Source organism: Variovorax sp. OK212 (assembly GCF_900112425.1).
GTDB lineage: Bacteria > Pseudomonadota > Gammaproteobacteria > Burkholderiales > Burkholderiaceae_C > Variovorax.
Map to the genome: position 1 here is coordinate 55,689 of NZ_FOLP01000008.1, position 55,064 is coordinate 110,752.

Below are 55,064 nucleotides of genomic sequence, written 5' to 3' on the forward strand. Positions count from 1 at the left end.
ATTGCGTGGTACCCCGCATGGAACGACGCGGCAGCGCTGCTGGGCGGCCACCGCATGAGCCGCGCGCTGGCGCAACCCGGCGCGTACCCCAACGCCGCGAAGCGCCTCGTGCTGTACGAGGCCGCCATGGAAACCTGCGACGCGCTCGACGGCGTCGTCGACGGCCTGATCAGCAACCAGACCCTGTGCAACGCGCGCTTCGATCCGTCGACCGCGACCCTGAGGGGCGTGGCGGTTCGCTGCCCTGGCGGTGCCGACACCGGCAACACGTGCCTGTCGGACGCGCAGATCGGCGCGATGAACACCATCAACACGCCGACCAACCTTCGCTTCCCGCTGGCCAGCGGCGAGACGCAGTACCCGGGCTACAACATCTGGGGTGCCGACACCGGCATCAGCAGCTGGACGTCGCCACTGGAGCCGACGGTGACGTTCCTGGCCTTCGGAGCGTCGCAGCCCACGCGGCCCATGCCCGCGAACGCGCCGTATGTCAGCGTGCTCACGGACCAATGGATCAAGTACTTCATCACGCGTGACCCGGCGTACGACTCCCTGTCTCTCGACCCGGAGAACCCGGGAGCGTGGGCCAGTCGCATCAGCGCGCTGAGCACGCAACTCGACACGGGTACCGACATCTCGGCCTTCAAGGCGCGGGGCGGCAAGCTGCTGCTCGCCCATGGCCTGGCCGACGTGTTGGTGAGCACGCGCGCCACCGAGCAGTACTACCTGCGCCTGCAGTCCAGCATGGGGCCGTCGCAGGTCGACTCCTTCGTGCGGTACTACGAGGTCGCCGGCCTGGGCCATGCCGTCAGCAGCGTCTTCAATGCAACCTGGGACTCGCTCACCGCGCTCGACCAGTGGTCGGTGAACGGTTCGGCGCCGGCTGGGCAAGTCACGACCGATACCGCCGGTGTTCCCGGGCGCACACGCCCGCTGTGCGACTACCCGAAGTGGCCGCAGTACAAGGGAACCGGTGACGTCAACGTGGCGAACTCGTTCCAGTGCGTCAACTAGGCGGGCGACGCAGCCAAGGCTCGGGTGGGGAGCTGACCCTCTCCACCCGACGGATCCCGGTCGCGTTTCCATCGATTCCTTGGCGTTCCACCTGGCTGGCGATCGAGGCCACCAAATCGCGCAAACAGCGGCGCAATCTGCGGCAGGTCCACACACGCAGGACCTCTCTCAATCGGATTTTTCTCATCGGACAAGAAAAATTGCCGTGGACCACGTCGTGCGAGTTTTCTTGCGCCAATTTTCTCGAAAGTAGCGTCGTAAGTCATTGATTTCATTGGGTTGGTTGTGCGCGTCCAATTTTTGCCGACACGGGCATTGCGTTGCGGGGCTTGGCGCGCGGCAAACACGGCGCCACAATCCGGGCGCGCAACTTGCATGGCAGGTTGCGCAGAGTAGAAGCGTTCAACCAGGCGGACCGAGTTCGTCGCGGCGGGAAATTGCTCTTTCAGTTCGTCCCCACGCGACCACAGAAGGAGTCCCACGCATGCTCGTCACCCAACAACCCGTCTTCCGCAAGTTCTGGCATGCCGTCATGCCGCTCACCGAACTGGCCAACGGCCCCAAGCCCTTCCGGCTGCTGGGCGAAGACATCGTCCTGTTCATCGACGCCACCGGCCAGCCCGCCGCGCTGCGCGACCGCTGCTGCCACCGCACCGCCAGGCTGTCGAAGGGCTGGTGCGTGGACGGCGAAGGCCAGGCCTGCGGCACCGGCGCCATCCAGTGCGGCTACCACGGCTGGACCTACGACCGCAGCGGCCAGGTGGTGCGCATCCCGCAGTACGAGCCCGATCGCAAGATCTCACCCGAGTACCGCACCACCGCCTACCACTGCACCGCGCGCTACGGCTACGCATGGGTGGCGCTGGAAGACCCGATTGCCGGGATTCCAGCGATTCCCGAGTTCGACGACCCGGGCTACCGCACCATCTTCCAGTTCTACGAAGAGTGGCAGACCAGCCCGATGCGCGCATTGGAAAACTCGTTCGACAACTCGCACTTCAGCTTCGTGCACCGCGCCACCTTCGGCGTGGCCGCGAGCCCGAAGCCGAGCAAGTACGAGCTGGTGCAAAACGAGTCGGGCTTCTACGCCGAGACGGTCATCGAGGCGACGAACCCGGCCAGGTTCCATGCGATCAGCGGCGTGACCGACCCCATCACCACGCGCCACATGCGCAACGCCTACTTCCTGCCGTTCTCGCGCCGGCTCGACATCGAGTACCCGAGCGGCGTGCGCCACATCATCATCAACTGCTTCACGCCCATCGACGACGGGCGCATGCAGCTGTGCCAATGGCTCTTTCGCAACGACACCGAGGCCGACTGCGCCGCGCAGATGCTGATCGACTTCGACGATGCGGTGACGCGCGAGGACAAGGACATCCTCGAGTCGACCGACCCCGACGCGCTGGTCGACACGCGCCGGCGCGGCGTGGAGTACTCGATGGAGTCGGACCGGCCCGGCATGCTCATTCGCAAGCACCTGATGCAGTTGCTGGCCAGGCACGGCGAGGCGGAGGTGTACCGCGGCATGAACGCGGTGATCCCCATTGCAAAGGCCGCCTGAGCGGCGGCCTTTGCGTCTGCTTTTGCTTCAGCCCTCCGACGGGCCAGCCGGTCAGGCCGGCGCGGTCGTGGGGTTCGGGCGCACGCTGCGCGGCGAACCCTTTGCGTAGCGGTCCATCGCCAGGCCGTCGGTGCGGATCTCGGGGCGCTGGCCCATCACCATGTCGGAGATGAGCTTGCCCGAGCCGCAGGCCATGGTCCAGCCCAGCGTGCCGTGGCCGGTGTTGAGGAACAGGTTGGCGTAGCGCGTGCCGCCCACGATGGGCGTGCTGTCGGGCGTCATCGGGCGCAGGCCGGTCCAGAAGGTGGCGCGCGGCACGTCGCCGCCGGGGAACAGGTCGGTCACGACCTTCTCGAGCGTGGCGCGGCGCGCCGGGTTCAGCCGCAGGTCGAAGCCGCCGAGCTCGGCCATGCCGCCCACGCGAATGCGGTTGTCGAAGCGCGTCACGGCCACCTTGTAGGTCTCGTCGAGCACGGTCGATTGCGGCGCGAGCGATTCGTCGAGCAGCGGCACGGTCAGCGAATAGCCCTTGACCGGGTACACCGGAATGTCCAGGCCCAGCGAGGCCACGGCCGCGCGCGAGTAGCTGCCGAAGGCCATCACGTAGCGGTCGGCCGTGAGCACCTTGCCCGTGGTGGTGCGCACACCGGTGATGCGGCTGCCGTCGGTCTCCAGCCCGGCGATGGTCTGGCCGAAGCGGAAGTCCACGCCCATGCCGCGTGCGATCTCGGCAAGGCCGCGCGTGAACAGGTGGCAGTCGCCGGTTTCGTCGTTGGGCAGGCGCAGGCCGCCGGTGAGGCGGTCGCGCGCGCCGGCCAGCGCGGGCTCGACGCTGGCGAGCGCATCGCGGTCGAGCAGTTCATAGGGCACGCCGCATTCCTCGAGCACCGCGATGTCGCGCTGCACCGCGTCGAGCTGGGCCTGCGTGCGGAACAGCTGCAGCGTGCCGCCGGTGCGCTGCTCGTACTGCAGGCCGGTGTCGGCGCGCAGCTGTTGCAGGCAGCCGCGGCTGTATTCGGCCACGCGCATCATGCGTTCCTTGTTCACTGCGTACGCCTCGGGCGAGCAGTTGCGCAGCATGGCGGCCATCCAGCGCAGCTGGAACAGCGTGCCGTCGGGGCGGATCGACAGCGGCGCGTGCTTCTTGAACATCCACTTGATCGCCTTCAGTGGAATGCCCGGCGCGGCCCACGGCGTGGAATAGCCGGGCGACACCTGGCCGGCGTTGCCGAAGCTCGTTTCCTCGGCCGGACCGTCCTGCCGGTCGAGCAGGGTGACCTCGGCACCGGAGCGCGCGAGGTAGTAGGCCGTGGTGGTGCCGATCACGCCGCCGCCGAGAACGATGACTTTCATGGTGTATTCGCAGATTCAGATGGAATACGTTGAATCTAAAGTGCACAATGCCGTGGATTCCATTGTTTTTAAGGGTTTGGCAGCGGAATTCGCTGCCGACAATCGTCCAAAGCCACGCGCGAAGTGAAATGCCTGAACTCGACCGAATCGACCGCAAGATCCTCGACCTGCTGCAGCGCCAGGGCCGCATCTCGATGACCGAACTGGCCGAGCACATCGGCCTGTCCGCGTCGCCTTGCGCCGAGCGCGTGAAGCGCATGGAGCGCGACGGCGTCATCACCGGCTACCACGCGCGCGTGTCGCCCGAGGCGCTGGGCAAGACGCTGCTGGTGTTCGTGGAAATCAAGCTCTCGGCCAAGTCGGGCGACGTGTTCGACAAGGTCAAGCAGGAGCTGCTGCACATGCCCGAAGTGCTCGAGTGCCACCTGGTGTCGGGCAGCTTCGACTACCTGGTGAAGGCGCGCCTGAGCGGCATGAGCGAGTACCGCCACCTGCTGGGCGACATCCTGAAGAAGCTGCCGGTGGCGGCCGAGTCGCACAGCTACGTGGTGATGGAGGAAATCAAGGAAACGCTGACGCTGGCGGTGGACCGATGAGCAGCCACAACGACATTCCCGACCTCGCCATCCGGCCCTGGCGCCTGGACGACTTCGACGCGGTGAAGGCCATCCTCGACGACACCTTCGCGCACACCTGGTTGCCGCAGCTCACGCCGGAAGCCGCCGGCGCCTACCGCGAGAGCGGCGAGCCGGTGGGCTACATCGACGAAATGGGCCCGGCCTTCTTCGTGGCCGAGATCGACGGGGACGTGGTCGCATGGTGCACTGGGCGCACGACTTCGTGCATGCCCTGCACGTGCCCGCGGCGCAGCAGCGCAAGGGCATCGCCCGCGCGCTCATGGCCTTCGCCGAAGACGGCATGCGCGCCGACGGCGTGGCGCTCGCGCGGCTGGAGACCGACACCTTCAACACGCAGAGCCAGGGCTTGTACCTGGCGCTCGGCTACCGCGAGGCCGGCCGCTATCCCGACCTCGAATGGCACAGCGGCTTCACGACCATCCTGTACGTGAAGACGCTGTCACCTTGACCGAACCGCAATTCCTTTCAAAGGCATCCGCATGACTCTCTCGATCCGCCGCGACGGCATCACCGGCACGCGCCACATCCTCAAGATCCGCAACCACGAGATCCCGGTCGACGCCTCGCCCGCCGGTGGCGGCAGCGACGGCGGCCCCGAGCCGCACGACCTGTACGACGCGTCGCTGGCGGCCTGCAAGGCGCTCACCGTGCTGATCTACGCACGCCGCAAGGGCATTCCGGTGGAAGACATCGAGGTGGTGGTCGATCGCGACGACAGCGAGGAACGCAAGGGCGTGTACCGCCTGAAGTCGGGCCTGCGCGTGAGCGGCGACCTGAGCGAGGCGCAGCGCGAAGAGCTGCTGCGCGTGGCGGCCAAGTGCCCGGTGCACAAGCTCATGACCGAGGTGAAGACCGAGATCGAGACCGGCTGGGCGGACTGAACGCCGCGCGCCTGTTGCATTGCTTCTGTTTCAGTTCAGCACGCGGTAGGCACGCACCGCGCGCAGCAGCGCCCACAGGCCCGCCTCCGCGGGCACCTTCTTTTCGTTGAACGACACGGCGATGTACACGTCGTCGGCCGGCACGTAGGCCACGATGCTCGTGAAGCCCTCGATGCCGCCGCTGTGCCCGAGCATCAGCCCCGGGCCGTCGGGCACGTCGTACAGCTGCACGCCCATGCCGTAGAACGAGTTGCTTCCGCTGTAGACGCCGAGCATGGGCGGCATGCCGGTGAACATGCGATGCACCGTGGCCTCGGACAGCACCTGGCCGGCGAGCAGCGCATGCCAGAAGCGCACGAGGTCGCCGGCCGTGGAGGCCAGCGCGCCGGCGGCATAGGGCGTGGCGTACTGGTCAGGCGCTTCGACCGGGCGGCCGGCCTCGTGGCCCGTGGCCACCGGCAGTTCGACGCCGGGCTGGCGCATGACGGAACGGGTCAACGACAGCGGCTCGAGCAGGCGCTTCGAGAGCACGTCGGCCAGCGGCGCACCTTCGATCTTCTCGATGATGACGCCGAGCATCGCGTAGCCCGTGTTGGTGTAGCTCCATTGCGTGCCGGGGCAGAACTGCGGCTTCTGCGCGGTGCCGAGCGCGATGATGTCGGCGGGCGTGCGGTACTTCGTGCCGAACGACGGCAGCGCATTGAAGCTCACCAGGCCGCTGGTGTGGCGCAGCAGCTGTTCGATGGTGATCAGCTTCGCGTTCGGTGCATCGGGGAACCACCGGTCGACGGTGTCTGCGAGGCGAAGCTTCTGCTCTTCGATGAGCTGAAGAACCACACCGGCCGTTAGTGTCTTTGCTGTGCTGGCCACCTGGAACTGCTGGTCGGGCGTCACCGGTTGCGGCGGTTCCTTGCGCGCCAGTCCGCGCGTGGCCGTCCACATGCCCTGGCCGGGAATCGCCACCGCCACGCTGGCGGCCGGCACGTGCGCCAGCATCTTGTCGAGCGCATCGCCGAGCGATGCCTGCAGCGCGGCCGGCAAGGTGCCGTCGATGGAGCGCTTGAAGTCCTTCTGCCACACGGCGCCGGGCGCCGAGCGCACTGCCGGGCCGGCGTAGACAGGCGAGGAAGGGCACATCGATTGCGCCATGGCCTGCGGCATCTGCAAGGTCGCACCCAACGCAACCAGCGTGGCCGACACCAGCGCCGAACGCCTGTTCATTTCGCGGCCTCCGCCTGCTTGCGCGGCGGCACTTCGTGGAACACCTCGCGATGCACGATGCCGTCGGTCTCGGTCTCGGTCTCGGTCTCGGTCTCGGTCTCGGTCTCGGTCTCGGTCTCGAGCTCGCACAACTGCTGGATCAGCATCTTCTCGCTGATCTTCGGCAGCAGCCGCTTCAGCTCGCCGAAGCGGCTCACGCCCATGTCATGAAGCGGATGGCGCGCAGCACCTCGGCTTCGTGCTCGCTGGACCTGACGTTTCCATCGGCACGAGCGTCAGGTGGTCGAAGCAGCGCGCATGGGCGCTGGGGACGCACCATGGCCGTCCCGTTGCTGCGGCACGTGTGGAGAGGTGGGAGAGGGTTTCGGTTCACGCGCGTATCCCGTCAACAGGAGCCAAGAGGTCGCCCCAGTGTCCGGCCCGCAGCTGAAGGCTCCCTGCGGCATTCATGAAGATTTCCTGAAGTCGGCGCGCGGCGCTTGTCAGATACTTCTGCCTCATCCCGGACCCGGGCTGGCTCATTCCCGTGGAGGCCCATGAATCTTTTGCTTGTTGAGGACGATCTTGATCTCGGCAACGGCGTGCGCATTGCGCTGGCCAACCAGGGCATGGACGTGGTGTGGGTCCGCCGGCTCGACGACGCGCTGCGCACGCTCGACGGCGGCGCCTTCGACATGGTGCTGCTCGACCTCGGCCTGCCCGACGGCGACGGGCTCGACCTGCTGTTCCGCCTGCGCCGCGACCGGCAGATCCTGCCGGTGCTGGTGTTGAGCGCACGCGACGCGCTGAACGACCGGCTGCGCAGCCTGGACGACGGCGCCGACGACTACCTCGTCAAGCCCTTCGCGCTGGCCGAACTGCTGTCGCGCGTGCGGGCACTGGCGCGCCGCAGCTACGGCTTCAACGACGAGACCATCCGCATGCGCGGCCTGGCGCTGCACGAGCCCACGCGCGGCGTGATCGTCGACGGCGAGCCGGTGGAGCTCTCGCGCTGCGAGTTCGACCTGCTCGCGCTGCTGCTCAAGCGCACCGGCCGCGTGGTCACGCGCCGCGTGATGGAAGAGCAGGTGCTGCCCGGCGGCCAGGCCAACGGCAGCAATTCGCTCGAGGTGCACATCTCCAACCTGCGCAAGAAGATCGGGCAGGGCTACATCCGCACGGTGCGCGGCATCGGCTATGTGATCGACGTGCAATCGCTCGCGCGGAGCGCAGCGAAATGATGCAGGCGCTGGCGCAGCGCTGGCAGAACTGGAAACAACCTTCCCTGATGCGGCGCCTGCTGATGGCGCAGATGGCGGTGGTGGCGCTGCTGTGGACCATGGTCATCGCGCTGCTGCTGTACGACTCGTACGAAGACCCCGAGCTGCTGAAGTACGACAAGATCTTCAACACCGTGCTGGCCATCGCGCAGAACACCGCCGACCGGCCCGCGGCGCAGCAGCAGACCCTGGCCGCCTTCGACGCCGCGCTGCTGGAGACGGTGGGCGACGGCGACGCCGCCTCCGACAGCGCACCCGTCATGCAGGTGTGGCAGGGCGACCGGCTCATCTACCGCTCGACGGCGGCGGTGCCCGTGATCCTCAACACCACGCTCGACCGCATCGAGACCGTGAAGGCCGGCAACCGCGAATGGCGCGCGCGCACGCTCGCCTCGGCCACCTCCGACACGCGCGTGATGCTGGCCGAGCCCAGCGTCTGGCGGCTCACGGTCACGGTGATGTACCGCGGCTTCTACCTGCTGCCGCTGGTCATCAGCCTCCCTTTCCTGGTGTTCCCGGCATGGCTGTCGGTGCGGCTGGCGCTGCGGCCGTGGCGCCAGGTGAGCAAGGAAACCGCCGAGCGCGGGCCGGCCGACCTGACGCCGCTGTCGTATTCGCCGCCGCACAAGGAGCTCAAGCCGCTGGTGCAGAGCATCAACAGCCTGCTGCAGCGCGTGCGCGACAGCACCTCGCGCGAGCGCAGCCTGATCGCCGACGCCGCGCACGAGTTGCGCACGCCGCTGGCCGCCATGCGCGTGAACGTGGAGGCGCTGAAGGAGCAGAGCACCGACGAGGGCCAGCGCGAGCTCATGGGCAACCTGCTGCGCAGCAACGACCGCGCGGCGCGGCTGGTGGGGCAACTGCTGCAGCTCATGCGCAGCGACGCCGTCTCGGGCAACAACCTGCCCGTGATGCTGTCGCTCGATGCGCTGGTGCAGGACCGCCTGGCCATGATCGAGGGCCTGGCCAGCGCCCGCAATGTGGAGCTCGAACTGGTCTGCGACGAGCGCGTGCCGGTGCTCGGCGAGCGCGAGAGCCTGGTGTCGATGATCGACAACCTCATCAACAACGCCATCAAGTACAGCCCCGAGGGTGCGACGGTGGTGGTGCACGTGTGGCGCGAAGGCCCGCACGCCGTGCTGACCGTGACCGACCGCGGCCCGGGCATTCCGAGCGCGCTGCGCGAGCGGGTGTTCGACCGTTTCTTTCGCAACCCCGACCAGACCCAGAGCGGCAGCGGGCTGGGGCTGGCCATCGTCAAGTCGGTGGTCGACCGGCATGGGGGCGAGGTCACGCTGGGCCAGGGCGGAGCGGACGACGCCGGCAGTTCGGGTGGCGGCCTGAGGGCCACCGTGCGGCTGCCGCTGGCCGAGGCCGGCACCCCCCAACCCCTGCTCTGCAGCTGAAACCTCACCCCGGCGCACGGCCAAAGGGCGTGGTCAGGTCCATTTTGGGGCAAGGATTTACACTACCCGGTGCCGTTTACAGGACACTTTCAACAATGAAGTGGGTCATTCTTGCCATCTTCGCGCTCAGTGCGCTCTACGTTCATTTCCGCGGCCAGGTGCGGCATCGTTTCTTCAGACAGCTCTCTGATCACTCGACCTTCCTGGCCCCGCTGAACGTCTTCATGTACCTTTTCTCGAAGGTGCCGGGTACGCCGTACCTGTCGCCCGCGCAGTTCCCCGAGATGCGCATCCTCGAGGAGAACTGGGAAGTCATCCGCGAGGAAGCGCTGGCCATGCGCAATGGCGGCAGCATCAAGGCGTCGAGCCAGTTCAACGACGTGGGCTTCAACTCGTTCTTCAAGAGCGGCTGGAAGCGCTTCTACCTGAAGTGGTACGACGAGGCGCATCCCTCGGCCGCCGTGCTGTGCCCGCGCACCACCGAGCTGCTGAAAGGCATCGGCACCATCAAGGCCGCCATGTTCGCCGAGCTGCCCCCGGGCAGCCGCCTGGTGCGCCACCGCGACCCGTTCGCCGGTTCGCTGCGCTACCACCTGGGCCTGTGGACGCCCGGTGTCGAAGGCTGCTACATCGACGTGGACGGCCAGCGCTACCACTGGCGCGACGGCGAGGCCGTGGTGTTCGACGAGACCTTCATCCACTACGCCGAGAACACGACCGACCACGACCGCGTGATTTTGTTCTGCGACATCGAGCGCCCGCTGAAGTACCGCTGGGCCAGCGCCGTGAACCGCTGGTTCGCGAAGAACCTGCTGGCCGCGGCCAGCTCGCCCAACGACGCGGGCGACAAGACCGGCGGCATCAACCGCGCGTTCAAGTACATCTACCAGATCCGCGTGATCGGCAAGCGCCTGAAGGCGTGGGACAAGCGGGCGTACTACCTGGTGAAATGGGCGATCTTCGGCGGCCTCGCGCTCTGGATCTTCTGGTAACAAGCCGATAACAAGGCCATGGCCCGGGCTCGGCATGGGTGCCCGGCGCCTGTCAGGCCGGGGCGCTCTGCGGACCCTCGCGCATCCGCACTTCGAGCAGTTCCAGCAGCGCGCGCAACGCCGCGCTGTTGTGCCGGCGCTGCGTGTAGGCCGCGTAGAGCCACATGTCACGCGGCATGAATTCCTGAAGCACGGGAACCAGGTTGCCGCAATCGGTGTGCGGCTGTGCCATCAACGCAGGCACGCAGACCGCGCCGATGCCTGCGAGCGCGGCGGCGATCAGCGCACCCGCGTCGTTCGCGTCCATGCGCCCCTGAATCGGAAGGTTGTAGGGCTGGCCCTCCACTTCGAACGGAAGGTACGGCGCACCTGAGCCCAGCGAGTAGGTGAGCACGTCGTGATGCCGCATGTCGTCAGGCTGCTTGGGCATGCCGCGCCGGGCCCAGTACCGGGGCGTGGCGCAGAGCGTGAGCGCCACGCGCTGCAAGCGCCGCACAATCAGGTTCTCGTCTCCGATGCGTCCGAACTTCAATGCAACGTCGACGCCTTCCTCGACGAGGTCGACCACGCGATTGCCGAGCTGGAGGTCGATGTGCACATCGGGATACCGCGTGAGGAACTCGCTCAGCAGGCCAGGAAAAGCGGTCTGCACGAGCCCGTGAAGTCCAGCGACGCGCAGGCGCCCGCTGGGCCGTGACCCATGCGCCTGCATTTCGCTCTGCGTCAGCTCGATCATCTCGACCAGGGGCGCGCTGCGCAGCTGGAGCAGCCGCCCCGCATCGGTCAACGTGACCGAGCGTGTCGAGCGGTTGAACAGCCGCACGTTGAAGCGTGATTCGAGCGTGGCGACATGCTTGCTGACGGTGGCTTTCGAAATGCCCAGCTTGCCGGCCGCGCGCGAGAAGCTGCCGCGGGCGGCAATTTCCAGGAATGTCCGGAGGTGGTCGAGCCCGTCCATGGGGTTCTCCTGGTCGGAAAGGCGCTAACGCGCAGCGTTCGCCAGGACCTCTTCGGTTTCCCAGCCCCCGCCCAGCGCCATGAAAACGGCGACCTGTTCGTCGGCCAGCTGGGCCTCCGACGCCGCCAGGGCGGCTTCGCTGGCCGCCAACGTGCGTTGCGCGTCCAGCGCCTCGAGCTGTGCGACCTTGCCGTTGACATAGAGCATGCGGGCCTGGCGGGCCACGGTGGCGCTCTGGTCGCGCGCGGCGGACAACGCGCCATGGCGTTCCAGCTCGCGTGCGTAGAGGTCGAGCGTGGTCTCGACCTCCCGCAGTGCGGTCAGCACGGTGCCGTCGAAGCGCGCGGCAGCCATTCGCGTCGTTGCCTCGGCCTGCGCAATGCGCGCCTGGGCGACGCCGGTGTTCGGCAAGGTCCAGCTGATCAGCGGGCCCATGCTGTAGCTCACCGTTTCACGGTTGCCGAACCTGTCCAGAAAGCCGGCGGAACTGGCCGACACGCCAAGTACCACCTTGGGATACAGCTCGGCGGTTGCGACGCCGATGCGGGCCGTGGCGGCGGCCAGGTTGCGCTCTGCCTGGCGAACGTCGGGCCGGCGACGCAACAAGGCCGCGCCGTCTCCCACCGGCAGCAGTCCCGCCACGCGCGGCGGTTGTTCGCACCGGGCCACTGCCGCGGGGAAATCGCGCGGCGCGGCGCCCGTGAGGGTGGCCAGGCGATACAACGCGCCTTGGCGCAGGGCATGGAGGGGTGGCAGCGCAGCGCGGAGTTGTTCCAGCTGGCCGCGTGCGCGAACGATGTCGATTTCCCCCACCTTGCCTGCGCGCTGCAGCCGCTCGGAGAGCCGGATCGCCTCCTCCTGCAGGCGCACCGACTCCTGCGCGGCGCGCAAGCGCAGGCCGCTCGAACAGACCGTTGCATAGGCTTGCGCCGTGCCGCCGGCCACGCTCACGCGCACGAGGTCCACCGCCGCCTGCGCGGCGCCCGTGCCCGCCTCGGCGGCCTCGATGGCGCGGCGCAGCTGGCCGAACAGGTCCAGCTGGTACGACAAGCTCGCACCCGAGCCGTAGGTGAAGCGGCCGGGCGGCTCGTAGTCCTTCTGCACCAGGGCCAGGCCCGACACGTGTCCGAAACCCGGACCCCCGCTCACGGTGGCCGTCGGCTTCTCGTTGCCGTGGACCTCGGCTTCCAGCGCCTGCTCGCGCGCCAGGTTGGCCACGGCCTGCCGCAGGTCGCTGTTGTGTTCGAACGCTCGGGCCACCAGCGCGTCCAGCTGCGGGTCCTTGTACAGCCGCCACCAGTGCGGCGGCAAGGCCGCATCTGCCGCGACCTCGCCGGCGGATTGAAACGGGCGTGCGGAGGTCGCCTGGTCGGCGGAGAGCGCGGCCGGGGCCACGTAGTCCGGTCCCACCGGCGGGTGGGCACAACCGGCCAGAAGTACGCCTGTGGCTGCAGCGAAGGCCAGCCATCGATACAGCGGGCTCATCCGCGGCGCTCCGACAGGCGCAACTTGGCAGCCGCGGTTGTGGACCCTTCGAGCACCTGCACCGTGACCGTCTGGCCCACCACCAGCCGGGTGCCGGCCGGCAGCGGGTTCAGCTTGATGCGCACCGGCACACGCTGCGCAAGGCGCACCCAGTTGAATGTGGGGTTCACGCTGGGCAGCAGGTTGGCGCTGGTGCTGCGGTCGCGATCGGCAATGCCGGCGGCAATGCTCTCCACCGTGCCCTCGAGCGCTCCGGCGTCCATGAGCGTCACGCGCACGCGGTCCCCGAAGTGGATGCGGGCCAGCTTGTTTTCCTCGAAGTAGCCTTCGACGTAGACCGATTCCGCGTCCACCAGCGCCATCACCGGGTGGCCGGCATTCGCGTAGGCGCCTCGCTGCAGGTCGAGGTTGGTCACCAGCCCCGAGGTGGGTGCGCGCACCTCCGTGCGCCGCAGGTTGAGCCTTGCCGTGTCCAGCACGACCTGCGCCTGGCGCAGCCCCGCTTCGGCCGATTGAAGGGCGCCCTGCGCCTGGTCTGCCCGCAGGCGCGACTGCTCGCGCACTTCCTGCGAGATCAGCTCGCCCAGGCCCGAATTGCGACGGCTTTCGCGCAAAGCCTGCGCCAGCGCGATGCGCTGGTTGCCGATGGCGATGCCCTGCGCGGCAACGGCGGCCTCGGCCTGCTGTTGCGCCAGCTCGAAGCGGGCCTTGTCCACCGAAAACAGCAAGGCCCCGGCGGCGACGGACTGGTTGTCCTGCACGGCCACGTGGGCCACCGCTCCGGACACGTCGGGTGCGACCTGCACGATGTTGGCGCGCACGCGTCCGTTGCGGGTCCAGGGGGCCAGTTCATAGTGGTCCCACAGTTGCCACGCAGCCCAGCACGCGGCCGCCACCGCCAGCACGGTCACGCACAAGCGAGCGAGAGAGTGAGCGAAGGGGTGAGCGAGACGCAAGGCCCCGGCAGGAGAAGAGAGGGCGTCAGGTTTCATGGATAGAACGGAATGCAGGAACAGGAATCAGGCCGGGAAGGCGCCGGTGAGGCGGGTCAGTGCGTACAGCCACAGGACGTACAGCGCCAGGTCGAACAGGGCGGGGTGCCACACCCATCGATAGGCGCCGGCCCATGCCAGCAGGCGCCGCGTGGCCCAGGCGCACGCCAGCGCGCCGCCTGCCAGCAGCAACAGCCACGGCAGGTACACGCCGTACAGATTCGCTTCGATCATGGTTGGAGAGCGGCCGGAGCCGACGGGAAAAGGTTGCGACGAAGACCCACCAGGGCCGCGACGGCAGGCGGCCCGGCGTCGCCGTGCAGCGCGGCAAGCAGCAGCCGGTCGATCTGCGGCATCAGCGACTCAGGGCAGTGCGGCGTGCCTGCCGCCTGGGCCCTGAAGACACGGGCCAGCTCGGCGAAAAGGCGGCGGGTGGGTTCGGCCGGAAGCCGACGGCGCTGCTGCTGCAAAGCCACGATGTCCGCACCCACGCGCAGGTCGCACAGTGCGCGCTGCGCGGCGACCCGAGCCGCCTCGCCGCCGGCGGGCGCCATGCGCGGGGCCAGCAGCGCGGTGCGGTCCAGCATCCGGGCGGCGTAGGCGTCGCGCGCGCCAGCGTCCTGGGAACGGGTGGCCAGCTCGGCCAGATCGCGCCAGGTCGCGCGCCGGATGCGTTGCGCGCTCCAGTCGCGCCCCACGCTGCGCACCAGGGCGGTCACGCGGGCCGCGATCAGCGCACCAGCGAACAAGGCCAGGTTGGAACCGACGAAGCTCAGCAGGTCGGCGTTGGCGGTGTCGTGCAAGGCGAGCGTGCCCGCAACGCCGAAGAACATGCCGAGGGCGGCCAGGGAACTCGCCGGCCGCGCCATGTAGCAGCCCACCACCAGAAACAGGGGCGCGATGCACAGCACCAGCACGGCGAAGTCATTCACCAGCGGGATGACCGCCAGCACGTAGAAGGCGGACACCGGCATCGACCACAGCAATGCTTTGATGAACTGGTGCATGGCTGGCACCGGGTCGTCCATGGTGGCGAAGAAGCAGCAGAAGACAGCCGCGCTCATGGCCATCGCGGACCCCGAAGGCCAGCCCAGGGCAATCCAGAGTGCGCAAGACGCGCAGGTGGCCAGCACGGCGGTCAACGCCGAACGCAGTGCGAGTCCACGGTCCAGATGGAGCACCGTTTGACCGAGTGCCGCAATGCGTCGCAGCGGCACCGCTTTTCCGGCCAGGCCCGCATCGACATCGCCACGCAGCACCGTGCATGCATGCCAGCCGTCGACAAGCTCCGCGAGGCGGACCGCCAGATCGACACGCAGCGCGCGGATCCATGGCGACGCCGCCGGTCCGCCCGCCAGGGCGCCAAAGGCGGCGTGGGCTTCGTCCAGCGCGCTGCGCGGTGCGCACGGCCCCAGCCACTGCGTGTGCCGGGCAAGGGCCGAGGCGATGTCGACCGGCACTTCGCCTGCTGTGGCGCGGAGTGCTTCGAGCCGGTCTTCCACCGCCGACAGCGTGGGCGTCAGCGCGGCAATGCGGTCCTGCAAGGCGCGGATGCTGCCCGCCGCCCAGCGCAGGTTGGTGGTATCGAACGGGACATGCGTGGACAGCAGGCGCAGCTGGGTGATGTCGAGGGCCAGGCGCTGGCGGTCCGCATCGATGCGCTCGCGGCCTGGGTCGCCGAGGTTGTCGTTGGGGTTGTCATCGAGCAGATCGCTCCACCATCGACGCGCATCGCCCAGCGCCCGGTCCATCACCCCGAGCAGGGTCGGCCCCAGCCCCGCCGGCAGCACGATGCTGTGAACCAGGCTGGCGCACAGAATGCCCAGCCCGATCTCTTCTGTGCGCGCCACGGCCGTGTCGAACATCGATGCAGGCGCATCCACCAAGGGAAAGCCGATGATCGCGGCCGAATACCCCGCCAGCAGGAAGACGTACGAGCGCGCGCTGCGGTCCAGCAGCGACAGATAGAGGCACAGGCCCGTCCATGTCGCCAGCGCCAGCGACAGCAGCTCCGGCGAGGCGGACAGCGACGGGATCAGCACCACGGTGGCCGCGCACCCCAGCAAGGTGCCCACGAAACGGTAGAGCGCCTTGGAGCGCACGTTGCCGGCCAGCGGGTGGGCCACGATGTAGGCGGTCATCAGGGCCCAGAACGGCCGTGGCAGGCCGAAGCGGCCGGCCAGGTACAACGCGAGCGTTGCGGCGACAAAGCTCTTGCATGAGAAGAGCAGTTCCTGGCGTGAGAAGCGCGGCAGCGCGACCCTCTTCCATCGCCCCGCGTGGGGCGCGGAAGGCGGCAAAGGCGTGCCCGCTTCCGCTCGTCTTTTGTTGCGAATCACTGTCATGCGTCGATGCTAGGGACGGGCACGAGAGGCAGGAATTGCATTCCTGGCCGAATGATTTCTCTTTTCGGACATCGCCGGTGCCAAGCCTTGTCGGGCGTTCGCCGTCGGAGCCCGGGGGACAATGGCGCGCCTGCACCAACGATCCATTTTTGGAAACCATGCGAAGTCTGGAATTCGGCGAGCAAGATCTTGACTACCAGCCCTCGGTACCGGTCTGTGCCCTTCGCGTCGATGTGGAGGCACGCGAGCGCGAAATCCCGGTCCACGAGCACCGGTCCGGCCAGCTCGTGATCGCCTTGCGCGGCGCGGTCTCGTGCGACGTGCCGGGTGCGCTCTGGATGGTTCCGCCACAGGCGGGCGTGTGGATTCCGGGAGGGATACCGCACAGCAACCACGGCACGGCGAACGCGGTGATCTACTACCTGTTCGTTGCGCCCGGCGCGGCGCCCTTGCCGACGAGATGCTGTACCTTGCGCCTCAGTCCGATGCTGAGCGAAATGATTCAACATCTGGCGGGCCTGCCGCCAAGCTATGCGTCCGGCGATCCGACGGAACGGCTGGCCCGCGTGTTGCTGGACCAGCTCTGCGAGATGCCTGTCGAGGAGCTTTCCCTGCCGATGCCGCAGGATGCACGGCTTCGAAGAATCTCACGGGCCATCACGGCGGAGCCTTCCAACCGCAGAACGCAAAGAGACTGGGCGGCCGAACTCGGCATGAGCGAGCGAACCCTGAATCGGCTGTGCACCGCGCAGACGGGCCTGAGCTTCGGTCGCTGGCGGCGTCAACTGCACATGATCCTGGCGCTTCGCGACCTGTCCGCGGGGGCGACCGTGCAGCAGGTCTCGTACGACCTGGGGTACGAGTCTCCCTCGGCCTTCATCACCATGTTCAAGAAGGCTTTCGGAAAGCCTCCGGCCACCTATATCAGCGACCGATGGAGGGCCGGAGACTGAGCTCGGGTTGCGGTGGCGGCGTTGAGTCAATGCCGCTTGCTTGGTGCATTCACGCATGGACCTGCGCCAATGTCCGTTCCACACTTCGGGGCGGCGGTCTTCCGGCGCTGGTAGAGGACGCTTCGGCACCCGCCCGCTTGGGGCGGTTCCTCGATGCCGGAGACTGTCGTCGCTTGCCTTGCGTGCGCGCATGTGCGCCTGCTCGACAGCGGCCTGCTTGCTGCAGTCGGCCAGGAGCGGCCCTTGCCGCTGGTACCCATCTCTCGATATTCGGAGGAGCCCTGGTGAAAAGCCGCATCATGTACATCGAGGCCAAGTCCGGTGGCCTCACAGGCCCGGCTCGCATCGGTCGCGTCACGTTCTCCAAGTCCGGGGCCACGCTCTATTACGCAGGAAGGGCGTTTCGCAGCCTCAAGGGAAACGGCTTCAAGTCGAACTACTTCGAAGTCGAAACCGGCGACCACTATTGGATTTCAGGGCCGCGCAAGGACGGGAAGGACGCGCTGTACGCAACGCATGTCCGGCCTGCCATCGACGACGATGTTCGAAACGAATACTGGGCGACCCTCAGAGGCGCCAGCTTCGTGCGGGCGCCTGAACGGCAGGCGGCCTGAGCCCGGGCGTGCCGGTCAGGCCCGACGACTGCAACGCCCGGCGTTCATTCAAGCCGACGACCGCGCGCCCCGTTCTCAAGGGCGCTCGATCGGCTCCACACGCATCGATCCGGGCGGCACATTGCCAGCCAACCCGTAGCACGCCAATCCCAACGGCGCCAGCCGGTCAGGGTAGGCCCAGAAGGCGTGGTCCAGTGCATCGAGCTCTTCGCTTTCCGCTTCGGTCAGCAAGCGGTAGATGTCCTGCATGGATTGCATGCGCGGGTCATCTTCCAGCCGCTGCAGGATGTCGCGCTGTCGCTGCACGATGGCGAGCGCCTGGTGCGCGCCGATTTTTCGCAGCGCCTCCAGCGCGATCCGGCAGTTGGCTTCGCCCCAGTTCCCGAAGAACTGCAGGAAGCCGCCGTTGTTCATGTCGGCTTCGAGCCGCCACAGCGCGCACAGGTCCTGCTCGCGCGAAGGCAGGGCCTCCAGTTTCCAGCCGGCTTCCTTGAGCGATGCCATCGCCGCGTCGTACGACGCCTCCCAGGCCAGGTCGCATGTGTTGATCAAGCCGACCTCGTCGGGCTGCGCCAACGCGGGCCATGAGATGCCGCAGCCCCCGTCGACCAGCACCCATTGCGCGCGCTGCGCGGAGGTCGCCTTCTCCAGCACGCTGTGCAGGCGATAGGGCTGGGGGTGTTCACTGCCGTTGGCGAGCGTCAACTGCAGGCTGTCGGTGCCCAGCGTGACGCGTTCGATGCGCAGCGCGGCGGCTATGTCGTTGACCATGATTTCAGAGAGGGCCGGTGTTGTTGTTCCTCGCGCTTTGTACCGTACCCGGGCACTCGGGCACTCGGGTGCTCGGGCACTCGGGCACTCAGGTGCTCAGGTGCTCAGGCCTCGGTCCACACCAGCCAGTCGCGCGTGTTGCCAGCCCAGCTCACCACGCCCGCGAGCAGCGTGCCGCCCAGCACGTCGAGCAGCACGTGCTGGCGCGTTGCCAAGGTCGAGTAGACGATGCCCAGGGCCCACAGCAGGTTCAGCGTGCGCACCCAGGCGGGCGCGCCGACGCTGCGCAGCTGCCGCGCCAGCAGCACCGCGGTGAGCACGGCGAACGCGACGTGCAGCGACGGGAACGCGTTGCCGCCCGCGTCCGCCGTCTTGAGGAACTGCAGCGCCGGGTACTGCGACCAGTCGACCGCGAACGCGGGCACCACCGTCGGGAACAGGCAGAACACCAGCAGGCCGACGGTGGCCATCAGCGCGGCGTCGCACGCGCAGGCCCAGAGCTCGGCCTTGTCCTTCGCGAAGGCCGGCGCGAGCGAAATGTAGAACCACAGCGAGCCGTACAGCAGCATCGCGTCGTCGTTCACGCCCACCCAATGGTCCAGCGGCGTGAGCGGCATCACCGTGGGTTCCCACAGCGGGTTGTGCATCACCCAGAAGTACACGAAGAAGAAGCCCGAGATGCCCAGCGTGGTGCCGAACATCTTGACCACCCAGAGCGTCGCGATGCGCTGGCCCAGCGCCGCGTACCAGGGCACGGGCCGCAAGGGGGAATGGGTCGCCGGACGGGAGGTCACCGATGCTGCTCTCGGAGGAATGGGCGTTCCAGCTTAGAGGCCTGCATTGCGTGAACATTGCGTCTTCCGCAAGGAAGGCCTCTCCTAGAATGACCGGCCCCTGTCGGTCTCCGCCAGTCCCTTCTTGCGCATTCGCGCGCTTCATCACCGCATCGCCACCCCATGAGAATCCTGCTTGTCGAAGACGAAGTCGACCTGGCCCAGGCACTGGCCTCGGCGTTGCGGCAGAACCAGGCGGTGGTCGACGTGGCGGGCTCGCTGCGCGAGGCCGAGGAGGCGGCGCTGTCGGCGCAGCACGACGTGATCGTGCTCGACCGCGGCCTGCCCGACGGCGACGGGCTGTCGCTCGTGGCCTTCCTGCGGCACAACGACATCGCCACCGCGGTGCTGGTGCTCACCGCGATGACCGACGTGGCCGAGCGCGTGCTGAGCCTGGACGGCGGCGCCGACGACTACCTCGCCAAGCCCTTCTCCATGGACGAGCTGATGGCGCGCGTGCGCGCGCTGGCACGGCGTCCCGCGGTGCGCGTCCACCTCGTCATGACGCTCGGCCTGCTGCGCTTCGACCATCAGCTGCGCCAGGCCTACGTGGGCGAAGCGAGCCTCACGCTGCCGCGGCGCGAACTGCTGGTGCTCGAGGCGCTGCTCGAACACCGCGGGCGCACCGTGCTGCGCGAGGCCATGCAGGACCGCGTGTACGGCCACCAGGACGAGATCCAGTCGAACGCGCTCGACACACACGTCTCGCGCCTGCGCTCCAAGCTCGACAAGGCCGGCGCGCAGGTCGAGATCCACGCCATTCGCGGCGTGGGCTATCTCATCTGCGCGGCAACGCAGGCTGCGGCCGCGCAATCGCGATGAGCCTGAGCCTGATCTCGCTGCGCTGGCAGCTCATCTGGAGCCTGATCCTGCTGCAGGTGGTGGTCGGCTCGCTGGTGCTGGGCGGCTTCATCGGCCTGGCCTGGGTGATGGGCCGCGTGGTCGACGAGACGGGGCAGGAAACCGTGGCCGTGATCCGGCGCGCGGTCACGCGCGATGCCGGCGGCAAGCTGCTGCTGGAACCCACCGCCGAGCTGCAACGCGTGCAGGCCGATCCGTCGTTCTGGTTCACCGTGCGCGACACCACGGGCCAGGAGGTGCGCCACGGCGACATGCCCGCGAAGTACGAAGCGCTGATGCACGGGCTCGACGGCCTGGGGCGCCTGTCCATCGAGCCGGCCAACGACAACACGCAGCCCAAGGCGCGCTTCGAGCGCGTGGAAACCGCGGCGGGCCCGGTCAACGTGATGACGCAGACCGGCGCGCCGCTGACGGTGAAGAACACGCTGAAGGGCACCGGCCTGGTGTTCCTGTTCCTGGTGGCGCCGATGGCGCTGGTCACCTGTCTCGGCGTGATCCTGGCCACGCCCTTCGTGGTGAAGCGCGGCCTGAAGGGCGTGGTGGCCACGGCCGAGCATGCGGAGAGCATCGACGTGCACGAGCGCACCACGCGGCTGCCGCTGGCCAACGTGGCCAGCGAGATCCGCCCGCTGGTGAACGCCGTGAACCGCGCGTTCGACCGGCTCAACGAAGGCTACGACCGCCAGGAGCGCTTCCTGGCCGACGCCGCGCACGAGCTGCGCACGCCCATCACCACGCTGCAGATCAACATCGAGGGCCTGCCCGGCGGCGATCCGCTGAAGGTGAAGCTGATGCAGGCCTCGGCGCGGCTGGCCACGCTGGCCGAGCAGCTGCTCGACCTGCAGCGGCTGGACCGCATCGCCTCGCAGGACCGCCAGCAGATCGACCTGAAGGCGCTGTGCGAGCGCATGGCGGGCGACATTGCGCCGCTGGCCATCATGAACCGCTGCACGCTCTCGGTCGACGCGCCGCGGCCGCTGTGGGTGAGCGGCGACGCGCCTTCGCTCGAACGCGCGCTCACCAACCTGATCCAGAACGCCATCGAGCACGGCGGGCCCGGCTGCGACATCCAGGTGCGGCTGTGGGAGCCTTCGGGCTTCGAGGTGCTGGACTCGGGGCCGGGCATTCCGGAGGCCGACCGCGAGCGCGTGGTGGCGCCGTTCCACCGGCTGGTGCCGCGCGGGCGCGGCGCGGGGCTGGGGCTGCACCTGGTGGCCGAGGTGGCGCGGCTGCACGGCGGCCAGCTCACCATCGGGTCGAGCGAATCGGGCGGCGCGAAGATGCGGCTCGAACTGAACCTGGTGGCCTGAGAGCCTTCGTGCCATGAACCCCATCGACCGGCTGCCGGAACCCACCAACCTCGCGGGCGCGCAAGCGCTGATCGCGCGCGTGCAGGCCCTGCTCCACGCGCACGGTGTCGCCCTGCGCGCACCGCCGCCCGAGCCCACCACCTGCTGCGGGCGTGGCTGCAACGGTTGCGTGTGGGAAGGCTGGCTCGCGGCGGTGAATTACTGGCGCGACGAGGCCTCGCTGCTGCTGAGCGACGGCCCCGCCTGAGCGCGCGCAGCGCACGGCCGCGTCATGCGGCTGGTGACGATTCCGTTTCCTGTGCAAACCCGGCGAAGCCGCGCAGCACCCCCTCGCACCGGTCGCACAGCATCTCCGGCCCGGTGTCGGCCGTCACGGTGGCCTCGTGCCGCCAGCACCTGGCGCAGCGCAAGGTCTCGGTTCGCCGCACCTTGATGTCGACCGCGTGGCTCTCCTTCAGCGCCACCTCTGCAACGATGAAGATCGACGGCAGCTCGAAGCGCAGGGGCGCCAGCGCTTCGATGACCTGCGCGGGCGCCTCGATGACGATGCTCGCCTCGCTCGAACGGCCGATGGCGCCGGACGACCGAAGGTCTTCGATCGCCTTCATGACGCCGGGGCGAAGCTGTTTCACCTGCCGCCAGAATTCGCCGGCGTGCGACATGTCGACCAGGGGCGGTGCGGCCTCGTCCCAGGTGTGGAGGAACACGCTGTCGTCGCCGTCGTTGAACAGCACCGCCCACGCTTCCTCCGTCGTGAAGCTGAGAATCGGCGCCGCCAGCAGCAGCAGGTTCTTCAGGATGACGTGCAGCGCCGTCTGCGCGCTGCGCCTGTCATGGCCGTCGCGTTCGCCGGCGTACAGCCGGTCCTTCAGCACGTCGAGATAGAACCCGCCGAGTTCTTCGGCGCAGTAGCCGTGAATCAGCCGCGTCACCGCCACGAAGTCGTAGTCGCGGTAGCCCTGGCGGCACTGCGCGACAAGCTCGCTGCAGCGCGCCATCGCGTACTGGTCGACCGGCGCCAGGCGGCGCGCGGGCACCGCGTGGGCGGCGTCGCCGAAGTCCGACACGTTCAGCAGCAGGAAGCGGACCGTGTTGCGAATGCGCCGGTACATCTCGACCACGCGGTCCAGGATCTCGTTCGACACGGAGATGTCGGTGGCGTAGTCCGTGCTGGCCACCCACAGCCGGACGATGTCCGCGCCCCGCGTGCTCGCCACCTCTTGCGGGCTGACCGTGTTGCCCAGCGATTTGCTCATCTTCTTGCCGTGGGCATCGACGGCGAAGCCGTGGGTCAGCACGGCCTTGAAGGGCGCGCGGCCATCGGCCGCGCAGCCCGTCATGAGCGAGGAGCCGAACCAGCCGCGGTGCTGGTCGGAGCCTTCCAGGTAGAGGTCCGCCTGGCCGATGTCGCTGCTGTTGCTGTTGCCCTGGGCATCCAGGCGCCGAGGGTCCCGGTAGACCGTGGCGTGGATGGAGCCGGAGTCGAACCACACGTCGAGCGTGTCCGCCAGTTTTTCGTACTCGGCTTCGTCGACCCCCAGGTCCGCCGGCCTCAGTCGGGTCCAGGCGGCGATGCCTTCGCGTTCGATGCGCTGCGCCACTTCTTCGACAAGGCGCGCGGTCTCGGGGTGCAGCGACCGGTCGCTGCGCCGCACGAAGAAGGCCAGCGGCACGCCCCACGAGCGCTGGCGCGAAATGCACCAGTCGGGCCGGCCGTCGATCATCGCTTCCATGCGCGAGCGGCCCGACGCGGGGTAGAACGGCACGTCCCTGATGGCCTCGCGCGCGGTTTCCCGCAGCGTGCGTGCGTCGCCGGCGGCCCGGCGGTCCATGCCGATGAACCACTGGGTCGTCGCGCGAAAAAGAATCGGCGTCTTGTGGCGCCAGCAGTGGGGGTACGAGTGTTCGATGGGCGCCTGCCGCAGCAAGGCGCCACTCACCGCCAGCATCTCCAGGATGGCCGTGCTGCCTTCCTGCAGCGCCATGCCGCCGATGGTCGGCAGGCCGGCCGCGAACCGGCCGGCCCCGTCGATCACGTTGTCGCCGGTGATGCCCAGCCCCTGGCACAGCTCGAAGTCTTCCGCGCCGTGCGCCGGCGCCAGGTGAACCAGGCCGGTGCCGGTGTCGAGCGACACAAAGTCTCCTGCCACCACGGGCACCGCGACGGCCAGCAGCGGATGCGCGAGCATGAGACCGACGAGGTCGATGCCCGGCGCGACCGCGCAGAGTTCGTGGTCCGTGCCCAGCGCGTCGAGCAGTGCGCGGCTGCTTTCCACCGCCAGCACCAGCAGCCCGCCGGGCGTGTCGTACAGGCCGTAGCTGGCGGTCGGGTCGAGGGCCACGGCCCGGTTGCCGGGCAGCGTCCATGGCGTGGTGGTCCAGATGACCAGCCGCGCCGGCCTGTCCGGCATGGGCTGGCACTGGAAGCGCGACGCGAAATCGACCGCGTCCAGCACCCGCAGGCCGACATAGGCCGTCACCGATCGCTTGGGCGCGTACTCGAGCTCCGCCTCGGCCAGGGCCGACTGGCAATCGACACACCAGTTCACGGGCTTCTGGCCGCGAAACAGCAGGCCGCGCTGGCGAATGCGGTCGAGAAAGCGGATCTCGTTGGCCTCGGTCTCGAAGTCCATGGTGCGAAAGGCGTGCGCCCAGTCGCCGAGCAGCCCCAGCCGCAGAAAGTCCTTCTTCTGGCTCTGCGTCTGCAGCAGCGCGTAGTCGCGGCACAGCTGCTGCACCTGCTCCGTCGGCAACCCCCTGCCGTGGGTCTGTTCGATGCGGTGCTCGATGGGCATGCCATGGCAGTCCCAGCCGGGAATCCACTGCGCATCGAAGCCGTCGAAGAAGCGGCTCTTGAACACCATGTCCTTGAGCACCTTGTTCACCGCGTGCCCGATGTGGATGTCGCCGTTCGCATACGGCGGCCCGTCGTGCAGCACGAACGGCGGGCGGCCGGCCGCCGCGCTGCGCATCCGGTCGTAGATGCGCTGCGCGGCCCACCGTTCGACCCACTCGGGCTCGCGGCGGGGCAGGTCGCCCTTCATCGGAAACGGTGTCTTCAACAGGTTCAGGGTGTCTTTGAGGTCGGTCATTTCGGGTCAGGTCATGCGGTTGGAACGGGCAAGGGGGCGGCGGCCCAGGCGCCGGCCGACTGCATGAAGCGATCGGCCGCCTGCAGCTGCGTGGCGCAGATCCATTCGTCCGGCTGGTGCGCCTGGGCAATGGAGCCGGGTCCGCACACCACCGTCGGAATGCCGACCTGCTGGAAGAAGCCAGCCTCGGTGCCGAAGGGCAGGTCGGCCTCCGGCCAGAGCGCGCCGAGTTCGCGCGCCACCGAGACCGCCGCGTCGTTGTTGCGCGTGGACAGCGCCGGCACGCCCGCGACCTGCACGGCCTGGACCGTGACGCCGGTGGGCAGGTCCGCCAGGGCCTGCCGCACGGCGTCGTGAACGAGCGCCACCGCCGCGTCGTCCTGCGGGCGGAACTCCCACAGCACCTCGCAGCAGCCCGGCACGATGTTGATGGCGGTGCCGCCGTCGATGCGGCCGATGTTGAGCGTGGCCGCGCTGCCCTGCCTGGCAAAGGCGCGGCGCAGCCCGGCCAGGCAGGTGACCAGGTAGGCGGCGGGTTCGATGGCGCTGGCGCCGAGCGACGGGTCGCTCGAATGCGCGGGCAGTCCGCTGAACAGCGCCCGGTGCCCGAAGAAGCCCCGGTGCCTGACGCCGATGCGCATCTGCGTCGGCTCGCCGATGATGGCCAGCGCAGGTGCCGCCACCTGGGCCTGCAAGCGGCTCACGAGCCGCGGAACGCCCAGGCACCCGATCTCTTCGTCGTAGGAGAAGGCAAGGTGGATCGGACGGCTCAGCGTGCGCCGTTGCCACGACGGAACCGCCGACAGGCAGGCCGCGATGAAGCCCTTCATGTCCGCCGCGCCGCGGCCATGGAAGCGGCCATCGCGCTCGGTCAGCGTGAAGGGGTTGGCGCTCCAGTGCTGATCGGTCACGGGCACCACGTCGCTGTGCCCCGACAGCACCATGCCGCCTGCCGTGTCGGGGCCGATGCTGGCCAGCAGGTTCGCCTTGCGCGCGTCTTCGCTGTGCACGAGGTGCACCCTCGCCCGGTGCGCCGCCAGGTAATCCGCGATCCAGTGGATCAGCTCGAGGTTGGAGCGGTGCGACGTCGTGTCGAACGCCACCAGCGTGCGCAAGATCTCGACGGTGCTCATGCCGGGGGAGACGGTCATCTTGTTCTTCGGATTGCGTTGGAACGGGGATGGAAGCCGCTGAACAGCATCGGGGCCGATGCGTGACTGGCGCAGGCTAGATAGAGCAGCAAGCGGTGCAGGTACAGCAGCAGCGACACGGGCCGCACATTGCCCGCCGCGCGGGCGAGCGCCGCAACGTCCGGGCTGGACAGGCTGGCTAGGCGAAAGATGTGCGTCATGTGATGGCCTCGCTGTGCACTGCAGCATGGCAGGGGCCGACGCCGTGATATTGGCGAAAATTTGCTGCCGCAAAGTCAGGCGGTGGAGGCCGGCAGCGCGGATGCGAACGTGGCCAGGCCCATGGCGTCGAACAGCCTTCGGTATTCGTTCAGCGCGAGGACCCGAAGCGAAATGTCATGGTTGGAGTCCGTCGTTGCTGCTGCATGAGAGAAATCGAATTCCTCCAGGCTCATCCAATCTTCGAGATGAAGTTGGATTGCTGACGCAATTTCACTTGCAATTTCACCGGGGTCGGATGCGTCGACTTCCGAGAGAATTTCCGGTATGCGCGGCTCGCCTTGCGGGATCAAACAGGTCCAGACAAGTCCGTGCCTTTCCACCACCGGAAACATCGCGAGCCTGAAACACGCCGCCGGCTTGAGCGCGAGCTTCTCAGGAACCTTGCGGCACTGCCCATCGGAGCCGAAACGCAGCCCGTGGTAGGCGCACACCAGCTGGTCGCCATCGATGCGCCCCGTGCTCAGGGGCAGTCCGCGGTGCGGGCACATGTCGCGGCCGATGCGAATGCCGTCTGGCATGCGGTAGATGGCCAGGCGCAGGTCCAGCAAGCTCACCGGCCTTGGCTGGGCCGTGACTTCGTCGATGCGGGCAACGGGAAACCACTGCCTGGCCAGAACGGGCCAGTCCTGCGCGGCAAAGCCGCAGTTCGGCGGCAGGAATCCGTCGGGCAACGGGCTGGCACGCGCCGGCTGAATCTGTTCGACGGACATGCACGGCCTACCTGACAAGGCCGATGCGGATCCTTCGGTTGTGCTGGCCCTTGTTCTCGATCTTCAGGATGCGCAGCGGCGCCGATTGCGAGGTGTTCGACAGATGGGTGCCGCCGCAGGCTTGCCGGTCCAGCCCGACGATCTCGATGATGCGCGTGCTGCCGTCGTCCTGGCTCGGCGGCGCAACGGAACGGCTGCGCAGCACGCCGGGCTCACGCGCGAGCGCGCTTGCGTCGAGGTACACCGCGTTCACCTGCAGCCCGTCGCCGATGAGGGTGTTGAGCTCGGGCTCGAGCTTGCGCAGGTCGTTGTTGTCGGCCTCGGGCAGGTCGAAGTCGATGCGGGCCGTGCCGTCGGCGGCCATCTGCACGCCCGTGACCAGCGAGCCCTCGAAGCGCTGATAGACCAGTGCATTGAGGATGTGCAGGCCGGTGTGAAGCTGGCTCATCATGAGCCGGAAGTCCGGGTCCACGTGGGCAACGACTTTTTCGGCAGGCATCGCGGCGCTGTCGGACTCATCGAAGCAATGCCACGCATTGCCGCCCTCCATCTCGATGCGGCCGATCCTGACCTCGCCGCCGTTCCACCGCAGCGTGCCGCGGTCCGCCAGTTGTCCGCCGCCGCCCGGATAGAAGAACGACCGGTCGAGCAGCACGGCATTCGGGCGGCGCGCCACCACGTGGGCTTCGAAGCTGAAGCAATCGGGCTGGGCATGGCAAAGATAAGGTGACATGAATTTCTCGCTGGCGCGGTGTTTATGAAAACCGGCGTGCCGTCACGATGCCGATCAGGATGACGGCGCCGCCCACGAACTCGGTCGCGCTCAGGTATTCGTGAAACAGGCAAGCGCCGAGCACGGTGGCGATGACGGGCTGCACCAGCAGGGTGATCGAAGAAAGCGCCGCGGGGAGCTTGGCCAACGCATAGGCGATGAGGCCCTGGCCGCCGACGTGGGACACGACCGCCAGCGCCAGCAGCATCAGCATGCCGTGCACCGTGTGCGGCACCAGCGATTCGCCGCGCAGCAGCGTGATGGGCAACAGCACGATCAGCGTGCCCACGCTGCTCCAGGCCATGACGGTCATCGTTCGGTAGTTCGACCGCACGAGGCTCACCGCCAGCAGGTACGAGCCGTAGAACACCGCCGTCAGCAGCCCCAGCAGGTTGCCCGTCATGTAGTTGGAGCCGAAGTCGAGCCGATGGCCGATCAGGACGAACGCGCCGGCCAGCGCGAACAACATGCCGAACATGAAGCCGGAATTGAATTTCTTGCCCAGGAACAGGCGCGACCCGAGCACCACGAAGATCGGCGCCAGATTGGCCAGCAGATTCGAATTGGCCAGCGTGGTCAAGGTCATGGACCAGTGGTACAGCGCCAGGTTTCCCGAAAAAATGAACCCGACCAGGATGAGCTTGACCGGAATGGCCGGCACCTTGTCGGTTGCCCGAATGGACGTGCCCACAGGCTCGGCTCTTGCGGCAAGCCTGTCGAGCAAGAAGAAGATGGGAATGGCGAGTGCCACCCGGTAGACCGCGCTGGCCGTCGGAGGCAATTCGCTGTGCCTGAGAAAAACGCCGCCCAGCGCCAATGCGGCCGCGCCGAGCAGCAGCGCGACGAACGATAGGTAATTGCTCTTGGATGCGGCCGGCAGTGCAATGGATGTCGTCATTTTGATTTCGGGCATGCGACCGAGTCTCCATCGGTCGTGCCAGTGGTTTGTTTTTGAACTTCAGTGGATTGGAGTCAATTCGAAGGGCGAATACCTGGTGCTATTCAAATCCCTCGACCACCACGAGCTGCATGTCGACGGCGGCGCCATCCCGCAGCGTGCGTGCGTGGCTGTATTCCGGCGAATCGTAAAAACTTCGGGCTGCATCGGCTGATTTGAATTCCACAAGCACCACGCGGCGATCGTCCAGAACGCCTTCCAGGTGCATGCGTTCGCCTCCGCGTGAAAGAAACCTGCCGCCGAATTTTTCGATGATCCCGGGCGTGAGCTGCTTGTATTCCTGGTATTGATCCGGGTCCACGATGGACATCCGGCCAATCAGATAAGCGACCATGGGGCGACCTTGCTCGGTGCTTCAAATGCTGTTCGGGCGAAAAAGCGGTGCGGCCGGGTGCTAGACGTACGCCAGCTTGCGCTCTTGCGCGACGCCGGATTGCAGCAAGGCCGAATCCAGGACGTCCCAGAGGCCGGTCAGCGAATCGAGGAAATCGTCCGCGCCTTCGATGACCAGATGGGCGTATTCCGTTTTCAGGGCCAGCTCGACCGCGGTGCGGGCGTTTTGCTCGTGATGCTGCTCGGCGCCCACTTCGCCCCAGTGCTCCAGCAGGTAATGCATCTCGGGCACGTCGAGGTTCGCGTGGTAGATGCCGCTGTCGACCAGGCAATACTTTTCGCCCGGAATCAGCTGCTTGTTGGAGATCATTTCCAGCGCCAGCGTGGTGCCGAGGTTGCGGTAGGTGTTCTCGATGTCCGTCAGCTTGCGGTGCTCGAAGACGCCGATGGCTTTTCGAACCTGGGAGGTCATGCCGGTTTCCATGTCGTAGCCGGGCAATGCGCCGAGCAATTGATTGGAAAAGTCCTTGAGCTTCGCCTCGACCTGCTCCTGGTTGTAGAGGTCCGCAAACACGGGCCGTTCGGCCGACTGGTTGACGATGTAGCCCGCCATCGTGGCCAGCTCGGGGCCGTGGCCCGATTCGCTCTCGACGATTTCCTCGAGCAGTTCGCTCTGCCGGTGCAGCCCGTGCGTCTTGAGCGCGGTCGGAAAATTCCATCCCGGCCGGGTCGACGCGCAGAAGCTCTGGATCTGGTGAAAGAGGGCGCCCACCACGGGCGGCTCCGGTTCCATCTTCACCCAATTCCTGAAAATCGGGTGGGAATAGCAGCGGTGATTTTCAACTCTCTCAACCAGATCGGAAATGGTAACGCTCATGACGTACTCCTAATTGCAGTCGGTTAAAGAAATGCCGTGGAAATTCGTTATTTGCTTGCCATCAGCATGCGCCCCCCAGGGTGATCGAGAATTTCTACCCGCACATTGGTGAATCCTGCGCGGAACATTTTTTCGGTCCATTCGTCCTCGCTCAGGAGCTTTCTGGACATGAAATGGTTGTGCAGATGATTGAACGCCGCGGCAAATGGCTTTTCCCAGCTGGACTGCGCCACCGGAATGGCGTCCACGATGATCAGCGTGCCCTTCACGGCATGGGCGCAGCAGGCGCGCAGCAATGCGTCGAGGGTTTCTTCTTCTGCCGGGAGAAGGTCGTGCATGACGAAGCCGGCGTGGATGATGTCGGCGTCCTGGATGAGCGAAGCGTCTTCCACGAGAACCTGGATGGGCGCGGTCACGAATTGCAGCCGGTCGCTCATTCCCGCTTCGCCGGCGGCGCGAACGGCCTGTTCAGTGGCCGATGCGCTCAGGTCGATGCCGATGCCCGTGGCGCCCGGAATCTTTTTGAGCATGCGGATCAGGAATCCGCCTGAACCCGATCCAAGGTCCACGATCTTCTTGGGTGCCATGGCCACGATGGCGTTTTCGGGTTGCGGGTAGAAGGATTTCTCGCCCATCCATTTCGAGGTGCGCGCAACCAGCCCGCCGCTGCGCGGGTATTTCGCCTGCGCTTCCTCGTTGTTTTCCGAAAACTCCTTGGCGTTGTTGATCAGGGGCGCGCATGCGCGCAATGCCCATGAGAGGTAGCCGACCTCGTTGATCAATTCGTCGAAATGGCTGCCGGCCTTGTAGGTGGCCGGTGCCTGCGGATTCAATACCTCGATGATTCCCGCCTTGCTCAGCGAGTCGAGGTAGGCGGAAATGACCGACTCCTTGATGCCGCACGAGCGGGACGCGGTGGCGGCGTCCACCACGGGCGAATTCTGGAGAATTTCGATGATTCCGTATTCCGCGCCTATTTCCAGCAGGATGGCCGAGCCTGCGAGCGAAGAACCGGTAATGCCGCGATCAACATTTTGCATGGGTCACCTGTGAGTTCAATGTCATTGAAAACCAACTGATTACTTTGCGTGGGACTAAGCCATTGAGTTGCACGATAGTCAGCGCGCGGATGTCCGTATTGGCAAAAATTGCGCAGCGCAGCATTGGCGGGAGAAATCGAAAACTCGAATTCGGCGCGGACGTCGTCGCAACGCACAGGCGCACGCACGCAACCTGCCTTGCGGGCAGTGCAGGAGCGAAAGGAAGGGGCCTCGGCGCGTGGCGCCAAGGCCGCGGCAACGGCCTCTCAGCGCGCCCGGGCGCGGACGTACTGCAGAGGCGTCATGCCGAAGGTGCGCTTGAAATGCCGGGTCAGTGCGCTCTGGTCGTAGAAGCCGCTCGCCACGGCGGCCTCGATCAGCGGCAGGCCCGCGGTGAGGTGGGCAATGGCGGCCCGCAGCCGCAGCTGCGTCAGGTAGGTGTGCGGCGTCAGCCCGATGGTGCGGTTGAACGCGCCGATCAGCTGAAACGGCGTGAGCGCGGCGGCCGCCGCCATCCGTTCGAGCGTCAACCGCTCGGAGAAGGCGTCGTGCAGCAGTTCGAGCACGGGTGCCAGCACGCGGGCGTCCGCGGGCACGGGGAGCACGCGCTGGCCCGGCAGCGCGTGGCTCTGGAAGAGCGTGCCGAAGCTGTGGACCAGCATCTCCTGCTGCCGCAGCGGGTCCCACAGGGCGCTGTTTCCGTCGAAGGCGCGATGGAGTTCCAGGAAGCTGCCGATGAGCTCCGGGTCGCAGAAGATGTTCGAGCCGAAGTACCGGGTCTGGTCGATGCCCAGCGTGGCCATCAGGTGCCGGATGCCCGGTTCGGCCAGGTAGAAAGACCGGTACCGCCAGCGCGCGCTGCCGCCCATGCGGCCCGAATGGGGCTCGGCCGGATTGAACACGAGCAGCGCCTGCTGGTGCGCGAGCCCGGTTCGCCCGCGGCTCTTGAATTCGGACCCGCCGACCTCGGTGATCGCGATCACGAAGGAGTGGTGCACATGGGGCGCGTACTCGTGCGTCGTGAAATCCGCATGCAGCATGTCCATGCCCGGCAGGTCCGGCACGTGCCAGTAGCGCGATGTGTTCAGCGGGTCCAGCTTGGCCAAGAAAGCCTCCGTTTGGATCAGCGGTTGCAGCGCCTTGCGCGTCCGGCCGATGGCATGGCACCTGAATGGTGAGCCAAGGGGCCGCGGGCTGGGCGCCGTGTATTCCAAAGACTACATCGCGACAAGGTGGGCCGGTGGCCGCCCGATCGCCATGCCCTGGGCTCGCAAAGGCTGTGCCATTGTGTCGCTTTCACGGAGTGGCGCGGTGCGGTGCGGTGCGGTGTGATGTGCGAGCCGGCAAGGCGCGACTACCAATTCACGAATCGCCAAGAAGGGTTCACCATGGCCGCGGCGCAGCAGCGACGCACGTCGGGCCTGCGGTGCGGCCAACCCCTGGAGAGCTTCATGAACATGCCTCTTGAAAGCACCGCGCCGGCATTGGCGTCGGCGCCAACCTTCCGTTCGCCCGAAGGCGTTGAAACGCACGAGGTGCTGAACCAGGCCCGGCCTTGCGTCGGCCACAACGCGTTCACCGGCGACGTGGCCCTGCGCGACCTCGTGGCGCGCCATGCGGCCTGGAGCATTCCCCATGCGACGCGCGTCGGCGCACTGGCGGGCAACGAAGAGGTGCAGGACCTGGCCCGGCTGGCCAACGAGCACAGCCCCCAGCTGCGCACGCACGACCGTTTCGGCAACCGCCTGGACTGGGTGGAGTTTCATCCCGCCTGGCATCAGTTGATGGCGCTGGGCGTCGGGCATGGGGTGGCCAGCCTGGCCTGGACCACCGCCGAGCCGTCGGGCCACCTGGCGCGCGCGGTGCTGAGCTACCTGTGGAACCAGGTCGAGAACGGCACGGCATGCCCCCTGGGCATGGCCTACGCCGCGAGCGCCGGCTTTGCGCAGCGCCCGGAGTTTGCCGAATGGCGGGAGAAGACGCTCTCCGCGCACTACGACCCCCGGCGCCTGCCGCTCGCGCAGAAAAAGGGGGCTGTCATCGGCTACGCCATGACCGAGAAGCAAGGCGGCTCCGACCTGCGCCAGACGCAGACCACGGCCGTGTTCGCGGGCACGGAGGGCGGCGCGCGGGGCTACCGGGTCACGGGCCACAAGTGGTTCTTCTCGGTTCCCACGTCGGACGGCTTCTACACGCTGGCGCGAACCGCATCGGGCGTGAGCTGCCTTTTCGTTCCACGCTTCCTGCCGGACGGCAGTGCCAACCGCATCGCGGTGCAGCGCCTGAAAGACAAGTGCGGCAACCGCTCCAATGCGTCGAGCGAGGTCGAGTTCAACAGGACCTGGGCCATGCTGGTCGGCGAGGAGGGGCGCGGCATTCGCGAGATTCTTTCGCACGCGCACCTGACCCGCATGGACTTCGCGGTGGGCTCGGCGGGCCTGATGCGCCAGGCACTGACGTTGGCCATTCATCACGCGTCGACACGCGACGGTTTCGGCCGCCGCATGGCCGACCTGCCGATGCAGACGAACGTGCTGGCCGACCTGGCGCTGGAAAGCGAGGCGGCCATGTGGTCGGCGATGCGCGTGGCACGGGCGACCGACAGCATGGCGCTGGACGAGCGGGAGCGGCTGCTGGCGCGGGTGGCCACGCCGGTGGTCAAGTACTGGAACTGCCAGCGCGCGACGTACGTCGTGTACGAGGCGCTGCAGGTTCACGGCGGCAACGGCTTCATCATGGAGAACCCCGTGGCCCGGCTGTACCGCGAGGCGCCGCTCAACTCGATCTGGGAAGGCACGACGAACATGATGTGCATGGACGTGGTGCGCGCGCTGGACCGCGAGAAGGGCGCGCTCGACGTCTTTCTCGACGAAGTTTCACAGCCGGGCGTGGCCAACGCGGCGCATGCGAAATTCATCGCCGCCTTGCGCGACGATCTGTGCGCGGGCCCCGTGGACGAGGGCAATGCCCGTGCCGTGGTGACGCGCATGGCCCTGGCGCTGCAGGCGAGCGAGCTGCTCAGGCACAGCGACGGCGCGGTCGCGGAACGCTTTGCGGCGTCGCGCCTGGGCGGGCAGCACGCGGGTGTCATGGGCACGTTGACCGCCGGGGCGGACCTGCGCGACATCGTTGCGCGCGCCGACGTGAGCGCGGCGGCGCGGGCTTAGCGCTGCTGCCAGAACCCGCGGTGCGTGGCGATCATTTCTTCCGCCACCTCGGGCACCGGCCCGATCACCTCGATCTTCTTCTGCCCGCGCGCGAACACCTCGCGGCACGGCAGGCTCAGCGTCGGGTTCTCGGGGTGGTCGCCCGTGAGCGCGAGCAGCGCCGACTCTTCCGCGCCGTACACGACGCGCCCGATGTGCGCCCAGTAGCTCGTGCCCGCGCACATGGCGCAGGGCTCGAAGGTGGTCACCAGCGTGCACTGCCACAGGTAGTCGGCGGGCCAGTTCAACGCGGCGTGGCGCGCCAGCGTGGCCTCGGCGTGGTGCACCGTGTCGATGTTGCCCTGCTCGGCGAGGACGGTCTCGCCGTCCGGCGCGACGAGCACCGCGCCGAAGGGGTGGCGCCCCATGGCCATGGCGCGCCGGGCCACCTCGTTGGCGCGGCGCAGCGCGCGGATGATCTGTTCGTGGGTCATCCGTGGATCATTGCGCGAATCACTGGTTCTGGGAACCGCGGTGTGCCCAGCCGGTGGTGTGCTTCTCGATCACGCTGAACAGTTCGTACATCAGCATGGCCATCGCGCCCACCACCATCAGGCCCGCGAAGGCCAGGCCCATCTGCATGGCCGAGCCGGCCGAGATCAGCAGGTAGCCGATGCCTTCGTTGGCGGCCGTCATCTCGCTCACCGTGGTGCCGACGAAAGCCAGCGTGATGGCGACCTTCAGCGAGCCGAAGAAGTACGGCATGGAGCGCGGCAGGCCGATCTTCATGAGCACGTCCCAGCGCTTGGCGCCCAGCACGCGCAGCACGTCTTCGAGTTCGGGCTCGAGCGTGGCGAGGCCGGTCGCGATGTTCACCATGATCGGGAAGAAGCTGATCAGGAAGGCCGTGAGAATTGCCGGCCCCGCGCCAATGCCGAACCACACCACCAGGATCGGCACGAAGGCCGCCTTGGGCAATGCGTTGAAGGCCGTCATCAGCGGGTAGATGGCCGCATACGCCAGGCGCGAACTGCCGATCACGAAGCCCAGCAGCACGCCCACCACGATCGCCAGGCCGAAGCCCGCCATCGTGACCCAGAAGGTGCGCCACGCGTGGCCCGCGATGATTTCCTTGTATTCCCAGAACTGGTTCCAGATGCGCCAGGGGCTCGGGAAGATGAAGTCCGAGACCTCGAAGCCCGCGCAGACGATCTGCCACAGCAGCAGCACCGCCACGAGCAGCAGCCATGGCGACCAGCGTTCGATTTGCTTGGTGTTCTTCATGGCGCGCCCTCAGTGAGACACCGCGGCGGCGGTCTGTGCGGCGCTGGCGCCGGTGTTTCGGATGGCCCCGATGTGGCTGCGCAGCTCCAGCACGATGTCGGTGAACTCCTTCGTGTAGGTGAGCTCCAGCTCGCGCGGGCGCGGCAGCTCGATGTCGCGCTTCACCACGAAGCGCCCCGGGCTCTTGCTCATCACGTACACCGTGTCGGCCAGGAACACCGACTCGCGCAGGTCGTGCGTCACCAGGATGACGTTGAACTGCTGCTCGGTCCACAGGTCGCGCAGGATGCACCACAGCTCCTCGCGCGTGAACGCGTCGAGCGCGCCGAAGGGCTCGTCCAGCAGCAGCATCTTGGGCTCGTGGATGAGCGCGCGGCAGATGCTCGCGCGCTGCTGCATGCCGCCCGAGAGCTGCCACGGAAACTTGTCTTCATAGCCCGCGAGGCCCACCTTCTGCAGCAGCTTGCGCGCGCGCTCGACGTACTCCTTGCGCTTGGCCTTGAAGTTGGAGCGGTAGGGCTCCACGATTTCCAGCGGCAGCAGCACGTTGTCGACCGTGGTGCGCCACGGCAGCAGCGAAGGCGCCTGGAAGGCCATGCCCGAGATCTTCAGCGGCCCGGTGACGGGCTGGCCGTCGATGCGGATCTTGCCCATCGACGGCATCTTCAGCCCCGTCGTGAGCTTCATGAAGGTCGACTTGCCGCAGCCCGAAGGGCCGACGATGGCGATGAACTCGCCGCGCTTGACCTTCAGGTCGATGGCCTCGACCGCGAAGTGGTTCTCGCGAAGCAGCTCTTCGTTGTAGGCGAGCCAGACGTCCTGGAAGTCGACGAAGGGAGCGGCCGTGTCGAGTGCGCCGGGCGTGCCGGGTGCACTGGTGGTGGACACCATCACTTCTTCAGGATGTTGAGTTCCGCCGCGGGCGGCAGCATGGCCGAGGTCCACACCGCGTCGGGGCTCACGCGCGTCTTGGTGTTGAACGCGTCGGACACCTGCGAGGCCATCAGCGACATGCGGCCCGCGTTGACCGCGCCGAAGCCTTCGGCGCGCGCGTCGGCGCTGTTGATCACGGTGTCGATGGCCAGCTGCAGGCGGCGCGTTTCGAGCTTGCTGTCGATGATGCCGTCGCGCGCCTTCACCGACTCGATGGCCACGGCCGGATTGGCGATGACTTCCTTCGCGCCCTTGGTGAAGGCCGAGAGGAACTTCTTCACCACCTCGGGGTGCTCCTTGATGAGCTTGGGCGAGGCGATGATCACGTTGCCGTACAGCTTCACGCCGTAGTCGGGGTAGGGCAGGATCACCACGTCGGCCGTCTTGGCGCCGCGCGCTTCCAGGTTGAGCAGCGAGGTGAAGGTGAAGCCGGTGATGGCGTCGATGTCGCCGCGCATCAGCATGGTTTCGCGCAGCGTCGGGTCCATCGCGGTCCAGTTGACGGCGCCCACGTTGTTGGCCTTGGCGAAGATCGGGAACGCGCGGCGGCCCGCGTCGAACACCGGCGCGCCCAGCTTCTTGCCCGCGAGGTCGGCCGGCTTGGTGATGCCGCTCTTCTTCAGCGCCATGACCGAGGCCGGCGTGTTGTTGTAGACCATCATCACCGCGACCGGCTTGTTCGGGCTGTCGGGGTTGTTGGCGTGGAATTCCATGAGTGCCGCGAGGTCGGCAAAGCCCATGTCGTACGCGCCCGAGGCCACGCGCGTCACGGTGCCGCCCGAGCCGTTGCCCGCGTCGATGGTCACGTCCAGGCCGGCGGCCTTGAAGTAGCCCTTGGCGGCCGGGTGCAGGAACAGCGCCGCCGGCCCTTCGAAACGCCAGTCGAGCTGGAACTTGATCGGCGTCGGGGTCTGCGCAAAGGCCGAGGGCAGGCCGAAGCTGAGGGCCGAGGCGGCGAGGAAGGACTGGAGCAGTTGGCGCTTGTTCATTCGGGATGGGTCCGTGAAAGGTGAATGCAAGGTAGTTCTTCGGCATTCAAGCAAAAACGGTGCCCGCACGTGATTGGTGCGAACCCTTCCCGTGATTCAAGCTGGTGCGATATTCGCACCGCACGTGGGAAATCCCTTCGATTTCAGGGGTTGGCTGCACCGAATGCGAGCCAAAACGGGTCGCCCACGCGCTTGCCGACGCTCGCGGCGGCGTCGCGCACGGTGGTGCCGAAGCGCTCGACCAGCGCGTCGGAAAGCATCTCCGCGGGCAGCGCGATGCCGAAGGCGTAGGTCTGGCGCGTGGCCGCATCGAACACCGCCGAGGAGATGCCGGCCACGTTGGTCACGTACTCGCCGCGCGACAGCGCCCAGCCGCGCTCGCGCACGGCGGCCAGGCGCGCCAGCAGGTCCTTGCGCGTCTTCGGTGCGTCGCCGCGGCCCTGGTCGAGGCGGGCGCCGAGCAGCGCCGTGACCTCGTCGTCGCCCAGGCGGGCCAGCAGGGCGCGGCCCATGGCGCTGGAATAGGCCGGCGCGCGGCTGCCCGGCGGGGTGTAGATCTGCAGCGCGCCGGCGCCGGCGCGCATCTGGATCACCAGGGTGTCGGCGCCGTCGAGCACGTTGATGTAGCCCGTGAAGCCGGTGTCGCGCACCAGCGCGTCGAGCGCCTCCTCGACCAGCGAGGCGGCGTTGCGCGAGGCGCGGAAGTGGTACGACGCCTCCATGATCACGCCGCCCGGGCGGTAGGCGCGCGTGGCCGCGTCGCGGTCGAGGAAGCCGTAGCCGGCCATCATGCTGAGCGTGCGCGAGGCCGAGCTCTTGGGCAGGCCCAGCTCGGTCACCACGTCGGTCACGGTGATGTCGCGGCGCAGCCGCGCGATCAGCTTCAGGACGTCCATGGCGTTGGCGAGGGTGCTCATATTCTTGGTGGGTTGGCGGTGGGGATCATAGGGTCGATGCGCCGGTGGCCCGCCCGGAGGCGCAGCGGCCCGCCGCGGCTCCCACATAATCGCCCTGCGCCTTTCCGGCGTGATGTTAACGCTACCATTTTGGAGTGCTTCCTTGACCCAGCAGAACGTTCCCGACCGCAGCGCGCGCCGGGGCAGCGGCGGCATCACGCTGAGCGACGTGGCCAAGCTCGCGGGCGTGTCGCCCATCACCGTGTCGCGCGCACTGAACACCCCCGATCTCGTGTCGCCCGAGACGCGCGAGAAGGTGCGCCACGCCGTGGAGCGCACGGGCTACGTGCCCAACCTGCTGGCCGGCGGGCTGGCCTCGAACCGCAGCCGGCTGGTGGCGGCGGTGGTGCCGACCATCGCGGGACCGGTGTTCCTGGAGACCATCCAGGCCCTGACCGAGGCGTTGGCCGAAAAGGGCTACCAGCTCATGCTGGGCCAGAGCGGCTATGACAACTCGCGCGAGGACGCGCTGATCGACGCCATCGTCGGCCGCCGGCCCGACGGCATCGTGCTCACGGGCATCATGCGCTCGGCCGACGGCCGGCGCCGCTTGCTGGCTTCGGGCATTCCCGTGGTCGAGACCTGGGACCTCACGCCGACCCCGATCGACATGCTGGTCGGCTTTTCCCACGAGAAAGCAGGCGCGGCCACCGCGGAATTCCTGCACCGCAAGGGCTACCGCCGCCCGGCCATCGTGACCGGCGACGACCACCGCGCCAACCTGCGGCGCGCCGGCTTCGAGCAGGCCTGGAAGGCGCTCGGCGGCACCGCGCCGCGGGTGCACCACGTGCCCGCGCCGACCACGCTCGGCAGCGGCCGGGCCGCGCTGCGCGAACTGCTCGCGGGCCCCGCGCCCGTCGACGTGGTGGCCTGCAGTTCGGACGCGCTGGCGCACGGCGTCATCACCGAGGCGCAGGCGCGCGGCCTGCGCGTGCCGCAGGACACCGGCGTCATCGGCTTCGGCGACCTGGCCTTCGCGCGCGACGCGCATCCGTCGATCAGCACCGTGCGCATCGACGGCACGGCCATCGGGCGGCAGGCCGCGCGGTTCATCGTCGAGCGCGCCGAAGGCCGCGCCATCGCCGACAAGGTGCTGGACCTGGGCTTTTCCCTGATCGAGCGCGAAAGCGCCTGAAACCCGGTTGACGACCCCTGGAGGTCGTGCGTAAGATCGAATGACAGCGCTAACATAAAAGCTTTTTCAAGAACGCCTCGCCGCGTTTTGCCCCCGCCATTCGAGACAACGCATGACCTCACGAAAAAAACCCCAAGACCTCCGCTCGCACCGCTGGTACGGCGTCAAGGACCTGCGCAGCTTCGGCCACCGCTCGCGCACCGCGCAGATGGGCTTCAGCCGCGACGACTACCTGGGCAAGCCGGTCATCGCCATCCTCAACACCTGGAGCGACATGAACTCCTGCCACACGCACTTCAAGCAGCGCGTGGAAGAGGTCAAGCGCGGCGTCTGGCAGGCGGGCGGCTTTCCGGTGGAGATCCCGGCCATGAGCCTGGGCGAGGCCTTCCAGAAGCCGACCACCATGCTCTACCGCAACCTGCTGGCCATGGAGGCCGAGGAGCTCATCCGCTCCTACCCGGCGGACGGCGTGGTGCTGATGGGCGGCTGCGACAAGACCACGCCGGGCCTGGTGATGGGCGCGCTGGCCATGAACCTGCCGACCATCTTCGTGCCCGCCGGCCCGATGCTGCGCGGCGACTACAAGGGCACCGTGCTGGGCTCGGGCTCCGACACCTGGAAGTACTGGGCCGAGCTGCGCGCCGGCAACATCACCGAGGACGACTGGCAGGACGTCGAGGACGGCATTGCGCGCTCCCCCGGCACCTGCATGACCATGGGCACCGCCAGCACCATGACCAGCGCGACCGAGGCCATGGGCCTCACCTTGCCCGGGGCGTCGTCGATCCCGGCGGTCGATTCGCGCCACGCCATGATGGCCACGCACACCGGCAAGCGCATCGTCGAGATGGTGTGGGAAGACCTGAAGCCGCTCGACATCCTGACGCCCGCGTCGTTCGACAACGCCGTCACCGCCGTGCTCGGCCTGGGCGGCTCGACCAATGCGATCGTGCACCTGATCGCCATGGCGCGCCGCGCCGGCGTGCCGCTCGACCTGGCGCGCTTCGACGAACTCGCGCGCGGCACGCCGGTCATCGCCAACCTGCGCCCGGGCGGCAAGTACCTGATGGAAGACTTCTTCTATGCCGGCGGCCTGCGCGCCTTCCTGGCCGCGATGGGCGACCTGATCGACGGCAGCCAGATGACCTGCAACGGCAAGACGCTGGGCGAGAACATCGCGGGCGCGCAGGTCTACAACGCCGACGTCATCAAGCCGCGCGCGCAGGCGCTGCTCGAAAGCGGCGGCCTGGCCGTGCTGCGCGGCAACCTCGCGCCCGACGGCGCCGTGATCAAGCCGGCCGCCATGGAGCAGCACCTGCGCCGCCACACCGGCCCGGCCCTGGTGTTCAGGAACTACGACGACCTGGCCGCGCGCATCGACGCGCCCGACCTGCCCGTGACCAGGGACAGCGTGATCGTGCTGCAGAGCGCCGGCCCGCAAGGCGCGCCGGGCATGCCCGAATGGGGCCAGCTGCCGATCCCGCAGAAGCTGCTGAAGGAAGGCGTGCGCGACATGGTGCGCATCAGCGACGCGCGCATGAGCGGCACCAGCTACGGCGCCTGCGTGCTGCACGTCACGCCCGAGTCCCACGTCGGCGGGCCGCTCGCGCTGGTGCGCGACGGCGACCTCGTCACGCTGGACATCGACGCGCGCCGCATCGACATGCAGGTGAGCCACGAAGAGCTCGCCAGGCGCCGCGCCGAATGGCAACGGCCGATGCCCAGGTTCGGCCGCGGCTACGGCGTGATGTTCCTCAAGCACGTGCAGCAGGCCGACACCGGCTGCGACTTCGACTTTCTCGCGCCCGACTACGCCGAGACCGCGGGGAAGGACGAGCCCGAGATCCACTGACCCCCGAACGAGAACGAGAGACAAAAGGAAAAGACATGGAGACAGACAAACTCGAACGCCGGCGCCTCGGCAAGCTGGCGGCGCACGTGGCGGCGAACCTCACGGCACTCGCGCTGGTGTCGCTGCCGTTCGCAGCGGCGGCGCAAACCGCGCCCGCCTGGCCGACGCGGCCCGTGACCGTCGTCGTGCCCTTCGCGGCCGGCGGCGGCACCGACATCGCGGCGCGCCTGCTCGCCACGCGGCTGGGCCAGAAGTGGGGCCAGTCGGTGGTGGTGGACAACCGCACCGGCGCGGGCGGCCTGGTCGGCGCGGAGGCCGTGGCCAAGGCCAGGCCCGACGGCTACACGCTGCTCATCGGCAACGTGGGCACGCAGTCGATCAACCCCTCGCTCTACAAGATGCCCTACGACGCCGACAAGGCCTTCGCGCCGGTGTCGCTGTTCGCCGAGCTGCCGTTCGCTTTCGTGGTGAACCCGAACGTGCCCGCCAAGACACCGAAGGAACTCGTCGCGCTGGCCAAGGCCTCGCCCGACAAGTACACCTACGCCAGCTCGGGCAGCGGCGGCTCGCCGCATCTCACGGCCGAGATCTTCCAGCAGGCCACCGGCGTCAAGTTTCTGCATGTGCCCTACAAGGGCGGCGGCCCGGCCATGGCCGACCTGATGGCTGGCCACGTCGACATGCTGTTTGCCTCCATCCTCGAGACCTCGGGCTACGTGAAGGGCGGCAAGCTGCGCGCGCTGGCCGTGACCAGCGCCGAGCGCTCGCCCGCGATGCCCGAGGTGCCGACGCTCGCGGAGCTCGGCGTGCCCAACGCCGAGTCGGGCTCGTGGGTCGCGCTGCTCGCGCCGGCCGGCACGCCGCAGGCGCTGCTGGACAGGATCTCCGCCGACGTGAAGGAGGTCGTGGCCACGCCGGAAATGAGCAAGGCACTCATCGCGCAGGGCGCCACGCCGCGCGGCAGCACGCCGGCCGAACTGCAGAAGACCATCGACGCCGACAAGGCGCGCTACGGCCAGGTCATCAAGACCCGCGGCATCAAGGTGGAGTGACCCCATGACATCGACCCCCCGCATGCACCCCCGTCGCCGCACCGTGCTCCTGGCCGGCGCCGCGCTGCTGGCCACCCACCGCGTGATGGCGCAGGACAAGTGGCCTTCGCGCCCCATCACCTACGTCGTGCCGTTCACGCCCGGCGGCTCGACCGACGTGATCGGCCGCGTCATCGCGCAGAAGCTCGGCGACGCGCTCGGCCAGCCGGTGATCGTCGACAACAAGCCCGGCGCGGCCGGTGCCGTGGGCGCGGGCTTTGTCGCCAAGGCCAAGCCCGACGGCTACACCCTGTTCGGCGGCACCATCAGCACGCACGCGATCAACGCCAGCCTCTACAAGAACCTGCCCTACGACCCGGTGAAGGACTTCGAGCCGATCTCGCTCGTGGCCTTCCTGCCGAACGTGCTCATCGTCGACCCGAACCTGGGCGTCAACTCGGTGGCGGAGCTGATCGCGCTGCTGAAGAAAGACCCGAGCAAGCGCAACTTCGCCTCGTCGGGCGCGGGCACCTCCACGCACCTGGCCGGCGAGATGCTGGCCGACATGATCGGCGTGAAGCTCACGCACATTCCCTACAAGGGCACGCCGCCCGCCATGCTCGACGTGTCCTCGGGCCAGGTGACCTTCATGTTCGACCAGCTCACCGCGGCCCTGCCGCTGGTGCAGGGCGGCAAGCTCAAGCTGCTGGCCGTCACCTCGGCCAGGCGCATGGCGCTGGCGCCGCAGCTGCCCACCATGCAGGAGGCCGGCGTGAAGGGCTTCGAGATGGCGTCCTGGCAGGCGGTGTATGCGCCCAAGGGCCTGCCCGCGCCGATCGCGCAGCGCCTGTCGGGCGAGATCGCCAGGATCCTGCAGATGCCCGACGTGAAGGACAAGTTCACCAACCAGCTCGGCATGGAGGTGGTGGCCGGCTCGCCCGCGCAGCTCGCGGCGTTGATGCAGACCGAGATCCCGCGCTGGGGCGAGCTCGTGAAGAAGTCCGGCGCCACAGCCAACTGAAGCCAACTGAACAGGACCCCCATGACATCGAGCACGCCTTCTTCCACTCCCCTTTCGGACACCGCGCGCGAACAGCTGCGCCACGTCAGCGTGGCCACGCTGTGCACGCAACTCTTCAAGCGCGGCTTTCGCAACGTCTACCTGCAGGGCGTGGGCCGACTCACCCGGCCCAGCGGCGGCAACCTGGTCGGCCCGGCCTTCACCATGCGCAACATCCCGGCGCGCGAAGACCTCGACCAGATCAGCGCCTTCGACGACCCCGACCACCCGCAACGCAAGGGCATCGAGAGCGTGCCGCAAGGCCATGTGCTGGTGATCGACTGCCGCGGCGAAACGCGCGTGGCCTCGGGCGGCCAGATTCTCACGACGCGGCTCAAGGTGCGCGGCGCCGCCGGGCTGGTGTCCGACGGGCCGGTGCGCGACAGCGGCCCGATCTCACAGATGGACTTTCCGGTGTACTGCGCGGGCGGCAGCGCGCCGCTCAACCTCATTCACCACCACGCGATCGACCTGAACGTGCCCATCGGTTGCGGCGGCGTGCCGGTGTACCCCGGCGACGTGATCGTGGGCGACGACGAAGGCGTGGTCGTGATCCCCGCGCACCTGGCCGAGGAGGTGGCGCGCGACGCGACCGAGCAGGAAAAGATGGAAGCCTTCGTGCTCGAGCGCATCGAGGGCGGCGCCAGGCTCGCGGGCACCTACCCGCCCAACGCCGACACGCGCGCCGCCTTCGAGGTCTGGCGCAAGGAAAGGGGCGTCTGACCATGCAACGCCGAACATTCACGGCGCTGGCGGCCACGGCGCTCGTGCCGCTCCTGCCGCTCTCCGGCGCCTTGCCCGCGGCCGCGCAGCCGGCGTTCCCCGCCAAGCCCATCACCATCGTCGTGCCCGCCTCGCCCGGCGGCGCCATCGACCTGGCCGCGCGGCTCATCGGACAGAAGATGAGCGAGAGCTGGGGGCAGCCCGTGCTCGTGGACAACCGCGCCGGCGCCACCGGCATCATCGGCACCGACCTGGTCGCCAAGAGCCCGCCCGACGGCCACATGCTGGCGCTGGTGGCGAGCAGCCACGCGATCAACCCGAGCATGGTGAAGAAGCTGCCCTTCGACACGCTCAAGGGCTTCGAGCCGGTCGCGCTCACGCACGTCGTGCCGCTGGTGCTGATCGTCTCGCCCGAGCTGCCGGTGAAGACGGTGAAAGAGCTGATTGCCTACGGCAAGGCCAACCCCGGCAAGCTCACCTTCGCCTCGAGCGGCAACGGCGGCGCGCCGCATTTCTCGGGCGAGCTGTTCAAGTCGCTCGCCGGCATCGAGATGACGCACATCCCCTACAAGGGCAGCACGCTCGCGCACCCCGACCTGATCAGCGGGCGCACCTCGCTGATGTTCGACACCGTGGCCGCGGCCAACGTGCAGATCAGGGCCGGCCGGCTGCGCGCGCTGGCCGTCACCACCGCGAAGCGCGCATCCACGCTGCCCGACGTGCCCACGATGCAGGAGGCCGGCGTGGCCGGCTACGAGACCAGCACCTGGGGCGGCCTGCTCGCGCCGGCCGGCACGCCCAAGGCCACGGTCGACAAGCTCAATGCCGAGGTCAACCGCATCCTCCAGCTGCCCGACGTGCGCAAGACGCTGCAGGACAACGGCATCGAGCCCGGCAGCGGCTCGCCGCAACAGTTCACGGCCTTCATCGGCACCGAGATGACCAAGTGGGCCAGGGTCGCGAAAGACGCCGGCATCCAACCCGAATGACACAAGCATCACCACCCTCCATGCCCCTCGCTGCGAACAAGTCCAGGACCCGCGTTCTTCAACACGGCCGGCTGCTGCCGGCGCTCGAAGCCCGGCTGGGCGAAACCTACGACGTGCATCCGCTGTGGAACGAGGCCGACCCCCAGGCCTTCCTGGCCGCGCACGGCGGCGAGTTCACGGCGCTCGTCACCTCGGCGCGTTTCGGCGCCGACGCGGCGCTCATCGCGGCGTTGCCGGCGCTCACGGTCATCTCCAGCTTCGGCGTGGGGCTCGACACCATCGACCTCGACGCCGCCCGCGCGCGCGGCATTGCCGTCGGCTACACGCCCGACGTGCTGAACGACTGCGTGGCCGACACCGCCTTCGCGCTGGTGATGGACGTGGCGCGCCGCATCAGCGCGTCCGACCGCTTCGTGCGCCGCGGCGACTGGCGCCAGGGCCAGTTCCCGCTGGCCACGAAGGTGTCGGGCAAGAAGCTCGGCATCCTCGGCATGGGGCGCATCGGGCGCGTCATTGCCAGGCGCGCGTCGGGCTTCGACATGAGCGTGCGCTATCACAACCGCCGCGCGCTCACCGACGTCGACTGCGGCTACGAGCCCACGCTCCAGGGCCTGGCGGCGTGGGCCGACTTCCTGGTGATCGCGAGCGCCGGTGGCGCCGAAACGCGCGGGCTGGTGTCGCGCGAGATCCTCGATGCGCTCGGGCCCGAGGGCTACCTCGTCAACATCTCGCGCGGCAGCGTGGTCGACGAGGCCGCGCTGGTCGACGCGTTGCAGCACCGGCGCATCGCGGGCGCCGGGCTCGACGTGTTCGACAACGAGCCGCACGTGCCCGAGGCGCTGTTCGCGCTCGACAACGTGGTGCTGTTGCCGCACCTGGCGAGCAACACGCACGAGACGCGTGCCGCCATGGCCCAGCGCGTGGAAGACAACCTCGCGGCCGCACTGGCCGGCAAGCCGATGGTCAGCGCGGCGGCTTGAGCGCGCCGAGGCGGGGCCGCCTGCACGCCCGACGGGCGGGCGCGCCTAGGCGCCTGGCAGGCGATGCAGAGCGACGCCGGGCACGTCCAGCGCCGTCTTCAGCACGGTTCCATGCGTGGAGTCGGTGACGAACACCGTCGAGCGGTCCGCACCGCCGAAGGCCAGGTTCGTCGTCGAAGCGCCGGCCGGACCGCGCAGGACCATCACCGGTTCGGCGCGCGCGTTGAGCACCCACACATGGCCCAGCCCCGGATTGGCCACCAGCAATCTTCCCTGCGTGTCGACCGCCAGCCCGTCGGGGCCGCTCGGGCCGTAGGACGTGAAGAACTGGCCCACCTTGGCCACGCTGCCGTCCGCCAGCAGCGGCACGCGCCAGATGCAATTGCCGCGCGTCACGGCGAGATACAGCACCTTGCCGTCCGGCGACAGGGCCACCCCGTTCGGGCTCGGCACGTTGGACAGCAGCAGGTCGAGCTGGCCGTCGGGGCGCAGCCGGTAGAGCCGGCCCGAAGGGTCGTGCAGCCCGCTCTGCCCCTGGTCGGTGAAATAGATGTTGCCGCGCGCATCGAGCACGAGGTCGTTCACGCCCTTGAAACTCTCGGTGTTTCGCCGTTGGAGGTGCGGCGTGGCGCGGCCCGTGCGGATGTCCACGCGCACCAAGCCGTTCCTGTAGTCGGTCACCAGCAGCGTGTGGTCGTCGGCGAACTTCATTCCGTTCGGCTCGCCGTCGTACTCGGCCACCAGTGTCCATTCGCCGGCGGCGTCGATGCGAAAGATGCGGCCGAAGGGAATGTCCGACACATACAGGTTGCCGTCGCCGTCGAACACCGGGCCTTCGAGGAAGGAGTCGGTCGGCTGGCCGCCGCGGTTGGCGCTGGCCCACGCCGAGGGCTCGCGCCGCCGGAAGCGATCGGGCATCGTGGTGAAGGTCTCGAGTTCGAGCACCTGGGGGGCTTGCAGCAGGAACAACTCAGTCTCCTCGGGGATCAGTGGCTTCGAAACCATACAGCCGCGCCGGGTTCGCCACAAGGATGCGGTCGCGCACGGCGGTGTTGCCGCACCATGCCGCGAGCACGTCCGCCAGGCTGGCGTCGTTGACCGTGTCCGGAGGCTGCGTGGTGTGCGGCCAGTCGCTGCCCCACACGAGCCGCTGCGGCGCGGCTTCGACCAGCGCGCGGCCCATGGCGAAGGCATCGGCGTAGCAAGGCTCGCCGTCGCGCGAGCGCATGTAGACGCCCGACAACTTCATCCACGTGCGGCCCGCGTCGAGCAAGCGGCGTGCGGCGCCGAACGCGTCGCTCTGCACGCCGCCGGCCGGGTCGATGAGCGCCATGTGATCGATGACCAGCGGCACGGGCAACTGCGCCAGCACCGGCGCGAGTTCGACCAGCTGATCGGCGTTCAGGAACACCTGCACATGCCAGCCCAGCCTCTGGGCCTTGCGCGCGAGCGTCGTGAGCATGTCCGCGGTGGTGGCGCCCCACGACTGCGGCGTCACGAAGTTGATGCGCAGGCCGCACACGCGCCGGGCGGCGAGCCGGTCGAGCTCGGCATCGGCCACGTCATGCGCGGCCACGGCCACGCCGCGCGCGCTCTGGCCGAACTGCGCGAGCGCGTCGAGCAGGCAGGCGTTGTCGGTGCCGTACGTCGAAGGGTTGACCACCACCGTGCGCGACGTGCCGAGCCGCTGCTGCAGCCTGCGGTAGTCGCCCACCTCCGCGCGCGGCGGCTGGCGCTTCCAGTGCCGCGACGGCGCGAAGCGCGGATCGAAGATGTGCATGTGGCTGTCGCAGGCATCGCGCGGCAGCGCCTGCGCGGGCCGGTTTGTGCCGACGGAATGGGGCACCGTTGCATCAGGTCCGGAATTCATCGCCGCCTTCAGTCGAGCTTGATGTGGCCCTTGCGGATCACCTCGGCCCACTTCTCGTCTTCCTTCTTCAGGAAGACGGTGAACTCGGCGGGCGTCGAGCCCACCGGCTGCACGCCCACGTCCACGAAGCGCTTGCGCGTGTCGTCTTCGCCCAGCACGTCGACGATCGTCTGCTGGAGCTTCTCGGCGACGGCGGGCGGCGTGCCGGCCGGCACGAAGATGCCGTTCCATTCGTAGGCCTCGTAGCCCGGCACCACGGTTTCGCCGACGGTCGGCACATCGGGCAGGCGTGCCGAACGCTTCGGCGACGAAATGGCCAGCGCCCTGAGCTTGCCCGAAGCCACCAGCGGCGACGACGCGGCGATGGTGCTGAACATGAAGTCGACCTGTCCGCCCATCACGTCGACGATCGCGGGGCCGCCACTCTTGTAGCCGACGTGCACCATCTCCAGCCCGAGGCGCTGGCGCAGCAGTTCCGCCGCAAGCCGCTGCACGGTGCCGCTGCCGCCCGATGCGAAGTTGAGCTTGCCGGGCTGCGCCTTGGCCTTGTCGACGAGGTCCTTGATCGTCCGGAACGGCGACGCTTCGCCGACGATCACGATGTTCGGCGCCAGCGACACCAGGGTCAGCGGCTGCAAGGCCTTCGCGGTGTAGGGCAGGCGGGGAAACAGATGCGGGTTGATCGAGTACGGCGTTGCGTCGTAGAGCACGGTGTAGCCGTCGGGCGTGGCCTTGGCCACGAAGCCCGCGCCGATGGTGCCGCTGGCGCCGGGCTTGTTGTCGACGATCACGCTGGTGCCCAGCCTGGCGCCGATGCGCACGGCCAGCACGCGCGCGAGCGCATCGGCCGAGCCGCCGGGTGCGTAAGGCACGACGAGCGTGATGGGGCGCTCGGGGAATGCCGCGCTGGCGGATGCCGCGGGTGCAGCGGATGCAGCGGCCGCGGCGAACAGGCACGCGGCGAAGATGTGTTTGAAGCGTCGGATCATGGTTCCTGCCGTTCTCATTCGGTCTTGAGGTCGAGCGTTTTCGCCAGCTCGCCGTAGAGCTTGACCTCGCCCGCCAGTTGCGCGCCGAAGGCATCGGCGCATTTGTTCTGCGGCTCCAGGCCCATCGCGCGCAGTTTCTCCTGCGTGCCGGGCGCTTGCGAGAACTCGGTGGCGACGCGGCGCAACGTGGCCAGGATCTGCGGCGGCGTGTTGGCGGGGGCCAGCAGCCCGTACCACGCATCGGCCGTGTAGCCCTTCACGCCGACCTCGTCGAAGGTCGGCACGTTCGGCAGCAGCGCCGAGCGCTGGGGGGCGGCCACGGCCAGCGCCGTCAACTTGCCGGACTTCACCTGCGCCAGCACCGACCCCAGCGTGGCGAAGGAACTGTCGACCTGCCCGCCGATCAGGTCGGTGATCGCCTGCGCCGCGCCCTTGTAGGGGATGTGGTTCATCGACGTGCCCGTCATCCGCGTGAAATGCGCGCTTGCGAAATGGCCGGAGCTGCCCGAACCCGGCGTGGCGTAGGTGCGCTTGCCCGGCTCGGCCTTGACCGCCTGCAGGAACGCCTCGAACGATCCGACGGGCATGGACGGGCCGACCACCAGCACCGTGGGGCTCACGGCCAGGGAACACACCGGGGCGAAGGAGCGCACGGCATCGAACTTGACCCGTGCGCTGTAGAGCGCGGGAATCATCGTGTGGTTCGTCGCGCCGAGCAGCAGCGTGTAGCCGTCGGCCGGTGCCGATGCGGCCGCTTCGGCCGCGAGGATCGTGTTGGCGCCGGGCTTGTTGTCCACGATGAAGGGCTGGCCCAGCGCGCGCGATGCGTGGTCGGCGAAGGCGCGCGCCACGACATCGGTCGGACCGCCGGCGGAAAAACCCACGAGCAGGCGCACCGGCTTGGCGGGCCAGGTCTGCGCATGCGCCGCGGGCAGGGCCGACAGCGCAAACAACGCAAATAGCGGGATGGCGGCTGCGGTGCAGCGGATGTATTTCATTCTTTGTCTCCTTGGTATCTCGTCACTGTCGCACTGCCTGCTTCAGGCCGCCGCCGTGCGGCTGGCGAGCACGCCGAGCAGATTCTTCGCCGCGCCGACGCCCATGTTGACGTAGGCATCGCCGGTCACGCCGCCGATGTGCGGGCTCAGCACGAGATTCTTCTCGCCCTGGAACGGGTGGGCCGGCGCCATGGGTTCGACCGCGAAGCTGTCCAGCCCCGCCATCGCCACCTGGCCCGTGTGCAGGGCGTCCAGCAGCGCGGCTTCGTCGATCAGGCCGCCGCGCGCCGTGTTCACGATGATGACGCCGCGCTTGCAGCGGGCCAGCGTCGAGGCGTTCAGCAGGCCCCGGTTCTCGTCCGTCAGCGGGCAGTGCAGCGAGATGGCATCGGACTCGGCCCAGACCGTGGCCAGGTCGGCCGCCTGCACATAGGGCGGCAGGTTTTTCGCGAACGGGTCGAAACCCAGCACGCGCATGCCCAGTGCGTCGGCCATGCGCGCGAAGCGCAGCCCGATGGCGCCCAGCCCGATGAGGCCGATGGTGCGGCCGCCGAGCTCCAGGCTCTTGTGTGTCGCCTTGTCCCAGTGGCCGGCATGCATGCGCGCGTCCAGCGCCACCACCGACTTGGCGCAGCCGAGCAGCAACGCCAGCGCCTGCTCGGCGACGGCCGCGGCATTGGCGCCCACGGCCGCGACGACTTCGATGCCGCGCGACCGCGCCGCCACCTTGTCGATGGTGTCGGTGCCGCTGCCGTGCTTGGAGATCACCTGCAGCGAGGGCGCCGCGTCCATCACCGCGGCGCCGACCTTGCCGTAGCGCACGATGATGGCCACCGGGTCGTGCGCGCGGCACAGCGCAACGAGGTCGTCTTCGGTCGGCGACTTGCCCGCATAGACCACCTCGTGGCCTTCGAGCAGCGCGAGTGCCTGTGGCGCCAGGTCGGCGCCTGTGACGAGGATGGCGCTCACAGCGTTTCGCCTTCCTTCAGCACGCCGGCGTTGCGCAGGGCCGCGGTGAGCCACTTCGCCGCGGTGTCGCCTTCCTTGATGGCGGCGATGCGCGCGGCCTCGTCGGCCACCTTCTTCGCGGCGAGCGGCAGCAGCGCCTCGATCTTTTCGCGTTCGACCACCACCACGCCGTCGCCGTCGCCGATCACGAAGTCGCCCGGGCGCACGGTCACGCCGCCGATCGACACCGGATGCCCGATGCGCCCGCCGATGTTCTTGGTCGGGCCGTTGGGGTTGGTGCCGACCGAGAACACGGGGAAGTCCATCTCGTCGATCTCCAGGCTGTCGCGGCACGCGCCGTCCATCACGACGCCGGCAATGCCGAGCTTCTGGCAGGCGGTCATCATGATGGTGCCCATGAGGGCCGCGCTCTGGTCGCCCTTGCCGTCGATCACGAGCACGTCGCCCGGCCTGGCCATGGCGATGGCGGCATGGATCATGAGGTTGTCGCCCGGGCGCACCTCCACGGTGAGCGCCGTGCCGGCGAGCTTCATGCGCGGACGCAGGGCCTTGATGCGCCCGTCCAGTGCGCCGCGCCGCCCGGCCACGTCGGCCAGGATGGCGGGCTGGAACTCGGCGGCGCGGGCCACGATGCTGGCGGGAACGCGTTCGAAGTCGCGAATGATGTCGGGAAGGGTCGATGTCATGGGAGTGCTTTCAGGGATGTGGGGAGAACGAAAAAACGAATGAGGGGAGGGGCGGCTCGATCCGGGTCAATCCGGCTCAATCCGGTTTCACGCCGGCGTCCTTGATGACCTTGGCCCACTTGGCCAGGTCGGCCTTTTGCGTGTCGGCGAGCTGTTGCGGCGTGCTGCCCACCAGCGTCACCCCGAGCTTGTCGGCCATGGCCACGAGCTCAGGGTCCTCGAGGTGGCGCACGATGTCGTCGTGCAGGCGCTGCACGACGGGCACGGGCGTGCCGGCCGGCGCGTAGACCGCCTGCCATTGCTCGACCACGAAGTTCGTGTAGCCGGCCTGCGCCATGGTCGGCACGTCGGGCAGCGCCTTGAGTCGCGAGGCCGACGTGACTGCCAGCGCGCGCACCCGCCCGCTCTGGATCTGCGGCAGTGCCGCGGCCACCGGCGCGAACATGAAGGTGGCATGGCCCGCCAGCACGTCCTGGATGGCAGGGGTGTCGCCCTTGTACGGCACATGCGTCATCCGCGCGCCCGTCTGCAGCCGCAGCAGCTCGCCCTGCATCTGCAGCACCGTGCCGTTGCCGCCCGAGGCGAATGAAATCTCCCCGGGGTGGGCCTTGGCCTGCGCGACCAGCGCGGCGACTGTCTTGAACGGCTGCTCCGCGCCGACGATCAGCACATGCGGAATGGTGCCGATGAGCGACACCGGCGCGAAGGCCTTCACAGGGTCGTACGGCATCTTCGGCAGCAGGCTGGGAACGATGGCCTGCGGGCCGATGGACGTGCCCAGCAAGGTGTGGCCGTCGGGTGCGGCCCGCGCCACGAAGGCCGAGCCGATGGTGCCGGTGGCGCCGGACTTGTTGTCCACGATCACGGTTGCACCGAGCGACGTCGCCAGCCGCAGTGCGATGGCGCGGCCGAGGATGTCCGTGGTGCCGCCGGGCGGGTAGGGCACCACCCAGGTGACGGGCTTGTCGCCGGGCCATGGGGCCTGCGCCAGGGCGGGCATGGAGGAGGCCGCGAGCACGGCCAGGCCCAGCGCGCCGAAGCAGCGCCTGTGGATTCGAATCATGGAGTCTCCAGGGACGTGTGCGAGGGGCCGAAGCCGTAGAGCTCGGCCGGGTTGTCGACGAGGACGCGTTGCAGTGCCGCCTCGTCGCGCGCCCACCCGGCGAGCAGCGTCATCTGCCGTGCGTCGTCGGGCATCGGCTGGTGTCCAGCCGAGGCGGATGCATGGGGCCAGTCGCTGCCCCAGAGCACGCGTTGCGGCGCGGCGTCCAGGAAGCTGTGGGCGAGCGCGGCCAGGTCGGCGTGGTGCGGCGCGCCTTCTTCGCTGACGATGTAGCCGCCGGAAAGCTTGACCCACGCGCGGCCCGCCTGGAGCAGGCGCACGACCAGCGCATGCGCTGGATGGCGCCCCGTCATCGATGGCGCGAGCCGGGCGAAGTGATCGAAGACCACGGGCACCGGCAGGTCGCCCAGCACGGTCTCGAGGCTTGTCAGCAACTCGACCGGCGCCAGCAGTTGCAGGTGCCAGCCCAGCGGCGCAACGCGCCGCGCGAGCGGCAGGATCTGCGCGGCCGTGTTCACGGTTCCGAGCGACAGGTTGAGGCGGATGCCGCGCACACCGCATGCGTGCAGCGCGCGCAGCTCCGCGTCGCTCACTCCTTCTTCGACAACGGCCACGCCGCGCGCCGCGGGGCCGAAGGCCGCGAGGGCGGCAAGCAATGCGCGGTTGTCGCTGCCGTAGGTCGACGGCGTGACGAACACCGCGCGCTGCGTTCCCGTGCGCTGCTGCAGCAGGCGGTAGTCCGCGGCGCTCGCGTCCGGTGGCCGCAGCACCGCTCCTGCCGCGGCGGGGTAGGTGGCGTCGTACAGGTGCACATGGCAATCGCAGGCGTCGCGCGGTACCGCGACGCTCGTGCGTCCATGCCCTGCCGAGAAAGGCGCAAGCGCGTGCATGCCGGCTCAGTCGAGCTTGACGCCGGAGGCCTTGACGATGGCGCCCCAGCGAACGCCGTCGGTGCGGATGAGCGTGGCGAACTTCTCGGGCGAGCCGGTCATCACCTCGGCGCCTTGCGCCGCGAACTTCTTCTGCACGTCGACCGTGGCGAGCGCCTTGTCGAAGGCGGTGTTCAGTTTCGACACCAGGTCCTTGGGCATGCCCGCCGGTCCGGCCAGGCCGAACCACGTGATGGCCTCGAACTCCTTGTAGCCCGACTCCGCCATGGTCGGCACGTCGGGCAGGTCCTTGTTGCGCTGCAGGGAGGTCACGGCCAACGCGCGCAACTGGCCGCTCTTGATCTGCGCGATCAGCGTGGGCACCGACGACATGTACATCTGGATCTGGCCGCCCACCAGGTCGGTGAGGCCCTGCGACGCGCCCTTGTACGGCACGTGCGTGAACTGCACGCCCGCGGCCTTCTGGAACTGCTCCGTGGCAAGGTGGGCCACGGTGCCGTTGCCCGAGCTCGCGTAGTTGAGCACCGTGGGCTTGGCCTTGGCTGCCGCCACCACGTCGGCGAGTTTCTTGTACGGCGAGGTGGACGCCACCACCAGCACCAGCGGGGCCGAAGCCACGAGGCCCACCGCGCTCAGGTCCTTGACGGGGTCGTAGGGCAGCTTTGAATACAGCGTCGGGTTGATCGCGAGGTTGCTGGTCTGCCCGAGCACGAGCGTGTAGCCGTCGGGGCTGGCCTTGGCCGCCACGTCGACGCCGATGTTCCCGCCGGAGCCCGGCTTGTTGTCGATCACGATGGTCCAGCCCTCGGAGGTGGCGACCTTGTTCGCGACTTCGCGGGCGAGGATGTCGGTGCCGCCGCCCGGTGGGAACGGCACGACCAGGCGGATCGGGCGCGAGGGATAGCCTTGCGCCAGCGACACGCCGCAGGCAAGCACGAGCGCCAGGCCGAGGGCCGCGCGACGAGGGAGGGAGCCGGGGCTCGAGGTACGCATGGGTTTGTCTCCAGTTCGATGATTCGGTGCCTGCAAGGCGGTGCTCGCAGGCATGCCGGAACTGTAGATTTGCGTTTCACCTCATACAATGGTGGTCCACTGAACGAACCATGGACCGCTGTGCGAAACAAGCATCCGAACGCGAAAGAGACCACCGCCAAGGTGAGCAAGAAGGTCACCAAGGTCATGGAGGTCATCGAGCAACCGCGCGAGGCCGATGCGGAATCGACCGGTGGCGTCACCGCGGTCACGCGTGCCCTGCAGTTGCTGGACGCCTTCGGCATGCAGGACGAAAGCGTGTCGCTGGCGGAGCTCACGCGCCGCAGCCAGATGCACAAGACGACCACGCTGAGGTTGCTGCGCACGCTCGCGCTGTCCGGCTACGTGGTGCAGCGCGACGACGGCGAATGGCGCCTGGGCCCGGCTGCGGGCTGGCTGGGTGCGCGCTACCAGGCCAGCTTCGATGCCAACAACGTGGTCGAGCCCATGTTGCTTGCGTTGTCGCAGGCCACGGGCGAGAGCGCCGCGTTCTATGTGCGCGAAGGCAACTCGCGCACCTGCCTCGCGCGCGTGGAAGGGCCGCAGCCCATCCGCCACCATGCGCGCATGGGCGCCATGCTGCCGCTGGAGCTGGGCTCGCCGGGCCGCGTGATCCTCGCGTTCTCCGGCGAACCGGGCAAGCTCTACGAGGACATCCGCAAGAAGGGCTACCACTTCTCCATCGGCGAGCGCGAGAAGAACGTGGCGACCGTGTCGGCGCCGGTCTTCGGACTGCGCTGGGTGCTGCTGGGGTCGGTGTGCATCTCCGGCCCCGCGGACCGCTTGCCCAAGTCCAAGTTGCTGGGACTGGCGAAGACGATCATGAAGGCCGCGAACGAACTCTC

56 protein-coding genes (2 of these 56 cut by a window edge) are annotated in these 55,064 nt (G+C 68.2%); 22 read left to right on the top strand and 34 right to left on the bottom strand.

Features of this window, described 5'->3' with window-relative positions; translation table 11 throughout:
• Both BM004_RS22690 and BM004_RS22695 read left to right on the top strand, forming a co-directional pair.
• Positions 1–1,014: the 3' portion of a tannase/feruloyl esterase family alpha/beta hydrolase gene (locus BM004_RS22690; protein WP_256219998.1), read on the top strand. Its footprint begins 786 nt before the window's first position; the window shows 1,014 of its 1,800 coding nt (coding positions 787–1,800); its start codon lies off the left edge, out of view; its stop codon occupies positions 1,012–1,014.
• A gap of 484 nt (positions 1,015–1,498) precedes the next feature.
• Positions 1,499–2,578 (top strand): aromatic ring-hydroxylating dioxygenase subunit alpha, encoded by a 1,080-nt coding sequence (locus BM004_RS22695; RefSeq protein ID WP_093216975.1) that lies wholly within the window; start codon positions 1,499–1,501, stop codon positions 2,576–2,578.
• Between the two features lie 51 nt (positions 2,579–2,629).
• Here the strand turns inward: BM004_RS22695 and BM004_RS22700 are convergent, their stop codons facing one another.
• Positions 2,630–3,931, bottom strand: a complete 1,302-nt coding sequence (locus tag BM004_RS22700; RefSeq protein ID WP_093130175.1) for a D-amino acid dehydrogenase — start codon at positions 3,929–3,931, stop codon at positions 2,630–2,632.
• Positions 3,932–4,059: 128 nt separating this feature from the next.
• On the opposite strand from BM004_RS22700, the gene BM004_RS22705 reads away from it, so the two are divergent.
• The 3 genes from BM004_RS22705 to BM004_RS22715 all read left to right on the top strand — a co-directional run bounded on the left by BM004_RS22705 (position 4,060) and on the right by BM004_RS22715 (position 5,450).
• The gene (locus BM004_RS22705) at positions 4,060–4,527 is read left to right on the top strand and encodes a winged helix-turn-helix transcriptional regulator (RefSeq protein WP_093130174.1); all 468 of its coding nucleotides are present in this window, start codon (positions 4,060–4,062) and stop codon (positions 4,525–4,527) included.
• Between the two features lie 220 nt (positions 4,528–4,747).
• Entirely contained in the window at positions 4,748–5,017 is a 270-nt protein-coding gene (locus BM004_RS42030) for a GNAT family N-acetyltransferase (RefSeq protein WP_256219999.1), read from the top strand.
• A gap of 31 nt (positions 5,018–5,048) precedes the next feature.
• Complete coding sequence (locus BM004_RS22715; RefSeq protein ID WP_093130172.1) at positions 5,049–5,450, top strand: OsmC family protein; 402 nt, start codon at positions 5,049–5,051, stop codon at positions 5,448–5,450.
• 30 nt (positions 5,451–5,480) lie between these two features.
• Here BM004_RS22715 and BM004_RS22720 read toward each other — a convergent pair whose 3' ends face one another.
• Together BM004_RS22720 and BM004_RS22725 are read right to left on the bottom strand one after the other, a co-directional pair.
• Positions 5,481–6,671, bottom strand: coding sequence for a serine hydrolase domain-containing protein (locus BM004_RS22720; RefSeq protein ID WP_093216978.1), 1,191 nt, complete (start codon positions 6,669–6,671; stop codon positions 5,481–5,483).
• Complete coding sequence (locus BM004_RS22725) at positions 6,668–6,868, bottom strand: winged helix-turn-helix transcriptional regulator (RefSeq protein ID WP_305728983.1); 201 nt, start codon at positions 6,866–6,868, stop codon at positions 6,668–6,670. Before BM004_RS22725 ends, BM004_RS22720 begins: the two co-directional genes overlap by 4 nt.
• Before the next feature lie 339 nt (positions 6,869–7,207).
• On the opposite strand from BM004_RS22725, the gene BM004_RS22730 reads away from it, so the two are divergent.
• The 3 genes from BM004_RS22730 to lpxO all read left to right on the top strand — a co-directional run bounded on the left by BM004_RS22730 (position 7,208) and on the right by lpxO (position 10,328).
• Complete coding sequence (locus BM004_RS22730) at positions 7,208–7,891, top strand: response regulator (protein WP_093130170.1); 684 nt, start codon at positions 7,208–7,210, stop codon at positions 7,889–7,891.
• Entirely contained in the window at positions 7,888–9,336 is a 1,449-nt protein-coding gene (locus BM004_RS22735) for a sensor histidine kinase (protein ID WP_093130169.1), read from the top strand. Before BM004_RS22730 ends, BM004_RS22735 begins: the two co-directional genes overlap by 4 nt.
• Before the next feature lie 95 nt (positions 9,337–9,431).
• Complete coding sequence (lpxO, locus tag BM004_RS22740) at positions 9,432–10,328, top strand: lipid A hydroxylase LpxO (protein WP_093130168.1); 897 nt, start codon at positions 9,432–9,434, stop codon at positions 10,326–10,328.
• Between the two features lie 52 nt (positions 10,329–10,380).
• On the opposite strand, the gene BM004_RS22745 is transcribed toward lpxO, so the two are convergent.
• Genes BM004_RS22745 through BM004_RS22765 form a run of 5 tightly spaced genes read right to left on the bottom strand, consistent with a single transcriptional unit; the run spans position 10,381 to position 16,108 of the window.
• On the bottom strand, positions 10,381–11,286 hold the full coding sequence (locus tag BM004_RS22745; protein ID WP_093216983.1) for a LysR family transcriptional regulator: 906 nt from the start codon (positions 11,284–11,286) through the stop codon (positions 10,381–10,383).
• A gap of 24 nt (positions 11,287–11,310) precedes the next feature.
• The gene (locus BM004_RS22750; protein ID WP_093216986.1) at positions 11,311–12,771 is read right to left on the bottom strand and encodes an efflux transporter outer membrane subunit; all 1,461 of its coding nucleotides are present in this window, start codon (positions 12,769–12,771) and stop codon (positions 11,311–11,313) included.
• Positions 12,768–13,763 carry an HlyD family secretion protein gene (locus BM004_RS22755; RefSeq protein ID WP_093216988.1) on the bottom strand — a complete coding sequence of 332 codons (996 nt, stop codon included), beginning with the start codon at positions 13,761–13,763 and terminating at the stop codon, positions 12,768–12,770. The genes BM004_RS22750 and BM004_RS22755 overlap by 4 nt, the downstream gene beginning before the upstream one ends.
• A 27-nt stretch (positions 13,764–13,790) precedes the next feature.
• A complete protein-coding gene (locus BM004_RS22760; RefSeq protein ID WP_093130164.1) occupies positions 13,791–13,997 on the bottom strand; it encodes a DUF1656 domain-containing protein in 207 nt (68 codons plus the stop codon).
• The gene (locus BM004_RS22765) at positions 13,994–16,108 is read right to left on the bottom strand and encodes an FUSC family protein (RefSeq protein WP_093216992.1); all 2,115 of its coding nucleotides are present in this window, start codon (positions 16,106–16,108) and stop codon (positions 13,994–13,996) included. Before BM004_RS22765 ends, BM004_RS22760 begins: the two co-directional genes overlap by 4 nt.
• 158 nt (positions 16,109–16,266) lie before the next feature.
• On the opposite strand from BM004_RS22765, the gene BM004_RS22770 reads away from it, so the two are divergent.
• Entirely contained in the window at positions 16,267–17,061 is a 795-nt protein-coding gene (locus tag BM004_RS22770) for an AraC family transcriptional regulator (protein WP_093216994.1), read from the top strand.
• A 284-nt stretch (positions 17,062–17,345) separates the two neighbouring features.
• The gene (locus BM004_RS22775) at positions 17,346–17,675 is read left to right on the top strand and encodes a 1-deoxy-D-xylulose-5-phosphate synthase (protein ID WP_218152716.1); all 330 of its coding nucleotides are present in this window, start codon (positions 17,346–17,348) and stop codon (positions 17,673–17,675) included.
• A gap of 75 nt (positions 17,676–17,750) precedes the next feature.
• On the opposite strand, the gene BM004_RS22780 is transcribed toward BM004_RS22775, so the two are convergent.
• Positions 17,751–18,446 carry a DMP19 family protein gene (locus BM004_RS22780; protein ID WP_093217000.1) on the bottom strand — a complete coding sequence of 232 codons (696 nt, stop codon included), beginning with the start codon at positions 18,444–18,446 and terminating at the stop codon, positions 17,751–17,753.
• A gap of 104 nt (positions 18,447–18,550) precedes the next feature.
• Positions 18,551–19,240, bottom strand: a complete 690-nt coding sequence (locus BM004_RS22785) for a phosphatase PAP2 family protein (protein WP_256220000.1) — start codon at positions 19,238–19,240, stop codon at positions 18,551–18,553.
• Between the two features lie 162 nt (positions 19,241–19,402).
• Between BM004_RS22785 and BM004_RS22790 the strand changes: the two genes are divergently transcribed.
• Genes BM004_RS22790 through BM004_RS22800 form a run of 3 tightly spaced genes read left to right on the top strand, consistent with a single transcriptional unit; the run spans position 19,403 to position 21,697 of the window.
• Positions 19,403–20,101: a response regulator transcription factor gene (locus tag BM004_RS22790; protein WP_093217003.1), complete on the top strand. Its 699-nt coding sequence runs from the start codon at positions 19,403–19,405 to the stop codon at positions 20,099–20,101.
• Positions 20,098–21,450, top strand: a complete 1,353-nt coding sequence (locus BM004_RS22795) for a sensor histidine kinase (protein WP_093217005.1) — start codon at positions 20,098–20,100, stop codon at positions 21,448–21,450. Before BM004_RS22790 ends, BM004_RS22795 begins: the two co-directional genes overlap by 4 nt.
• A gap of 13 nt (positions 21,451–21,463) precedes the next feature.
• A complete protein-coding gene (locus BM004_RS22800; protein ID WP_093217008.1) occupies positions 21,464–21,697 on the top strand; it encodes an oxidoreductase-like domain-containing protein in 234 nt (77 codons plus the stop codon).
• A gap of 22 nt (positions 21,698–21,719) precedes the next feature.
• Here the strand turns inward: BM004_RS22800 and ileS are convergent, their stop codons facing one another.
• The 10 genes from ileS to BM004_RS22845 all read right to left on the bottom strand — a co-directional run bounded on the left by ileS (position 21,720) and on the right by BM004_RS22845 (position 31,750).
• Positions 21,720–24,542: an isoleucine--tRNA ligase gene (ileS, locus tag BM004_RS22805; protein ID WP_093217010.1), complete on the bottom strand. Its 2,823-nt coding sequence runs from the start codon at positions 24,540–24,542 to the stop codon at positions 21,720–21,722.
• 11 nt (positions 24,543–24,553) lie between these two features.
• On the bottom strand, positions 24,554–25,693 hold the full coding sequence (argE, locus tag BM004_RS22810) for an acetylornithine deacetylase (RefSeq protein WP_177206573.1): 1,140 nt from the start codon (positions 25,691–25,693) through the stop codon (positions 24,554–24,556).
• A complete protein-coding gene (locus tag BM004_RS41485) occupies positions 25,690–25,893 on the bottom strand; it encodes a hypothetical protein (RefSeq protein WP_177206574.1) in 204 nt (67 codons plus the stop codon). Before BM004_RS41485 ends, argE begins: the two co-directional genes overlap by 4 nt.
• Before the next feature lie 75 nt (positions 25,894–25,968).
• Positions 25,969–26,664 (bottom strand): Rieske 2Fe-2S domain-containing protein, encoded by a 696-nt coding sequence (locus BM004_RS22815; protein ID WP_093217015.1) that lies wholly within the window; start codon positions 26,662–26,664, stop codon positions 25,969–25,971.
• A gap of 7 nt (positions 26,665–26,671) precedes the next feature.
• A complete protein-coding gene (locus tag BM004_RS22820) occupies positions 26,672–27,397 on the bottom strand; it encodes an alanyl-tRNA editing protein (RefSeq protein WP_093217018.1) in 726 nt (241 codons plus the stop codon).
• Between the two features lie 22 nt (positions 27,398–27,419).
• Positions 27,420–28,349, bottom strand: a complete 930-nt coding sequence (locus tag BM004_RS22825) for a DMT family transporter (protein WP_093217020.1) — start codon at positions 28,347–28,349, stop codon at positions 27,420–27,422.
• An 85-nt stretch (positions 28,350–28,434) separates the two neighbouring features.
• Positions 28,435–28,728 (bottom strand): DUF1330 domain-containing protein, encoded by a 294-nt coding sequence (locus BM004_RS22830; protein WP_093217023.1) that lies wholly within the window; start codon positions 28,726–28,728, stop codon positions 28,435–28,437.
• A 60-nt stretch (positions 28,729–28,788) separates the two neighbouring features.
• Positions 28,789–29,604 carry a hypothetical protein gene (locus tag BM004_RS22835; RefSeq protein WP_093130150.1) on the bottom strand — a complete coding sequence of 272 codons (816 nt, stop codon included), beginning with the start codon at positions 29,602–29,604 and terminating at the stop codon, positions 28,789–28,791.
• Between the two features lie 47 nt (positions 29,605–29,651).
• A complete protein-coding gene (locus tag BM004_RS22840) occupies positions 29,652–30,644 on the bottom strand; it encodes a class I SAM-dependent methyltransferase (protein WP_093217027.1) in 993 nt (330 codons plus the stop codon).
• A gap of 266 nt (positions 30,645–30,910) precedes the next feature.
• A complete protein-coding gene (locus tag BM004_RS22845; RefSeq protein WP_093217029.1) occupies positions 30,911–31,750 on the bottom strand; it encodes an AraC family transcriptional regulator in 840 nt (279 codons plus the stop codon).
• Positions 31,751–32,095: 345 nt separating this feature from the next.
• Here BM004_RS22845 and BM004_RS22850 point away from each other — a divergent pair, with 345 nt between their 5' ends.
• The gene (locus BM004_RS22850) at positions 32,096–33,811 is read left to right on the top strand and encodes an acyl-CoA dehydrogenase family protein (RefSeq protein ID WP_093217401.1); all 1,716 of its coding nucleotides are present in this window, start codon (positions 32,096–32,098) and stop codon (positions 33,809–33,811) included.
• On the opposite strand, the gene BM004_RS22855 is transcribed toward BM004_RS22850, so the two are convergent.
• The 5 genes from BM004_RS22855 to BM004_RS22875 all read right to left on the bottom strand — a co-directional run bounded on the left by BM004_RS22855 (position 33,808) and on the right by BM004_RS22875 (position 37,913).
• On the bottom strand, positions 33,808–34,284 hold the full coding sequence (locus BM004_RS22855) for a nucleoside deaminase (protein ID WP_093130147.1): 477 nt from the start codon (positions 34,282–34,284) through the stop codon (positions 33,808–33,810). The genes BM004_RS22850 and BM004_RS22855 overlap by 4 nt on opposite strands.
• 19 nt (positions 34,285–34,303) lie before the next feature.
• Positions 34,304–35,074 carry an ABC transporter permease gene (locus tag BM004_RS22860; protein ID WP_093130146.1) on the bottom strand — a complete coding sequence of 257 codons (771 nt, stop codon included), beginning with the start codon at positions 35,072–35,074 and terminating at the stop codon, positions 34,304–34,306.
• A gap of 9 nt (positions 35,075–35,083) precedes the next feature.
• Positions 35,084–35,965, bottom strand: a complete 882-nt coding sequence (locus tag BM004_RS22865) for an ABC transporter ATP-binding protein (protein WP_093217033.1) — start codon at positions 35,963–35,965, stop codon at positions 35,084–35,086.
• Positions 35,965–36,996, bottom strand: a complete 1,032-nt coding sequence (locus tag BM004_RS22870) for an ABC transporter substrate-binding protein (protein WP_093217035.1) — start codon at positions 36,994–36,996, stop codon at positions 35,965–35,967. Before BM004_RS22870 ends, BM004_RS22865 begins: the two co-directional genes overlap by 1 nt.
• A gap of 143 nt (positions 36,997–37,139) precedes the next feature.
• Positions 37,140–37,913 (bottom strand): IclR family transcriptional regulator, encoded by a 774-nt coding sequence (locus tag BM004_RS22875; RefSeq protein ID WP_093217038.1) that lies wholly within the window; start codon positions 37,911–37,913, stop codon positions 37,140–37,142.
• Positions 37,914–38,025: 112 nt separating this feature from the next.
• Between BM004_RS22875 and BM004_RS22880 the strand changes: the two genes are divergently transcribed.
• From BM004_RS22880 to BM004_RS22910, 7 genes are all read left to right on the top strand, one after another.
• Positions 38,026–39,087, top strand: a complete 1,062-nt coding sequence (locus tag BM004_RS22880; protein ID WP_093217040.1) for a LacI family DNA-binding transcriptional regulator — start codon at positions 38,026–38,028, stop codon at positions 39,085–39,087.
• Positions 39,088–39,199: 112 nt separating this feature from the next.
• On the top strand, positions 39,200–40,939 hold the full coding sequence (gene araD / locus BM004_RS22885; RefSeq protein WP_093217043.1) for an L-arabinonate dehydratase: 1,740 nt from the start codon (positions 39,200–39,202) through the stop codon (positions 40,937–40,939).
• Positions 40,940–40,974: 35 nt separating this feature from the next.
• Positions 40,975–41,991, top strand: coding sequence for a Bug family tripartite tricarboxylate transporter substrate binding protein (locus tag BM004_RS22890; RefSeq protein ID WP_093217045.1), 1,017 nt, complete (start codon positions 40,975–40,977; stop codon positions 41,989–41,991).
• A 22-nt stretch (positions 41,992–42,013) separates the two neighbouring features.
• A complete protein-coding gene (locus BM004_RS22895) occupies positions 42,014–42,991 on the top strand; it encodes a Bug family tripartite tricarboxylate transporter substrate binding protein (RefSeq protein WP_093217048.1) in 978 nt (325 codons plus the stop codon).
• 21 nt (positions 42,992–43,012) lie between these two features.
• Positions 43,013–43,753: a ribonuclease activity regulator RraA gene (locus BM004_RS22900; RefSeq protein WP_093217051.1), complete on the top strand. Its 741-nt coding sequence runs from the start codon at positions 43,013–43,015 to the stop codon at positions 43,751–43,753.
• Between the two features lie 2 nt (positions 43,754–43,755).
• Entirely contained in the window at positions 43,756–44,742 is a 987-nt protein-coding gene (locus BM004_RS22905) for a tripartite tricarboxylate transporter substrate binding protein (protein WP_093217053.1), read from the top strand.
• 20 nt (positions 44,743–44,762) lie between these two features.
• Positions 44,763–45,722: a 2-hydroxyacid dehydrogenase gene (locus tag BM004_RS22910; RefSeq protein WP_093217056.1), complete on the top strand. Its 960-nt coding sequence runs from the start codon at positions 44,763–44,765 to the stop codon at positions 45,720–45,722.
• Between the two features lie 45 nt (positions 45,723–45,767).
• Here BM004_RS22910 and BM004_RS22915 read toward each other — a convergent pair whose 3' ends face one another.
• From BM004_RS22915 to BM004_RS22955, 9 genes are all read right to left on the bottom strand, one after another.
• Positions 45,768–46,691, bottom strand: coding sequence for an SMP-30/gluconolactonase/LRE family protein (locus BM004_RS22915; RefSeq protein ID WP_093217058.1), 924 nt, complete (start codon positions 46,689–46,691; stop codon positions 45,768–45,770).
• A 1-nt stretch (position 46,692) separates the two neighbouring features.
• Positions 46,693–47,592 carry an amidohydrolase family protein gene (locus tag BM004_RS22920; RefSeq protein WP_093217061.1) on the bottom strand — a complete coding sequence of 300 codons (900 nt, stop codon included), beginning with the start codon at positions 47,590–47,592 and terminating at the stop codon, positions 46,693–46,695.
• 8 nt (positions 47,593–47,600) lie between these two features.
• A complete protein-coding gene (locus BM004_RS22925; protein WP_093217063.1) occupies positions 47,601–48,581 on the bottom strand; it encodes a tripartite tricarboxylate transporter substrate binding protein in 981 nt (326 codons plus the stop codon).
• 14 nt (positions 48,582–48,595) lie between these two features.
• Positions 48,596–49,579, bottom strand: coding sequence for a Bug family tripartite tricarboxylate transporter substrate binding protein (locus tag BM004_RS22930; protein WP_093217066.1), 984 nt, complete (start codon positions 49,577–49,579; stop codon positions 48,596–48,598).
• A gap of 42 nt (positions 49,580–49,621) precedes the next feature.
• Complete coding sequence (locus BM004_RS22935) at positions 49,622–50,548, bottom strand: NAD(P)-dependent oxidoreductase (protein ID WP_093217068.1); 927 nt, start codon at positions 50,546–50,548, stop codon at positions 49,622–49,624.
• Positions 50,545–51,234: an RraA family protein gene (locus tag BM004_RS22940; protein ID WP_093217071.1), complete on the bottom strand. Its 690-nt coding sequence runs from the start codon at positions 51,232–51,234 to the stop codon at positions 50,545–50,547. Before BM004_RS22940 ends, BM004_RS22935 begins: the two co-directional genes overlap by 4 nt.
• A 76-nt stretch (positions 51,235–51,310) precedes the next feature.
• Positions 51,311–52,297 (bottom strand): Bug family tripartite tricarboxylate transporter substrate binding protein, encoded by a 987-nt coding sequence (locus BM004_RS22945; protein ID WP_093217073.1) that lies wholly within the window; start codon positions 52,295–52,297, stop codon positions 51,311–51,313.
• Entirely contained in the window at positions 52,294–53,187 is an 894-nt protein-coding gene (locus tag BM004_RS22950) for an amidohydrolase family protein (protein WP_093217076.1), read from the bottom strand. The genes BM004_RS22945 and BM004_RS22950 overlap by 4 nt, the downstream gene beginning before the upstream one ends.
• A 6-nt stretch (positions 53,188–53,193) precedes the next feature.
• Entirely contained in the window at positions 53,194–54,180 is a 987-nt protein-coding gene (locus BM004_RS22955; RefSeq protein ID WP_093217079.1) for a Bug family tripartite tricarboxylate transporter substrate binding protein, read from the bottom strand.
• Positions 54,181–54,366: 186 nt separating this feature from the next.
• Here BM004_RS22955 and BM004_RS22960 point away from each other — a divergent pair, with 186 nt between their 5' ends.
• A protein-coding gene (locus BM004_RS22960) for an IclR family transcriptional regulator (RefSeq protein WP_093217404.1) crosses the window boundary here: on the top strand, positions 54,367–55,064 show its 5' portion. The gene runs 64 nt beyond the window's last position; the window shows 698 of its 762 coding nt (coding positions 1–698); its start codon is at positions 54,367–54,369; its stop codon lies off the right edge, out of view.

What these genes read in the sequence shown, in the direction of transcription:
- BM004_RS22695 (WP_093216975.1), top strand. Translation starts at nt 1,499, where the DNA reads ATGCTCGTCACCCAACAACCCGTCTTCCGCAAGTTCTGGCATGCCGTC.
- BM004_RS22700 (WP_093130175.1), bottom strand. Translation starts at nt 3,931, where the DNA reads ATGAAAGTCATCGTTCTCGGCGGCGGCGTGATCGGCACCACCACGGCC.
- BM004_RS22705 (WP_093130174.1), top strand. Translation starts at nt 4,060, where the DNA reads ATGCCTGAACTCGACCGAATCGACCGCAAGATCCTCGACCTGCTGCAG.
- BM004_RS42030 (WP_256219999.1), top strand. Translation starts at nt 4,748, where the DNA reads ATGGTGCACTGGGCGCACGACTTCGTGCATGCCCTGCACGTGCCCGCG.
- BM004_RS22715 (WP_093130172.1), top strand. Translation starts at nt 5,049, where the DNA reads ATGACTCTCTCGATCCGCCGCGACGGCATCACCGGCACGCGCCACATC.
- BM004_RS22720 (WP_093216978.1), bottom strand. Translation starts at nt 6,671, where the DNA reads ATGAACAGGCGTTCGGCGCTGGTGTCGGCCACGCTGGTTGCGTTGGGT.
- BM004_RS22730 (WP_093130170.1), top strand. Translation starts at nt 7,208, where the DNA reads ATGAATCTTTTGCTTGTTGAGGACGATCTTGATCTCGGCAACGGCGTG.
- BM004_RS22735 (WP_093130169.1), top strand. Translation starts at nt 7,888, where the DNA reads ATGATGCAGGCGCTGGCGCAGCGCTGGCAGAACTGGAAACAACCTTCC.
- lpxO (WP_093130168.1), top strand. Translation starts at nt 9,432, where the DNA reads ATGAAGTGGGTCATTCTTGCCATCTTCGCGCTCAGTGCGCTCTACGTT.
- BM004_RS22745 (WP_093216983.1), bottom strand. Translation starts at nt 11,286, where the DNA reads ATGGACGGGCTCGACCACCTCCGGACATTCCTGGAAATTGCCGCCCGC.
- BM004_RS22750 (WP_093216986.1), bottom strand. Translation starts at nt 12,771, where the DNA reads ATGAGCCCGCTGTATCGATGGCTGGCCTTCGCTGCAGCCACAGGCGTA.
- BM004_RS22755 (WP_093216988.1), bottom strand. Translation starts at nt 13,763, where the DNA reads ATGAAACCTGACGCCCTCTCTTCTCCTGCCGGGGCCTTGCGTCTCGCT.
- BM004_RS22760 (WP_093130164.1), bottom strand. Translation starts at nt 13,997, where the DNA reads ATGATCGAAGCGAATCTGTACGGCGTGTACCTGCCGTGGCTGTTGCTG.
- BM004_RS22765 (WP_093216992.1), bottom strand. Translation starts at nt 16,108, where the DNA reads ATGACAGTGATTCGCAACAAAAGACGAGCGGAAGCGGGCACGCCTTTG.
- BM004_RS22770 (WP_093216994.1), top strand. Translation starts at nt 16,267, where the DNA reads ATGCGAAGTCTGGAATTCGGCGAGCAAGATCTTGACTACCAGCCCTCG.
- BM004_RS22780 (WP_093217000.1), bottom strand. Translation starts at nt 18,446, where the DNA reads ATGGTCAACGACATAGCCGCCGCGCTGCGCATCGAACGCGTCACGCTG.
- BM004_RS22790 (WP_093217003.1), top strand. Translation starts at nt 19,403, where the DNA reads ATGAGAATCCTGCTTGTCGAAGACGAAGTCGACCTGGCCCAGGCACTG.
- BM004_RS22795 (WP_093217005.1), top strand. Translation starts at nt 20,098, where the DNA reads ATGAGCCTGAGCCTGATCTCGCTGCGCTGGCAGCTCATCTGGAGCCTG.
- BM004_RS22800 (WP_093217008.1), top strand. Translation starts at nt 21,464, where the DNA reads ATGAACCCCATCGACCGGCTGCCGGAACCCACCAACCTCGCGGGCGCG.
- ileS (WP_093217010.1), bottom strand. Translation starts at nt 24,542, where the DNA reads ATGACCGACCTCAAAGACACCCTGAACCTGTTGAAGACACCGTTTCCG.
- argE (WP_177206573.1), bottom strand. Translation starts at nt 25,693, where the DNA reads ATGACCGTCTCCCCCGGCATGAGCACCGTCGAGATCTTGCGCACGCTG.
- BM004_RS41485 (WP_177206574.1), bottom strand. Translation starts at nt 25,893, where the DNA reads ATGACGCACATCTTTCGCCTAGCCAGCCTGTCCAGCCCGGACGTTGCG.
- BM004_RS22815 (WP_093217015.1), bottom strand. Translation starts at nt 26,664, where the DNA reads ATGTCCGTCGAACAGATTCAGCCGGCGCGTGCCAGCCCGTTGCCCGAC.
- BM004_RS22820 (WP_093217018.1), bottom strand. Translation starts at nt 27,397, where the DNA reads ATGTCACCTTATCTTTGCCATGCCCAGCCCGATTGCTTCAGCTTCGAA.
- BM004_RS22825 (WP_093217020.1), bottom strand. Translation starts at nt 28,349, where the DNA reads ATGCCCGAAATCAAAATGACGACATCCATTGCACTGCCGGCCGCATCC.
- BM004_RS22830 (WP_093217023.1), bottom strand. Translation starts at nt 28,728, where the DNA reads ATGGTCGCTTATCTGATTGGCCGGATGTCCATCGTGGACCCGGATCAA.
- BM004_RS22835 (WP_093130150.1), bottom strand. Translation starts at nt 29,604, where the DNA reads ATGAGCGTTACCATTTCCGATCTGGTTGAGAGAGTTGAAAATCACCGC.
- BM004_RS22840 (WP_093217027.1), bottom strand. Translation starts at nt 30,644, where the DNA reads ATGCAAAATGTTGATCGCGGCATTACCGGTTCTTCGCTCGCAGGCTCG.
- BM004_RS22850 (WP_093217401.1), top strand. Translation starts at nt 32,096, where the DNA reads ATGAACATGCCTCTTGAAAGCACCGCGCCGGCATTGGCGTCGGCGCCA.
- BM004_RS22855 (WP_093130147.1), bottom strand. Translation starts at nt 34,284, where the DNA reads ATGACCCACGAACAGATCATCCGCGCGCTGCGCCGCGCCAACGAGGTG.
- BM004_RS22860 (WP_093130146.1), bottom strand. Translation starts at nt 35,074, where the DNA reads ATGAAGAACACCAAGCAAATCGAACGCTGGTCGCCATGGCTGCTGCTC.
- BM004_RS22865 (WP_093217033.1), bottom strand. Translation starts at nt 35,965, where the DNA reads ATGGTGTCCACCACCAGTGCACCCGGCACGCCCGGCGCACTCGACACG.
- BM004_RS22870 (WP_093217035.1), bottom strand. Translation starts at nt 36,996, where the DNA reads ATGAACAAGCGCCAACTGCTCCAGTCCTTCCTCGCCGCCTCGGCCCTC.
- BM004_RS22875 (WP_093217038.1), bottom strand. Translation starts at nt 37,913, where the DNA reads ATGAGCACCCTCGCCAACGCCATGGACGTCCTGAAGCTGATCGCGCGG.
- BM004_RS22880 (WP_093217040.1), top strand. Translation starts at nt 38,026, where the DNA reads ATGTTAACGCTACCATTTTGGAGTGCTTCCTTGACCCAGCAGAACGTT.
- araD (WP_093217043.1), top strand. Translation starts at nt 39,200, where the DNA reads ATGACCTCACGAAAAAAACCCCAAGACCTCCGCTCGCACCGCTGGTAC.
- BM004_RS22890 (WP_093217045.1), top strand. Translation starts at nt 40,975, where the DNA reads ATGGAGACAGACAAACTCGAACGCCGGCGCCTCGGCAAGCTGGCGGCG.
- BM004_RS22895 (WP_093217048.1), top strand. Translation starts at nt 42,014, where the DNA reads ATGCACCCCCGTCGCCGCACCGTGCTCCTGGCCGGCGCCGCGCTGCTG.
- BM004_RS22900 (WP_093217051.1), top strand. Translation starts at nt 43,013, where the DNA reads ATGACATCGAGCACGCCTTCTTCCACTCCCCTTTCGGACACCGCGCGC.
- BM004_RS22905 (WP_093217053.1), top strand. Translation starts at nt 43,756, where the DNA reads ATGCAACGCCGAACATTCACGGCGCTGGCGGCCACGGCGCTCGTGCCG.
- BM004_RS22910 (WP_093217056.1), top strand. Translation starts at nt 44,763, where the DNA reads ATGCCCCTCGCTGCGAACAAGTCCAGGACCCGCGTTCTTCAACACGGC.
- BM004_RS22920 (WP_093217061.1), bottom strand. Translation starts at nt 47,592, where the DNA reads ATGAATTCCGGACCTGATGCAACGGTGCCCCATTCCGTCGGCACAAAC.
- BM004_RS22925 (WP_093217063.1), bottom strand. Translation starts at nt 48,581, where the DNA reads ATGATCCGACGCTTCAAACACATCTTCGCCGCGTGCCTGTTCGCCGCG.
- BM004_RS22930 (WP_093217066.1), bottom strand. Translation starts at nt 49,579, where the DNA reads ATGAAATACATCCGCTGCACCGCAGCCGCCATCCCGCTATTTGCGTTG.
- BM004_RS22940 (WP_093217071.1), bottom strand. Translation starts at nt 51,234, where the DNA reads ATGACATCGACCCTTCCCGACATCATTCGCGACTTCGAACGCGTTCCC.
- BM004_RS22945 (WP_093217073.1), bottom strand. Translation starts at nt 52,297, where the DNA reads ATGATTCGAATCCACAGGCGCTGCTTCGGCGCGCTGGGCCTGGCCGTG.
- BM004_RS22950 (WP_093217076.1), bottom strand. Translation starts at nt 53,187, where the DNA reads ATGCACGCGCTTGCGCCTTTCTCGGCAGGGCATGGACGCACGAGCGTC.
- BM004_RS22955 (WP_093217079.1), bottom strand. Translation starts at nt 54,180, where the DNA reads ATGCGTACCTCGAGCCCCGGCTCCCTCCCTCGTCGCGCGGCCCTCGGC.